The following is a 54,254-nucleotide window of genomic DNA, read 5'->3' as shown; positions in this document are numbered from 1 at the left end:
GCGCTCGGGATGGCCGAAGCGACGCCGGCGGTCGGGGTCCGTCTCGCTCTCGCCGCCGAGGTGGGCGCAAAGGCGGGCGTCGCCACCGTCGTCTGCCTCGGCGACGCGGCACACGAAGGGCTCGGCTCCGCCGTCGTCGACGAATCCGGACCGGCGTCGCTCCTGCCCGCCCTCCTCGTGGCGCTTCCGGCCGCGGCGTTCGCGCCGGCCGGCAGTACGCCGGCCCTGGTCGTGGCCGTCGCCGCCGGTCCCGTCGTCGCGCTGGCCGTCGCCCGGTGGAGTCGTCGGCGGCTCGGCGGCGTGAGCGGCGACGTCCTCGGCGCGACGAACGAACTCGGGCGGGTCGTCGCCGTCCACGCGGGGGTGATCGCGTGGACGCTCTCGTGATGTGCGGCGGCGAGGGGACGCGCCTCCGTCCCGAGTACGAGGCGGAGAAACCGCTCGTCGACGTCGGCGGGATACCCATGGTCGACCGGGTGATCGAAGCCCTCGCGGCGAGCCACGCCGACGACGTCTTCGCCGTCGTCTCGCCGCAGACGCCGGCGACGCGGAGCCACCTCGTCGACCGGGGCGTGGCCGTTATCGACGCCCCAGGCGAGGGCTACGTCGCCGATCTGCAGTACGCGCTCGACCGGGTCGAGCGCCCCGTCCTCACCGCCGTCGCGGACCTCCCACTGCTCGAACCGATCCTCGTCGACCGCACTCTGGCCGTCGCCGGTGGCGGGTCGCTCACCGTTGTCGTGCCGGCGGAACTGAAACGCCGACTCGGCGCGAGCGCGGATTCGGCGTTCGAACGCGACGGGAGGAGTTCGCGCCGACCGGGCTCAACGTGGTCGGCGAGGCCGACGACGCCACGTACGTGAGCTACGACGCCCGACTCGCCGTGAACGTGAACCGACCGTCCGACGTCGAACTCGCGGCGGCGTTGTGTGCGTAGGCCCCGATGCGGGACAGGGATCGTCGCGGACGACGACGGGGTCGGGGCCGCCGAGTCCGGACGCCGGCCGCGTGCACTGGCTCGCGGAGGGAGTGTGTGCGAATCGTTGTCGCGGACGGAACACTTGAGGCATTGCAGTACATCACCCGCACCCATGGATCCTGAAGCCGTCGCTGGGGTCGAGCGCGTGGCACACGGGGGCAGCCGATCTGCGCCTGCTCGATTTCAGCGCGAACACGAACCCCGAGCGACCGTCGGGTGTCGTCGGAATCTACGAGTCCGCGTTCGGGGCCGCGAGCGAGTACCCCGCCGACGACTACTGCGAGTTCCGGACGGCGGCCGGGGCCTACGTCGGCTGTGAACCCCGAGATGTCGTCCCGACCAGCGGCGGTCTGGCCGCCATCCGTCTCGCGCTGAACGTCGTCGTCGAAGCCGGCGAGTCGGTGCTGGTCCCGACGCCGAGTTTCGGCGAGTACGACCGGGAGATCAGGCTTCAGGGCGGACTCCCGGAGGCGGTCCCGTACGACGAACTCCTCGACGCCGATCCGTCTGACCACGCCGCCGCCATCGTCTGCAACCCGAACAACCCGACCGGCGACGCCTACCCGACGGACGAACTCGTCCGGTTCGCCGAGCGCTGCCGGCGGGCCGGGACGACCCTCGTCGCGGACGAGGCGTTCCTCGATTTCACCAACCGCCCCAGCCTCGCGGGCGAGCCGGGCGTGGTCGTCGCGCGGTCGCTCACCAAGATGTTCGGCCTCCCGGGGTTGCGGGCGGGGTTCGCCGTCGCCACGGGCGACCTGCGCGACCGCCTGGAGACGGCGCGGCTGACGTGGACGCTCTCGACGCCCTGTGCCGACGTCGGCGCATACTGCATGAAACAGACCGAGTTCGTCGAGCGGACGCGCCGCCGCGTCGAGTCGGAGCGCGAACGGATGCGAGCGGCGCTGTCGACGCGGTTCGACGTCCACCCCTCGGACGCCCCCTTCCTCCTCCTCGACGTCTCCCCGCACGACGCGTCGACGGTGATCGACGCCGCGCGGGAACGCGACATCGTCCTCCGCGACGCGACGACGTTTCCCGGCCTCGACTCGCACGTCCGCGTCGCCGTCAAACGCCCCTCACAGAACGACTGCCTGCTCGACGCGCTGTCGGATGTTTGAGGCGACGCGCGCCCGCGGCGTCTGTCGCCTCCGGCGCGAGGGAGCGCGGTGGCTCTCGACCGGCTTCGGCGGCGGCTTTACCGACGCACCGGCCGCCTACAACGTCACCGTCCCCGAGGGGTTCTCGCGCACCGACCTCGGGGCGTTCGTCGCCGAACGGTGCACCGACGCCGGCTTCGACGACGAGGGCCCCGCCCTGCTGACCGGCGTCGACCAGCGCCACGCCCGGTGTGCCCGCTTCGGCCCCGTCGAGGCCGTCGTCACGGCAGGGCTCTCGAACCCCGCGGCGCTCCCGGTCGACGCCGACTCGCGGGGCACGGCCGTCCCCCGCGCCGATGACGACACGCCGACGCCCGGGACGGTGAACGTCGTCCTCGGGACGACGCGCGCGCTCGACGCCGGCGCGCAGGCGAACCTGCTGGCCCTCGTCGCCGAGGCGCGGACGGCGACGTTGCTCGCCACCACCGGCTTCACGGGGACGACCAGCGACGCCGTCGTCGTCGCCTGCGACCCGTCGGGCGAGCCGACGTCGTTCTCCGGGAGTGCCACCGAGGTGGGCCACGCCGCGCGCGTCTGCGTCCGCGACGCCCTCCGCGCAAGCCTCGCCTCCCGGTATCCCGACGACGACTTCCCCGACGCCGTCGCCGACGCCGACCACGGCGTCGTCACCGAGGGCCGGGCGGACGTCTCGCCGGTGTGAACGGCGACGGATCGGCCACCACGACGTCCGCGGGTCGCACCGACGCGGCGTCTTCGTCGAGCGCTGCGGTGGCTCGACGCCGGAATCTGCCTCACGCGAGGGGTGAAATACAAGCGCGGGGCTCCCGTACGGGGAGGCATGGACAAGGCACTGGCGGACTACGAGTGCGAGGCCTGCACCTCGGAGGACGAACCGCTCACGGAGGCGGAGTACGCCGACTATCTCGCGGAACTCGACGGCGACGTCTGGGAGGTAGTCGACGACCACCATCTCGAAGGGACCTACGCGTTCGACGACTTCCGCGACGCGCTGGAGTTCACCTACGACGTCGGCGAGCTGGCCGAGGAGGAATGGCACCACCCGGACCTCCACCTGTCGTGGGGCGAGGTGCGAGTCGAGATGTGGACGCACAAAATCGACGGGCTACACGAGACCGACTTCGTGATGGCGGCGCGGATGGACCGGATCCACGAGGCGTACGCGCCGGAGTGAGCGCGCCGCTCGGGTTCGAGCCCCCGCCGGCCACTGACGTACCGGCACGCACTTGTCCGTGTCCCGACAATCGCCGACCATGGTCGGGTCGCGGACACTCACCGCACTCCTGGGATTCGCCGTCAGCCTCGCCGCGAGCGTCGCCGCGTGGTACTACTTCGACACCCTGCTGGTGTTTCTGTTCGTCCCGTTCGTGCCGCTGCTCTTCCGCCGAGGGAACGAGGCGGAGCCACCGCCCGTCAGGGAGTGTCCGACGTGTGGATTCACCACCCGGAACCCGTCGTACGACTACTGTCCGCGCGACGGAACCGACCTCGACGTGCGCGGCGACGGAACCGATCGCAGTGACCCGATTGCGTCGGGAAAGGGAGGATGCCAACAGTCGACACGGCACATTTATTAGTCCGTCCACAGGAATGTCTTCCCGACAGGACGTTCGATATGGTGGGCCCGAACGACGTCGACGACGAATCCACGGGGCAACGCGACGACTGGCAGGGCGACCCCGAGCCGGCGACGGCGCTCGTGCTCACGTCACGAAGCGAACTCGGGGCGGCGGACGCCTGCGCCCACCGACTGACGGCCGCCGACCCCGCCGAGGAGAACGTACTGGTGGTCACGTACACGCAGTTGGTCGACGACGTACTCGACCGCTGGCGTGACGTCTCCGGGGCGATGCCCGCTGCGTTCGGCCTCATCAGTTTCGCCGAGTCCACTCGTTCGGCCGCCCGGTCACCGTCGACGCCGACGTCTCTCCCCGGGAGCAACGTCACGCTCACGGCGATGAATGACCCGGGCGACCTGCAGGGCCTCGGGACGGCCATCACGCTGTATCTCGACGACTGGGCCGACGACGGCCGGCGAACGGTCGTCTGTGTCGACTCGCTGACCCCGATGCTCCGCGAACGCGGCACCGAGCAGGTGTTCCAGTTCCTCCACGTCCTCACGGGATACGTCAAGCGAGCGGACGCGTGTACACGTCCACCTCGACCCAACCCGACACGACGACCGGACGATAAAGACGCTCGAGCCGCTGTTCGACGACGTCTGTGGGTCCGAGACGGACGCCGGGGCCGAGCGGTCGTCGGCCGCGGACGTCGAACGCGACGTCGTTCGCAATCCGCGGCGGCGCTACATCCTCGCGTACCTCTACGATCACGAGAACCCGGTCGGACTGCGCGCGCTCGCCGCCGGCGTCGCCGCCACCGAGAACGACGCCGAGGTCGACGATCTCACGTCGTTAGAGTGCGACCGGGTGTACACGGCGCTGGCGGCCTCACACCTCCCGCAGTTACAGAACGCCGGCCTCGTGGAGTTCGACACCGACGGGAAAGAGGTGACCCTCTCGCCGGCGGCGAGGCGGAATCGACGGCTCAGGCAGTACGTCGAAGAGTTCTCCGAGTGACGGCGGCTACTCCTCGAACGACGGGTCGATCAGCAGTTCGCCGTCGTTGGTGATCTCGACTTTACACCCCGCGAGGACGAACGACAGGTCTCCGCCTCGGCGCGGCGTGCCGTCGTGTTTGTCCTCGAAGATGGCGTTGAGGGCGTCCGGCTGGACGACGTCGTTGAGATGTACCTGCGTCGGGTCGCGACCCGTGACGTCCATCACGGCGTGGACCACGGTCACGCTGAGTTCCGTGTCGCCCGTTTTCTCGTAATCGACCGCGTACACCCGTCGTTCGGAGTCGTATTCGGGAACTACCCGGCCCGGATCATCGCTTTCTTGGCGCATAGGGAGTCGTCTCGTCAGTCAGTGCAGTGGAAGGATACATAAGTATGTGGGTGGTCACGCCGTCGAGACGCTGATGTCGAGAGGCGTCTCGTATCTGAGGTTGTCCGTGACCGGACATCGCTCTTCGACCGTCGCGATCCAGCCGTCGAGCGTCTCCTCATCGGCGTCGGTGTCCACGTCGACGGTGACGCGAATCTCCTCGTAGCCCGCACGCGGTTCGTCCGACGTTCCCTGGAACTTCCGCGGGTCGACGTCGCCCTCGGCCGAAAACGACATCGAGCGGACGTCGATGTCCATCTCGTCGGCGACGAGATGTCCGACGACGTTGAGACACCCCGAGAGGGAGGCGAGGACGTACTCGAGCGGATTGGGGCCGTCGTCGGTGCCGCCGAGGGACTCGGGTTCGTCGATTACCAGTTCGAAATCGCGGACCTCGACCGTCGTCTTGGTCGCGTTGTCGCTCACTGCCTCGGTGCCGAACGAAACGAGATTCTGCTCCGACATACGTCCGGGGACGATTGCCACGAACTAAATGCTACCGCAGGCCCGTGTCGGCGGAGTGGTCCAATGCGGCCGAGAGTCCCCACTCACCCGTCGTCCAATGCGGCTGAGAGTCCCCACTCCTCGGCGCGGGTCCGGGCTTCCTCCCGGGCTTGTTCGCGGATGGCCTCGATTTTCTCCTCGTCTTCGAGAAACGCCTCCACGGGATCGGCCGGGTCGCCGGCGTCGAGTCGGTCGTCGGGGGCCGCCTCGCGAGTGCGTTCGGCGAGAGCCAGGTCGCCCGCGAGGCGGTCGGCGGGGACGTCGGGTGCGACCCGGAGCTCGGGGGTGTCGTGGGTGTCTTCGAGGGCCGCGGCGTCGACTTCGTAGAGTTCGACGCTGTACGGGCCGGGGACCGCGAGGTCGGCGAGGGCGTCCGCGCCGCCGCGGTCAGTCTCCGTGTTGTACGCGAGCACCGGCACCCCCGAGTCGAAGGTGACGATGCCGGCGGTCCCCTCGTCCAGGAGGAGCGCGTCCTGCGGTTCGAAGACGGCGTACCCCGTGAGTTCGCGGTCGAGCGCCGACGCGAGGGCGACGCCGGGGTCGCTGACGACCCGCGATCGGACGAGACGGCCACGTGGGATTCTCATACTTCGTCGGGAACGACGGCGCTCCGGAAGCGGTCGGCCACGTCCTCGCTGTCGCCGGCGCGGACGTCGATGCGGGCGGCGGCGTCGCGGAAGGCCTCGGCCGCCGTCGACTCCGGCGCGTACGAGAGCAGGGGTTCGCCGGCGCGCCGGGCGTCGCTGGCGACGTCGCTCTCGGGGACGACGCCGAGCGTCCGACCGCCGAAGTAGCGTTCCGCCCGGTCGACCACGCGGTCGACGTCCGCGTCGTCGCGGATGCGGTTGAACAGGATGCCCGCCGTCTCCGTCCCGTACGACCGGGCGTACTCCTGGACCTTCAGGCCGTCGCTGAGCGAGGGGATCGTCGGCTGGAGGACGACGACCGTGCGGTCGGCGAGCACGACGGGCAGGACGGCGCTCTTCGAGCCGAGGGCGGCCGGCGAGTCGAGCAGGAGGACGTCGGTGTCGGCGGCGAGGTCGGCGACGACGCCGCGGAGGCGTTCGGGGTCTGCCGCCCGAAACGCGGCGAGACTCGTCCCGCAGGGGACGACGTGCATCCCGAATCGCTCGTAGACGGCCGCCGAGACGTCGGTGGCGACGTCCTCGACGAGCAGGTCGTGCAGCGTCACGTCGACGTCGTCGAGACCCGTATGAAAGAGGAGGTTCGCCATGCCCGTGTCGGCGTCTACCACCGTCACGTCGTACTGCTCCGCGAGCGCCATCCCCAGCGCGAGCGTGCTGGTGGTCTTGCCGGTCCCACCTTTCCCGCTCGCCACCGCGAACGCCTCGACCATTGGCGTGGACTCCCGTCCGCCCGCGAATAAAGCTTCGCCTCCCGCGCCGGTCACTCCGTCCGGAACCGAAGCCGATAGTCGTAGTACGCGCCGTCGTAGCGGAGCATCCGGCGTCCCTCGTCGTCGACGCCAGCGTCCTTCCGGACGTCGCCGTCGAGGTAGGCCCGTTCGTGCATCGCTCGCAACACGTCCCGGTAGCCCGACGAGTAGGGGTGGGACTCGCTGTAACCCCCGGTTCGCGCCGACTCCATCACGTTCCGCGCCGCCGGCGAGAGAGCGTCTCGCGAGATACGGGCGTCGACGAACTTCGCCCGGAGAATCGCCTCCATGCGCTCGGGCGACTCCGCGACCGGTTCGACTGTCGCCCGGTAGACGGGTCCGTGAAACTGTTCGCGGTCGATTTCGACCGCGTAGACCGTCTCACGGTACGTGACGTGAGTCGGGCCGTCGTCGGCCAGCAGCCTGCTCGCGTCGACGGCCTCGCCGCTCCCGTAGACGTAGCCGCCGCGCCGGACCAATCCCCACGGCACGCCGCCTTCGTTGCCGCGCGCCCGGGCGGCGAAGTACGCGACTTCGACGGCTTTCCGGTCGACCGCGGGAAGGCGGGAGGCGGCCACGCCGTCGGGCGTCGCCGAGTCGTTCGGATCGCCGACGTCCGACAGTCGAAGGACCGGACGGGTCGCCGTCGCTTCGTCGACGACGACCGAGTCGAGGCGGTAGTAGGTGCCGTTCCGTTCGGTGTAGGTTGGGTCCTCCGGAGTCGAATCGAACGGCGTCCGGTACCGCGTCGTGTAGGGCCGGCCGTCGCGGGCCGCCTCGAACGCTCGTTCGTCGTGGGTGAGCCGAGTCTCCGAGAGGTCGTCGACGAACTGTTCGCGTAGCGATCGGCCGTCGCGGGAGAGCGTGAGCGCCAGCACCCGCGTCGAGTCGTCGGCGTCGCCCCCGTCGAACGCGCCGAGACATCCGGAGAGCGCCGTAGCCACGGTCGACGCGACGACCGCCGACAGAAATCGCCGTCGGGAGGGAGGGGAATCTGACATACGCCCTCTCGGCGAGGAACGCATAAATGCCTGCTCGTAGCTCAAACGCACGTCGTCGTCATCACTCGCGCGGGAGCGATACGTTCTGCATCCGCGACCCACACACCGGACAGACGCTGACGCGGTCGTCCGAGACGACGCGTTCCAGACAATCGATGCATTCGAACTGCTGTTCGTCCGTCGACGGGTGCGAATCCGATCGGACCATAACTCGTACCGAGCTTTTCGTTCTCGGATATAAACCTACTCTTAATATTCTTAAATGATTCAATATCAAATCCCGATATAGAGGTCGGTTCGTGAAATAATAGTAGCACGGCGGACCCGGGTTTTGTATCCGGTCGAGCGTCGCCTCCGCGGACGACCGGTCGCGTTTCGTCCCGAGTCAGTGGACATAAAGTCCGAGAACCGCTGGATTCGACCATGCGACATCTCGGGCTGAAGGTCCGAATGGTCGTCGTCGGCAGCATCCTGTTCGGCTTCTACGCGCTACTCGCCGCCGTGGCGTTCGCCATGGGCGTGGGGCTCCCCATCGTCCTCGCCGGATCGGTGCTGTTCGTCGGCGTCCAGCACGTCCTCGGGAAGAAAGTCGCGCTCTGGAGCGTCGGCGCTGAGGAGCTGTCCGAAGAGCGACACCGGACGGTTCACGACCGGGTCGACCGCCTGAGCGACGAGATGGGTATCGAGAAACCCCGGCTGATGGTGGCCGACATGGGCGTGCCGAACGCCTTCGCGGTCGGGCGCAAGGGCGCGGGCGTCGTCGTCGTCTCGTCGGAACTCCTCCGGCTGCTCGAACCGGACGAACTGGAGGGCGTCCTCGCACACGAACTCGCGCACATCCGCAACCGGGACGTGGTGATGATGGTCCTCGGACAGAGCATCGCGTCGCTCGTCGGCATCGCCGTCCAGTGGAGCATCTTGCTCACCGGCGACAACGACATCGCGGACTTCGCCCTGAGCATGGTCGCCGGAACGCTGAGCCAGTTGGTCGTGATGGTGTTCGTCCTCGCCATCTCGCGCTACCGCGAGTACGTCGCCGACAGCGACGCCGCGGACGCCATCGGCGGCGGCGACCCCTCGCTCGCGCCCTGGAGAAGATCCAGCGCGGCGCACGGGGCGGCGCGGACGTCGAATCGAACGTGAACGCCCTCTGTATTTTCGGTGGAGAGCGCGGTCTCCTGCGCTCCCTGTTTGCGACGCATCCGCCGGTCGAGAAGCGCATCGACCGCCTCCGGGAGTGAACGCGGCGACGATGGATCGACGCCGTCGGCTCTTCGCGGCCGCCCTCGGCGTCGGGGCGGGGGCGATCAGTCTCTCGCACAGTCGCGTCCCCGACGGCGTGCCGTTCTCGCCGGTGGTCGCCCGCGGTCGCGTCGGTGCGGACTTCGTCGACCGAACCGAGCTCGCCGCCGAGGGGACGGTTCGCGGCGAGATGGACGACCTGTCGGCCTACGCACGGCCGGGGTTCGACCCCGACGCCGTTGCCCCCGCAGTCCGCCGCTTCTACGAGGAGACGGCCGACTACCGGATGGCCTACCGCGTGCGGTGGCACCGCGGCTTCCGCCTCGGCGCGGCCGCTGCTACCCGGCTCACGAGTCGCCTCCGTCAGCTGAACCTCCCCGGCCCGGGCGACGCGGAGGTGCGTCACCTCGAGAGCCGTTTCGTCCCGCTCCGCACCGACTGTGACCCGCGCGACGGTGCGCGGGCGTGGATTCGAACCGATGCCGCGACGGGAAACGCCGTCTTCGTCGCCCTTTATGCGAGCCACGTCCACGACGGGATCCGCGACGTCAACATCGCCGTTCCGCTCCCGTACTGTAATCTGAGCACCGTGCTCCGTCCGGAACAGCTCGACGCGGGCGGCGTCGAACTCACCACGCGCCGTCCCGGCCACCCCGGCCTCTACCTCGTGACCCGCCGCGGAGCGGCCGCCGCGCCGATGGACCAGCGATTCCGAGTGTGGCCCTCGACGGCCGACGCACCCGCCCCCGACAGCGTACGGTCGCTCGCGCGTCGAGTCGACCGCGATACGTCGGACGACTGCGACGCGGTGCTCGCCCGCCACGCGATGTGGGTCCTCGGCCAGCGATTTCTCACCGTCGACTACGTCGCCGGGCGGTCGCCTTTAAGTCGTTCTCGTCACAACGGAGAGATATAGAGGGCGTTCGCGGGCGCTTCGTTTTCGACGACGCCGCTACAGTCAAGGTCACGACGCCGCTGTACGGAACCATGGGCGAATACTACGTCACCTGTGACGGACGGCGAGTCGACGGGCCGTTCGAGACGCGCGCCGAGGCCAAACGGGTCGCCGCCGACCGGAACGCACACGACGTCGGCACCCACTACGCGGTGACGAAAGTCGCGTGAGTCGGGGGACCCGCGTTCCTTTAAGTCGTTCTCGTCACAACGGGAAGATATAGAGGGAGTTTCTCGCGGGAACCGCACGCTTCGAGCGCTCGCGCCGCCGGGCGTGCCGGCCGCCGCGCCCGCGACCGAAGTTTGAACTACGGCGAGCGACGAGTCCGTACCGAATGACCGACCGCGGAATCCCGACTCGCTCGCGGCCGTCGGCAAACTCGGCGGAGCAGCACGCTCGTCTCGACGTTCGTCCGGGTTCGGGCGCGCTCGCGCGGTCCGCGGCCAACCGCGACGTCCACACGCGGCGCTGGGGCGTCGTCTCGCCCGCGGCGACGCTCATCGGTCGCGCGGAGTCGCCGTCCGCGGACGTCTCCGAGACGGTACGGCAGTTACACGACGAGCGCCACGCCGCGATGGCGGGTCACGGCGAACGGATGCACCGCCTCGACAAACTCCGCATCACCCACGCGCTGTGCAGTCACCTGTCGCTGACGCCGTGGCAGCGTGACCGCGCCCTCGGTATCGTCCGCGACCTGGACTTCTCGGCGTTCGGCAGCCAGCGCGCGATCGAGAAGGTGGCGCTGGTCGCCATCCGCTACGTCGTCGACGACGACCGGAAACGACGGCTCGGCCTGCACGACACCGAGTGGGTGAACGACCGCTCGCCCGAGGAGTTGCAGTCGCTGTACGACCGCTTCGACTCCGTCAAAGACGAGGCCGCCTTCGAGGACCTCCTGGACGCCCACGACCTGGACAAGACGAGTCTGAACCGCCTCCACCGGACGCTCCGCGAGGAGGTCGAGTCGCGGGGCGTCGGCGGGGTCGCTCTCGGGCGAAACCCGTATCGCGACCCGAACCTGCCGGACGTGCGGGACCGCGAACGGACGACCGAATCGGACGAGTAACGCCCCGCGCCGGGGCAACTGCGTACGCGACAACGGCCGCGTTCGGCGCGACGGGACCGCCGTCGGGGACGCGGGAATCCCCCGACGCGTCCGGCTTCGGCGTCGCGGGCGCGAACGACTCGGCGATCGTCGCCGAAAGTCCGTACGGCCGACGGACGCCGAACGCGGGGCGCAGGTCAGGCTTCGAGCGGCGCTTCGAGTTTGGCCACGTCGAGGCGGAGTTCGTTGGTGCCTTCGTCGAAGGACTCGACCTGGCCGGCGACGACGAGACGCGTCCGCGGCGTGGGGCCGACGACGACGGCGTCGCCGACTTCGAACTGCGTGACCGGCTGATCGAGCGTGAGCCGGGCACGACACTCCTCCGGATGATTGACGTCGACGAAGTCGATCTCGTCGACGACGACGTCCCGACGTTCGTATTCGCGCGCGAGGACGAGCGATTCGGCGTCGTCCAGCGACTGCTCGTCGAGCGCCTCGTAGGCGTTCACCGTGGGCTTGTATCCGCCACCGGGACCGGGGATGCCCTCGACCAGATTGAGCGCGGTGAGGCTCTGCATCTGTCCGCGAACTGATCCCGTCGTCCGCCCGACGGCCTCGGCGACGTCTTCACCCGTCATCGGTTCCTCCGTCGACCGGTATCCGTCGACGAGTTCGGCGAGGATCTCCTGTTGGCGATCGGTTAGCTCCATTCGAGTCACGCGGTACGGGTCAGGGGGAAATAGGTGTTCTGATTACTAACCAATCGTCGCCGATGTCACGATGTTCGTCGAATACTGATCCAATATTCAAAAATAACACCCTGATATAGTCCAAGAAGTAGACGGTCTTCGAATTACGCTACCTCGTCCCAGCGGCGTAGCACCTCGACGCACGTCTCGACGAACCACGCCATCCACGCGACGAACGCGAGGAGATAGATGCCGTATCTGAGGGCTGTGTTCGAGACGAACTGCACCGCGAGGCCGAACGCGACGAGCGCACAGAGGGCGGCGACGTTCCGTCGGTTGGGCCGGAGCGTCTCGCGGATTGCGTCGAGTAGCATGGTTTCGCGTCCGGTGAGTACGACCGCGTCGTACGCGGGCGTACGACCGGTTCCCCGAAAAACGCACCGACCGTCGCGCGGACGAACGTCGTCTACGGCGAGACCGGCAGTTCGGGGGCGTCGGCGATTTCCTCGACCGTCTGGGCGACGGTGAACAGCGTCCGTTCGTCGAAGTGACTCCCCACCAACTGCATCCCGACGGGGAACCCGTCGACGCTCCCACACGGCAGGGTCAACGCCGGGTGGTGCGTGTGATCGAAGGTGGCGGTGTTCCGGTGGTTCTCGACGATGCGTCCGACTCGCTCTACCCGACTCAACGACTCGTCTCGCTCGTAGGGCAACATCGGAATCGTCGGCATCACCAGCGCGTCACAGCGGTCGAGGTGCTCGTTCAACTGGCGCTCGAGTTCGAGGATGACGTTCTTGGCTTTGGCGTAGAACTCGATGCCGAACTCGTCGGCGAGATACGTCCCCACGATGAGCGAGTTTTTCGCCGTCGGCGGGAGTTCGTCCGCGCGGGACTCCTTGCGCGGTTCGAACGCGTCGATCAGATCCGACCAGTACCACCCGGTGTGGTGCGTTCCGACTCCCGCCTCCTCGACGAGTCGCGTTCCGCCCTGAATCTCCATCGGCGTGATGAGCGAGAGGATGTCCCGGTGGTAGTCGACGCTCACCGACTCGACGTTCGCGCCCCGGGATTCGAGCTCGTCGACGACGCCGCGAACCGTCCGGTCGACCGCCGGATTCGACTCGTCCCAGTCGAACCCTTCCTCGAGGACGCCGAGGGTCATCCCGTCGACGGCCTCGTCGAGAGCGGCGGTGTAGTCGTCAGCCGAGACGCCGCGGGGCTGTCTGGCGTCCATCTTGACGCCGTTCTGGCGGTCTTCGCCGGCGAGGACCTCCGTGGCGACCGCCGCGTCTTCGACGCTTTGTGTCATCGGTCCGACGTGGTCGATCGTCGGGTCGAGCGGGAAAATTCCCGTGTACGGGACGAGCCCGGTCGTCGGTTTGAGGCCGACGATGCCACACCACGACGCCGGAATGCGAATCGATCCGCCCTGATCGCCGCCGAGGGCGATGTCGCACTCGCCGAGTGCGACGGCCGCCCCGCTCCCGCTCGACGATCCGCCAGCCAGTCGCGACGGGTCGTGCGGGTTGGGGACGGTGCCGTAGTCCGAGATGTCGCTGGAACCCGACCAGGCGAACGCCTCCATGTTCAGCTTCCCGGAGATGGTCGCCCCGGCGTCGAGCAGCCGAGTGACTACCGTCGCGTCGATCTGCGGGGCGTATCCCCGCAGCAGACGCGATCCACAGGTCATCTCGTAGCCCGCGAGCGCGATGTTGTCTTTCAGTCCGACCGTCCGCCCCGCGAGCGGTCCGCGTTCGTCCCCTTCGACGGTGCATTTCGTAATCCAGACGTTACACGGGTTGTCGTCGTCCGTCGGCCGGTGTCCCGCCGGGCGGTCCGTGTACGTGCGGCGGTGGAGTTCGAACTCGGGGGACGGAAGCTCCACGATGCGTTCGACGTCGGCTAACGCGCCGTCGAGGAGTTCGGCGTAATCCGCCAGTTCCTCGTCGGTCAACTCCAGCCCCAACTGTTCGGCGATGGCCGCCACCCGTTCCGGCGGCGGGCGATGGATCGTGGGATACGTTTCGGACGGCATCGTTACACCGTGATGTGTTGCTGGACGACCTCCGAATCCCGGAGCTCGTCCGGCGGGAGTTCGTTGACGATTTCGCCGGTCTCGATCACGTAACACCGTTCCGTGGTGTTGATGGTGAACTCGAGGTGCTGTTCGACGAAGAAGATCGTCGTCCCGATGTCGTCGTTGATCTCTTTGACGGCGTCGCTGATCTCTTCGACGATGGTCGGCTGGACGCCCTCCGAGGGTTCGTCCAGCAGGAGGAGGTCCGGCGCTCCGACCAGCGCGCGAGCGATGGCCAGCATCTGCTGTTCCCCACCGCTCATCGTACCCGCTCGCTGCTGGCGGCGCTCGTCCAGGATCGGGAAGTAGTCGTACATCTCTTCGAACAGTTCTTCGTCGCTGCGTTCGTTGACCAAGCGGCCGACCTTGAGGTTCTCGTGGACGGTGAGGCGGGGGAATATTTCCTTGTCCTGCGGGACGTAGCCGATGCCGCGTCGGGCGCGGCGCTCCGCCGGATCGTCGGTGACGGCCTCACCGCGGAAGCTGATCTCGCCGCTCGTGGGCGAGAGCAACCCGATGATCGTCTTCATCAGCGTCGACTTCCCGGCCCCGTTACGGCCGATGAGGGAGACGATTTCCCCTCCTGAATGTCCATGGAGATGTCGTGGAGGACGGGCGTTCGCCCGTAGCCCGCGTTGACGTCTTCCAGAGCGAGCAGGCTCATGCCGAACCCTCCGCGGCTTTCCCGAGGTAGATCCGTTTGACGTCCTCGTCGGCGGTGATCTCCTCGACGGTTCCCTCGGTGAAGATCCGACCCTGGTGTAACACCGTCACGCGGTCCGCGATCTGTCTGACGAGGTTGATGTCGTGTTCGACGACCAGAATCGTGACCCCCTCGTCGACGAGGTCCTGAATCAGTTCGCCGGTCTCCTGGGTCTCCTCGACGGTCATTCCGGCCGTCGGCTCGTCCAGCAACAGTAGCTTCGGATCGGTCGCCATCGCCATGGCGATTTCGAGCCACTGCTGGTCCCCGTGGGCCAGACTCCCCGCGCGCTCCGTGCGGCGGTCCGACAACCCGATGATGTCGAGTAGTTCCTCGACTCGGTCGGTCGCCTCCTGACCGCTGCGTATCCGCTGGGTGGGAACCCGGAGGTTCTGTTCGACCGTGAGCGCCTGATACGTGCTGATCTGCTGGAACTTCAGACTCATCCCCCGGCGAACCCGGTCGTGGGGTTCGAGGCCGGTGATGTCCTCCCCGTCGAATCGAACCGTTCCGCTCGTCGGGGAGTGTGCGCCCGTCACCAGTTTGAGGAACGTGCTCTTGCCCGCCCCGTTCGGCCCGATGAGGCAGCGGAGTTCGCCTTCGGGTAACTCGAAGTCGACGTCGTCGACGGCGGTCAGTCCGCCGAATCGTTTCGTCAGCCCGTCCGTCTCGAGGATGAGTCGCTCGTCCGTCTCGGATGTCGGTTGCTCTCGTGATGTCATGCGTCGACCTCCGCGGATCGCCTGCTGTCGGATTCGGCCGCGCCCTGTTTGCGGTCCTCCCACCAGTTCACGATGGCCGGAATCAGCCCGTCCGGGAAGAAGAGGACGACGAGCACGAACACGGCTCCGAGGAAGATGTTCGTGTAGCCGCTGCCGACCGTCGACAACTTCGTCGACATCGACTGCAGGGCGTAGGCCGCAACTATCGGTCCGATGAGCGTATCGCGACCGCCCACCGTGACCCAGATGATCGGCAGCGACGCGAGCGTCAGTCCCATGATGCTCGGGTCGATGAAGTTCCCCACGCGGCGTAGAGCGCGCCGGCGAACCCGGCGAGGCTGGCGGTGAGCGAGAACGATATCAGTTTCAGATTCCGGACGTCGTAGCCGAACATTCGAGTCCTGTCTTCGTCCTCCCGAATCGCGAGGAGCACGTAGCCGTAGTAGGAGTTCAGGAGGATCCTGAGCCCGAGATACGTCGCGACGAGGAGGGCCGCGACGAGGTAGTACTGGACGGTGATCCCCAGCTTGAACGACATCGGTCCGGCACCCAACGTCAGCGACGGGATGCCGGTAATGCCGTTGTTCCCCCGAGTTCCGCCGCGCCGATGGTCGTGTTCGTCGTCCGGGTGAGGATGAGATTCCCGGTCAGCGCGACGGCGAGAGTGAGGATAGCGACGTAGAGGCCGCTGATCTCGCCGTAGAACATGAAATAGCCGAGCAACGCGCTGGCGATCGCGGCGACGACGACGGCGGCGACGATCGCGACGTTCGTCCCGCCGGTGACGTCGATGAGGGTGATCCCGACGATGCCGAAGGTGTAGCCACCGACGCCGAAGAAGGCCGTCTGTCCGAAGTTGAAGATCCCGGTGTAGCCCCAGACGACCGCGAGGCTGAGCGCGAGGAGAATCCAGATGAAGTAGTTGGTGTTGACCTTGAGGATATACGGGTTCGTAAAGAGCGGGTAGACGAAGACGACGCCGACGACGACGAGAAACCCGTACCAGAACTTCGTCGAGTTCCCGAGGGTGTTTTGCCCTTCGAGCAGATCGCGGACGCGAGCGATGCGGCCCGTCGACTCGTCGGTGACGTCCTCAGTCACGGCGCTCCACCTCGGTTCGGACGGCGAGCGCGTTCTCAGTCACGCGTAACCACCCCTGAGATGCCTTCCGGCAGGATGCGAATGATGAGAATCGTCGTGACGAGGAGCGCGACGCGGCCGCCGAGCGTTCCGAAGATCTGGGACGCTGGCGTCTGAATGAACCCCAGCGACAGCGCGGCCCCCGAGGTGCCGACGATGACGTTCGCGCCGCCGACGATGACGGTGACGAACGCCTTGACGATGTAGTCGCTCCCCATCGACGGTGTCAACACCGTCAGCGGGGCGAACAGGCCGCCCGCGACGCCGGAGAGCACCGATCCGAAGAAGAACGTCAGCATGTAGACGCGGTCGGTCTGGACGCCCAAACTCCGCGCCATGTCCTTGTTCTGCATCGCGGCACGCGCCTGCAGTCCGTAGTCGGTGTACATGAGGATGACGTAGGCGAGAGCGAACAGTGCGATGGCCGCAAACCCGAGCACGATTTTGTACATCGAGGCGCTGAATCCCCCGTACTGGAAGGTTCCGAACGGAACCGGAACGCCGGCGAACGAGCCGCCGAACTGGATCCGGACCACCTGCGTCAGTATGAGGCTCAATCCCCAGGTGGCGACCAGCGTGTCGATCAGCCGGTCGTACATGTGGCGGATGAGCAGGCGCTCGACGACGAGTCCGAAGACGCCCGTCGCGAGTCCGCCGACGCCGATCGCCGCGATCAGCGGGAGTCCGAACTGGTAGGCCATCGAGGTCGAGTACGCGCCGATCATGATGAACTCCCCGTGGGCGAAGTTGATGATGCCCATGATGCCGAAGATGATGGCGAGGCCGATGCCCGCCAGTGCGAGCGTCCCGAAGAAACTCAGCATCAACACGAGGAATCGGAAAAGTTCCTCGACGACTGCCATTAAGCGAGATCACCCTCGTCAGGAGTCAGATACTCCGTCTTCGGGTCGTCCCACGTGCTGTCTTCGACCAGGTTACACTGGTTGCGGAACCACTCGCTCGTCTGGACGTTCTCGGCGATCGGCTGATCCGTCTCGTTGCCGCCCTGGTCGAGGAAGGTGATGCTGTGGTCGTCGTTGACCTTCGCGAGCCACATGTTCTGCGTGGCGTGGTGCGTCTCGCCGTTGAACGTGATCGTCCCTTTCGGCGATTCGAGTTCGAGACCGTCCTCGTAGGCCGCGAGAACCTCCTGCTGATCGACGGTGCCCGCTTTCTCGACTGCCTTCCAGTAGAACCTGATCGCGTTCCACGCGTCCGCGATCGAGAGGAAGACGTACCCGCCGTTCTCCTTCGTGTAATCCGGGTTGTTCTCCTGGAACTTCTGGACGAACTGCCGGTTTCGCTCGGTGGGAATCTCCTGGAAGTAGCTGAAACAGGAGTACGTGTCGGACATCACCGGCGGCTCGAATTTGACGTGTTCGTACGTCCCCGCGATGTTCGCGAGCGACCCGTACGGGAGGTCTACTCCGGCGGATTCGGCCTGCTTGAAAAAGGACAGCTGCGACGAGCCGACGAGCAGGCTGAGGATCCAGTCGGGGTCCTCCTCTTTGATGCGGTTTATCGTCGAGCCGAACTCGGAGACTTCGAGCGGGATGAACTCCTCGCCGACCGGCTCGGCCCCGTTCTCTTGGGCGTAATGTCGCGCGTAGCGGTTGCTGACGCGCCCGTAGTTGTAGTCCGCGACGAGCGCGTAGTAGTCGGAGCCGAAGTTCTCGACCATGAAGTCGATCAGGGGGCGCTGCTGGGAGGTGAGGGTCGTGTTGAGGACCATGAACTCGTCGCAGACGCCGCCCTCGTACCAGTCGTTGTAGCTGAACAGCTGTTTGTTCTCGTCGACGATCGGACGGAGCGCCTCCCGGTTCGAGCTCAGCAGCGCTCCGAAGATCATGTCGACGTCGTCCTGCTGGATGAGCTTCCGGGTCAGGTTCTTGTACTTCGTGTTGTCGCCCGCGGGGTTGTAGTCGATCCACTCGACTTCCCGGTCGAGGAGCGTGTGATTCTGCTCTTCGAGCCACATCTTCGTGGCCGCGTCCTTCCCCTTGCCGACGAATCCCATGGGGCCGCTGTTGTCGTAGAGCGTCCCGATCTTGATCGGCTCTGCGCCGCCTCCACCGCCGAACTGTCCCGTACAGCCGGCGATCGAGACCGCGCCCGTACTCACCGCGACGGATTTCAGGAACCGACGTCGGGTGTTCCCGCTCTGACCGGTCGGGTCGCCTTTCTCGGTGCTATCGCTTGCGGTTGTCTCTCGTGACATCGGTTCGCCTATCTACCATAGCGCCATTTAAATTTGCTGATCCACCATCTCGATTATCAGAGTAATTTAGCGACAGGAGCCGACATTAGCAAAATTGTGTCACTATATCGCCAAACCTAGAACAAAGATCAATATTTCCGGTCGACGGCCGACGGCTCCTCACCCGTCGGCGTCGAGGACGGCGTCCCGCGCTTCCGGAGTGAGGTTCGCCACCACCGCGGCGTCGCTGTCGAACTCCTGCATCACGAACTTCGACGACGTCTCGTTGACGCCCTCGAGCGCGACGACGCGGTCGACGAGGTCGTTCAACTGATCGCGCGTCTGGACGCGGCTCAGAACGACGAAATCGACGTCGCCCATCGTGTAGTAGACCCGTTCGACCCCGCGGATATCGACCAGTTTCTCGCCGATGTTCTGTGAGTAGCCCGTCTCGTGAGTGACCGAAACGTCGGTGATCGCGACCATCTCCAGGCCGAACGCGAGCGGGTCGACGTCGGCAGTGACGCCCTCGATGACGCCTTTCTCCTTGAGTTTGTTCAGTCGGTAGTGGATCGCGGACTGGGAGATGTCGAGTTCGTCCGAGAGCGTCTTCAGGCTGACGTCGAAATCGTCCTCGATTCGTTCGAGGATGGCGAGGTCGGTCTCGTCGAGGTCGGGTATCGACCGTAATGTGTCGTTCATAGGAGAGAGAACTTCGGACGAAGCGCCTACGTCGTAGAGACCGAATCCATGGCGGCGTCGGAGACTTCGAGCGCGGCGTCGATCGCGTCGATCGCCTCGTCGATTTCGTCTTCGGTGATCGTCAACGGCGGCGCGATGATCAGGGTGTTGATCATGTTCGCGACGTACGTGCCGTGTTCTTTGGCCCGCGCGGACACCTCGTCGACGACCGTGCTACCGGGGCTGATCTTGTCCTCTCGCGTACCGAACGGGACGCGTTTCTCCGGGTGTTTCGTGAGTTCGATGCCGCGGAACAGACCGACGCCTCGCGTGTCGCCGACGCTCGGATGTTTCTCCGCGAGGTCCTCGATCCGCTCGCCGAGGTACTCGCCCACCTCGCTCGCGCGTTCGATGAGGTTCTCCTCGCGGTAGGTGTCGATCGCCGCGTTCCCCGCCGCGACGGCCGCGGGATGGCCGGCGTACGTGTGGCCGTGACAGAACATGTTCTCCTCGAAATGCTCGGCGATCTCGGAGGTGACGATCGTCGCGCCGAGCGGCTGGTAAGCGCCGGTCAGCCCTTTCGCCATCGTCATGATGTCGGGTTCGACGTCGAAGACGTCGCAGCCGAACCACTCGCCGGTCCGGCCGAATCCGGCCATCACCTCGTCGCAGATGAGCAGAGCCCCGTGATCGTGGGCGATCTCTTTGAGTCGCGGGAGATACTCGTCCGGCGGCACGAGGATGCCGTTCGAACCCACGATCGGTTCGACGAGCACCGCGGCGACCGTATCGCCCTCGAGTTCGAGCATCTCGTCGATGTATTCGACGCTCTGGCCTTGTTGAAACCCTTGCTGGCAAACATGATGGACGAGTAGTCTGAGACAGGATGGTTTCCCTTCCGAAGTCACGTCTCCTCCGTTTCGTTGAACGAGCTATAGTGCTGGCTCGCCGTACCGTTTCTCGGTTTTCGACTCGATATTCACGGAAGCGATTCACGCTCCGCCAGCACGTCGTTCTGCTCTGTCTCAAGGTGAAGAAGACGACCACCTACCGCGACCTCGTTGATGAGCTCATCGAGATGCCTCGCATTCGTGACGCCCTTGATCTCGATTCGATCCCCGCGCCCTCGACACTTTGCAAGGCTTTCGACCGCTTAGAGATGGCCGTCTGGCGGGTTCTGCTGAACGGTTCACTTGCGGACGTGCCGCTGAACGGTGTCATCGGCATTGATGCGTCCGGATTCGAGCGGGCGCATGCATCAACTCACTACACGAAGCGAACCAACCTCACCATACAGCAATTGAAGACGACGCTGTTGGTCGATACAGCGACCAACGCCATTCTCGATGTTCACGTGACGACAACGCGAAAGCACGATACGCAGATTGCACCACAGGTAGTGAAACGGAACGCACAGTACATCTCGATCTTGACCGGTGACAGGGGCTACGACGACCAGAAGCTCCGGCAACTCGCCCGGGAGCTCGATATTCGCCCGGTCATCAAGCACCGCGAGTTCACACCCCTCCACAAGGCGTGGAATGCCCGACTGGACAGCGATCTCTACAATCGACGAAACATGAACGAGACAGTCAACGCGGCGATTAAGCAGAAATTCGGCGCGTTCGTGCGGTCGCGCCGCTGGTGGAAGCAATTCCGCGAACTCGTCATCAAGTGCGTCGTGTATAACATCGAGCGGGCGTTCGCAGTCGCCGAGAACAACTGTGGATCGGCGTAGTGCCGATACCGACGGATGGTGAAGAGACGTGGTAGCTTTGCTGAAACCACGTCGCAGTAATTCGACAATCATGCTACAACACCCACAACCATTTCCCTCTCGGGAACCAAGACACCGTACGGAGCCCAGCACACACTGTGCGTTTAGCCCCAACGGTGGGCGCTGCTTGAAACGGGAGTACCCGTTCGCAGTCATCCATTTCTCTTCGCGCATCGGTTGCGCGGAACGCATCACCAGGTGACGCGTTTCGCAACAAGAGCGATCAGCAAATGTCAGCAAAAAAATCGAGGGGAATGGCGGATCACTGAGTGAACTGTTCGAGATTCTCAGCCACGAGTACCGCCGCCGCATTCTCATGGCTGTTGCAGAGCAAAACCCGCAGGATGAGGACGACATCGCATCGGAGTTGAGCGCGGATGGGCACGAGGAAGATGGTGACGCGCTGACACACTACACCTGCAACTCTATCACGCCCATCTCCCAAAACTGGCCGATGCAGGATTCGTCGATTGGGATCGGGATACCGGGACTATCACACGCGGCCCACAGTTCGAGGAGATCGAGCCCCTTCTCAGATTGATGCACGACCATCAGGACGAGTTGCCAACCGGCTGGCCGTAACCTTCTACAGTTGGTTTAGTGAGCGTCGTCTTCAATAAGAAGGGAATAGATCTCGGCAGAATGGGCTGAGTTGTCATCACCAGAGGGTTTCAACAAGGCCGACGCTCTCCATCGGATCGAGCGTCGACCCGTAGGCGTACGGGTCGGGGGCCTTGATCGTCCCCGGAATCCCCGGCTCCGCTTTCAGTCGGCGGGGGTCGCCAGTGACGCTGATCGAACCGTAGGTCGCGCCGTGATACGAGCGGTAGCGCGAGACGATTTTCTGCTTGCCGGTGTAGGCGCGCGCGATCTTTATCGCCGCTTCGGTCGCTTCCGTTCCGCTCGTCGAGAAGAACGTCTTCGAGAGGTCACCCGGCGTCACCTCCGCGAGCTTCCGGCCGAGTTCCGAACGGGCCTCGGTCGTGTAGTTCGGCGCGATGTACGCCGTCTCGCGTACCTGCTCGTCGATCGCGTCCGCGACGGCGTCGGCCGAGTGGCCGAGGTTCGAACACATCAACTGACCCGAAAAGTCGATATACTCGTCGCCGGCCGCCGTCGTGAAGCGAACGCCGTCCGAGTCGACGACCTGGGTCGGACTCACCTCCTTCTGGAACGACCACGTCCCAAAGACGTGCTCTTTGTCCGTCTGCTCGACTTCGTTCAGTTCTGAACCGCTCGTAGGCTCTTGTTCCGACATGCTATATGCCAATCACTGATCCACCCCTGATTAATCTTTGGCTAAACCATGAAACAATGAAATTTGATTCAATTAATCCGCTCTGAATAGTGCGTTCAGCCCCATTTTCTCGTTTCTTCGGAAATATAATCCATCTCGTGGCGAGCGGAGCGACGGCGACGGGACGGACCGCTCCGCTGGAACGCCGTCCGCTCGGCGGGTCCGGGAGCGACGGTGGATCGGGGGTCGACGCCCGCGTTCACGACGCGTCCGTGCACCCCAGGAACGTGAGTCGAGGCGACGCTCCCGTTGACGCCCCAGTAGACGTACGTCGCCGACGCGTGGCCGCGGGCGCTCCGGGCGGTGACGTCGAACGCCGCAGCGACGACGACGGTCTGGTTCGCCCGCGACTGCGCGACGACGCCGCCGGTGGCCGCGCACGGTTCGAACTCGCGCAGTTCCCCGCCGGGACAGTGCGTCTCGGCGAACCGATCGGCCGCCGTGTCGTTGAACGCGACGGCGTAGTCGACCCCGTCGAGCGCCGGCGTCGTCCAGTCGGCGCAGGTCGGCGGCGAGTCGGTCACGGACCCGCGTCGCGACGACGTCTTCGCTGCCGTTCGCGTACTGGCCCGCCGTGGCAGCCGTGGCCGCCCGGACCGACCGCTGGAGATAGCCGTCGGCGTCCGCGAGGGCGTCGGCGTCGTCGACGCTCGACCGGACGTCGGGATGGTGTCCCAACTGGACGTAGGCGACGAGCATCGGAACGAAGGCGACGGCCACGGCGACGGCGGCCACGAGGACGAGCTGTCCCCGCGGAGCGTCCGTCATCCGTACCACGCCTCCAAGGTGACGGGTCCGTGCCGCGTCGACGCCGTCGTCCGGCCGACGGCCACCGTCGACGGCGGCGCGGGGCCGAACGTCCCGACCGGCGTCCGGACGTGGATCCGAACCGTCGCCGGGACGAGTTTCGTGAGATGCGACCGAGCCGCGGGCCGTTCGCGCTCGAACGACGCCGGCGTGTGCGCGAGCGCTTCGAGGAGCGTCCGGTTTCCGGCCGTCGCCGGCGTCGCTCCGAGCGTCGTCGCCGCGTCGTCCGCGTACCGATCGAGTTGTGCCGAGTCGGTGGGCGGGCCGGCGAGGCCGAGGCCGAACCCCGCGGCGACGCCGAGAATCAGGAGGACGCCGACGCCCGCCTCGAACACCGACAGCGAGAGCTGTCCCCAGCCATCGACGGTCACCGTGAGCGTCCGTGCCGTGGTCTCCCGGCGACGATACGCGAGCGCGACCGTCCCGGAACTGTTCTGCGTCGCCGTCACCAGCCGGAGCGTCGTCGGCCCGGTCGCGGAGAGCGAAACCGTCGTCGTCCCCACCACGCCTCGCTGTGCGTGGAGAACGACGCGGTCGTTCGCTCGGACCGACTTCACCGTCGCATCCGCGCCCGCATCGATCCGCAGGCGGACGCGTTCGACGCCGCGCGGCAGGCGAACGGTTCGACTACGCGAGACGTTCACCGTCCGATTGACGGGCGTCCACGTCGCGACGAGGACGCCCCGACGAACGGTGACGCCGGAGACGGGCGTTCGTCGCTGCACCACCGTCTCGTCGTCGAGGGCGATCCGGAGCGGACGCCCCTCCGCGGCCGGTGCGAGACGGTCGACGTCCGCGGCCGTCAGCCGTTCGACGCTGCTCCCGTTCACGACGTTCGCCTCGGCGGTCCACGGCGCGTCGGCCACGACGAGGCGGTCTGCGACGGCGGCCGCTGCGTGGCGCTCCGCGGGGCTGCGGTCCGCACCCGCCAGCGCGCCGTCGGCGACGGCGACGCCCAGCGTCGTCACCGTCGTGAGCAACACGAGGGCGACGACCAGCGCGAAGAGGTTCGCCTGAGCCCTGCGGGACGGCGCGTTCATCGTAACGTCACCCGAAGCCCGTCCCCGCTTCCCCGAACGGCGACGGTGGCCGGCCGAGCGCTCTCCCACTCGCCCTCGACGCGGACGACCCTCGACGGAAGGCCGAGGGCCGTCTCGCCGCCGATTCGCGGATGCGGGTGGTCGAGCACGAGCGCCCGCCCGCGGGCGCGGATCGAATAGCCCGCGCCGCGGAGCGTCTCGGGGAGGTCGACGCGGAGTTCGACCGACACGGCGTCGCCCGTCTCCGGGACGGCCGATTCGACGCGGTCCGCCGCCGAGACGAGCGTCCGATCGCCGAGTTCGGCACCGACGGCCGCCCGGTAGGACGGCACGACGCCGCCGTAGAGCACCGTCGTCAACAGGACGATAAAGAGGACGACGATGCCGGCTTCGAGCAGTTTGCCGACGACGGGCGCGACGGCGCGGTCAGGCACGCCGAATCACCAGCCCCAGGTCGTGAACGGTGACGGACGCCTCGTCGACGGCGGGGAACCGAGCGACGACGCTGACGACGCCGTCGTCGTCGAACTCCCGGCGAGAGGTGCTCGCGCCGCGATCCTCGAAGAACCGCTCCCAGACGCCGGGCGTCGCCGTCTCCACGGCGAGACCGTACCCCACCTGCTTCGTGAACGTCCGACGGTCGTGGGTGGCGTTCGTGCGGAGGATCGCGCCGTCCGCCCCGGGGGCGAATCCGGTTACGCCGTCGGTCCCGAGCGTCGGGACACCGACGAACAGGCCCCCTCGCCCGTCGAGATGGGTGGCTCGACGCGGAGGTTCGCGCTCCCGGGACGCCCCGTGACGACGGCACCGCCGAGGTAAGCGACGCGAGCGGAGTGCTCGCCGTAGACGAGGGCGTCCGCCCGCCAGACAGCGAGCGTTCGTGGGCCGTCGACGAGACGGACCGTTCGGGCGGCGGTTCGGAACTGGCCGCAGAGACGGCGATCCGTCGTTCGTGGGGCGTCCCGGCGTGAGGGTCGAGGGCGGCGTCGAAGCCGCGGACGACCCGTCCCGTCTCCGCCGCCCGCGAGCTATCCTCGACGACGGTGCCGATCGTCGCCGTGAGCGCGGCGAGACTCAACACGGTCATCGCGAGGAGCAACGCGACGCCGACGACGGCCGTCTGCCCCCGGCGAGCGGTCATATCATACCCACCCCGGCAAAGACGGCGTAACAGACCGCGACGAGCGAGCCCGAGTGCAACAGCGCCTCGTACCGACCGCGGCTCGCCGTCCCCGCGAACCACCCCGAGGCGAGCATCGTCGCCTGCGTGACGACGTAGATGCGAAAGCGCTCCCGTGGCAGGTCGATGGCCGTCGCGTTGAGGACGTACCCGCCCGGTCCCTCGACGGAGGAGAGCTGTGCGAACCCGTCGAACACCTGCATCCCGACGGCGACGGCGATGCCGATGACGAGCAACGCCGTCGTCCATCCGACGGCGACGTAGACGAGGAGATTGGACCGGAGTTCGCGCTTCTCGTGGTAGAGGCGGCCGATTTCGGTCTGGAGCGTGTCGAACACCGCGCCGGCGTCGCTCCCGGCGTCGAGCGCGCCAGTCACCAGCCCGACCGACTGTTCGGCCAGCGGCGTTCCGACCCGGGAGACGAACCGATCGAGCGCCGCGGCCCGCACGTCCACGTCGGTGGGTTCGCGGGTCGCGAAGCTCAGATTCAGCGCCAAATCGGCCACGTCGGGGTTCAGCGCGCCGAAGTCGACGTCGCGCGCGACGATCTCGACGGCCTCCTGAAACGGCCGCCCGAGGTTGACGTGCCCCGAGACGGCGTGGGCGAAATCCTTTATCTGCCGGTCTTTCGCGTCGTCGAGTCGCGCCCGGCGGACGGAGACGAGGCCGACCGGCACCGCGTAGGCGACGTAGCCGAGCAAGACCACGTTCGTCGGCCGGTAGCCCTCGTACCAGAGCGCGCCGGCCGCGGCGACGGCGACGAAGACGCCGACGGCGGCCGCGCTCGCCGGGTTGATAGCGGCCGTCAGCACGACGTCGGACGCCGACGCCGGTCGTTCGTACGCGACGGTCTGTCCCGGCGGCCGGAGTTCGCCGACGACGGCGCTCGCGCCGACGCCGAGGACGAACACGAACGCGGCGCTCGTGTAGACGACGACGGCGCGCGCGGAAATCGTGCCCAGCGGCGTCGCGACCGGTTCGGAGAGTCCGGGAGCGATGACCGCGAGGACGGTCAACACGATGACCAGCAGCGTCGGCAACACGAGCAGGACCATGAACATCTCGGAGAGCAGTTCGAGAAAGCCCTGTGCGCGCTGCCTGGCCCGGTCCTGCCGGTGGCCGAGCATCCGGCTCTCCATCTGGAGATACGTCGCCAGTTCCTCCTCGCCCTGTTCGGCGTGCTCGCGGAACTTCAACAGGAACGGCGAGAGCAGTTCGCGGGACGGCGTATCGCGGGCGACCCGTCGCAGTCCCTCGTTCAGGCTCCCGGTGAGCGCCGTCGTGTTCAACACCTTCCGGGTCGCCACCGCGGTCTCGCCGTAGGCGTCCGTACTCGCCACCTTTCGGAGCATCTCGCGGTGGCCGTCGCTCCCCGACGAGAGGACGTACAGATACCGCACCGCACCGGGCATCGTGCGTTCGACGTCGCTTCGGCGGGCCGACGCACGCCACGCGAGATAGCGCCCGCCGAGGCGAACGGTCGCCGCCTTGGCAGCGCCAGCGACGACGAGGGCGGCGGCGACAGCGACGGCGATCCGCGGGACGTACGGGAGGCCGTCCCGTCGAACGACCGGGAGACTGGCTTCGAGAACCGCGGCGATCGCGTCCGGCAGGTCGGGCGACGCCGTGACGACGACGAGTCCCGTCACCAGGGCCACGACGACGGCGACGACCCACGACGCGCCGTAGACGCGGGCGAGGAAGACGTCGAAACTGATCCGGAGGTCGGTGCCGCGGTAGTGGCGTCGGTCGCGGGCGTGGCGTCCGCTGTCGGCGTTACGGGCGAACAGGGCGTACAGCACCCGATCGAGCGCCGACAGCGAGGCCGCGGCGGGCGCGGGCTCGGCGGCGGCGACGGTCCCCTCCGTCACGCCGATCCGCCCCGTTCGCCGTCGGCGCGTTGCCGCCGGATGCGTTCGACCGTCGCCGCCTCGTCGGTCCGCAGATCCGAGATGAATCCGAACAGCCGGTCGAAGTCGGTGACGTCCTCGCGGACGAGATACTTGACGTAGCGGTGCTTGCGGTGGAACTCGGCTTCGACGGCCTTGACGTCCCGGTCGGTCCGGTCGGCGATGCGGTGAAAGAGGCGGAAGCCGAGCGCCCGCCGATCGTCGTCGAGTTGCGGGTGGTCGTAATCGAGGCGGAAGGTGCCGTCGGTGTCGCGTTCGGCGACGCTGTTCCAGTAGAGCGTCCGCCCGCCCTTCTCGACGACGCCGGAGCGGAGGTGGCCGGTCCCGTCACGGTCGTCCAGCGTCTCGTACTCCGACTCCGAGAGGAGTTCGACGGCCTCGCTGACGTACCGGTCGCCGTCGACGTGGTGCGGGAAGACCACCAGGTCGATCTCGCGCAGCAGATACGGCGGGAGTCCCTGCTCGATGACGCGGTTGATGAGCGTGTCGACGTTCTCGGCGTGGGTCGTGCCGATGACGCCGTGGCCTGTGTTGAGCGTCTCGCCGAACGTCTCGAAACTCGCGGGAGTGTTGATTTCGGCGATGACCTCGACGTCCGGATTGAGGTAGTTGGTTTCGGTCATCAGTTTCGCCATCGAGACGCGCTTGTACTCGTTCTCGTGGTCGCGCGTCGTGAGCGAGATGCCCGTCTCGTGGGGGAGTCGGACTTCCCGGGACCCCTCGTCGATGCTGACCGGTCGGTCGTCGTAGGGGACGAACGGCATGTGGGCGTTCATGAGCGTCGTCTTGCCGACGCCGGTCGGTCCCGAAAAGAGGACGACGCCGTGGTGTTCGTAGAGCAGCCACAGGAGCGTCACGAGCTCGGTCGAGATGGCCCCGTGACCCACGAGGTCGACCGGCGTCATGGCGTCGCTGGCCTGTTTGCGGACGGAGACGTGCGGGCCGTCCTCGGAGATGACCGGGAGGGCGACGGCACAGCGGATGGTCTCCTCGACGCCCGGCGGGTCGAGATTCACCTTCGCGCTCGGGCGACTCGCGTTCAGTTCGGTGCCGTCGTGGGCGGCGAGTTGCGTGACGATGTTGACGAACTCCGTCTCGTCGTCGAACGAGAGATTCGTCGGCACGCGACCGACCGGGAGTTCGTCCGCGCGCGGGATGACCTTCACGCGTTCCCCGACGCGGTTGGCCTCGACGTCTTCGAGATGCGAGTCCCGAATCGGGATCGTCAGCGCACCGTAGCCGACGTAGTCGCGGAGGACGTAGTAGACCAGGTCGTCGAGGCGGTCGGTGGCGTACCGACTGTCGACCGGCGGGAGCGCGAGGCCGTACTCGGCGAGAGCGGCCCGTATCCGGTAGCGGGTCGCCTCGAGCCACGCCCGCGTGTTCCGGGCGGTGAGCCGACGGGAGAGGAACTGTCGCGCACGCTCGCGGACGAAAGCGTGTCGGTTCTCGACTACGTCGTCGACGTTCGCCTCCCAGATGCGCTCCTTGCATTCGTCGATGAGGTTCTCGTCGCCCGGCAGCAGGTCGGGTTCGAGGACGGCGTACTTGGTCGAGAAGTGGTCGTTGCCGAGGAGGTTCTCGCGGTAGATGACCACCTCGACGTCGAAGCCCGCGAAGTCGACGGTGTACTTCCGGAGGCGCTCGCCGGCCACCCGGTCGACGAACGGCGCGTCGGCGTCGTATCGCGTCGTCGCCGGCGCGTAGTTTTCGGTGTGGACGACCACCCGACCGTCGTCCTCGACGACGTCCACGACGTCGATGCGGTCGTCGAGCGCCAGCGGCGTCAGTTCGTCGAGCAACCGGAGTTCACAGAGCGCGTGGTAGGTGACGCGCCGCCACGCCGAGGGCGACACGTCGAGCAGGCGGTCGAGGACGCGCCGGTATTTCGGCTCGAATCCGCGCGCCGCACGCTCGACAGCACCCTCCCGGGTCAGCGGCCGGCGGCGGTTGACGACGGTGAAGTGGTCGCGAACCCGCGAGAGCGCTCGGTCGACGCGCGGACCGAGACTCGGTTCTCGGATTCGATACTCGAAGCCTCGTTCGGTTTCGAGGATCGTGGCGACGACGCCCGGGTGGATCTCGTACTGCGAGCGGACGTCGGTCGCGTACCACGCGTCCGGATCGCCCGGGGGCAGCGGCGGAGGGACGGCTTCCTCCCCGTCTTCCTCGGGGACGCGACCGATCTCTAGCGACGGTCCGTCGGACATGGCACGCGATCCCGCGCGCTCGTATTTAAAATTCGTCCGTGATTATCTAGATGGATAATCGGGCGATGACGGCTCGGTCCGACGCGCCACCTCGCCACCGATGCGACCACCCGCTCACTCGGAGTTTTATAACGAGTCGGCTGGAAACTGGACGCGTGCCCGCAGACCCTGAACGGTTCCCTTCCCTCGTGATCCTCGGCGTCGCAGTCACGCTCGTCCTCGTCTCGGGAGCCCCCGTCTCCGCATCCGGTCAGCCGTCGGCGACGACGGTACAGCCGGTGGAGAACGGAACGACACAGCCGTCGGCGAACGGAACGACACAGCCGTCGGCGAACGGAACGACGGACGCGCCGATCGTCGTCAGCGACGTCACCGCACCCGAGCGGGTGCGGCGCGGCGAGAACGTCAGCGTCACGGCGACGGTGACGAACCGGGGCAACGTCACGGGAACGGAGTCGATCGAGTACGTGTTCGACGGAACGGCGGTCGCCGTTCGGAACGTCACCGTCGACGCCGGCGAGACGCGGACCACGGCGTTCGACGTCCGATTCGCGTCGCTGCGGTCGACGAACGAGTCGGTGGCCGTCGGCACGTACGTCCACGGCGTTCGCAACGAGAGCGGGACGGGCGTCGCCCGCTATCTGCGCGTGACGCCCGACGTCGATCTCGCGGTGAGCGGGTTCGGCGCACCCGCCGAGATCACGCGCAACCGGTCGTTCGTCGTGCTCGCGACGCTGTCGAACCCCGCGAACACGACGATCACGCGCCGCGTCACGTACCGCTTCGACGGGGCGAACGTGACCACCAAGACGGTGACCGTCGCGGACGACGAGGAAGAGCGGGTCGCGTTCGCGGTTACGGTTTCCGCCCTCGAAGCCGCCGGCGCGACCCTCCGGGAGGGGACGACGTACGACCACGCCGTCGTCGCCGACGGCGGCCGCCGCGACGGCGACGCCGTCCGTTTCGTCGGGGAGCCGACCGGGGACGCCTCGGCGCTGGTCACGGAAGCGTTCAACGGCCCCGACGACGTGCGCCGCGGGGAGACGTACGTCGCCAACGTCACCGTCCGGAACGTCGACACGGTCGCGTTCGACGGCCGACTGACGTACCGGCTCGACGGGGCCGTCGTCGCCACGGAGCGCGCGTCGGTCCCTCCCGGCGAGCGCGAGACGGTCGTCTTCCGGATCAGTTACGAACAGGTCGAGCGCGCGGCCTTCCCGCTGTCGGCGCACCGAACCGACCAGAGCGTCTGGGTCGCCAACGAATCGATCGTCAGCCGGCCCGTGACCGTCGAGGACGGGGTCGAGACGCCGACCGCGACGCCGACGCCCACGCCGGCGTTCACGCCGACCGCGACGCCCACGCCGACACTCACGCCGACCGCGACGCCCGCGCCGACCTGTCAGCGCGGGTTCTTCACCCGGTGTGGGGACACGCCGCTGGATCAGACGACGCTGACGATCATCGGAACGATCACCTCGATTCTGGCCATCCTCGTCGAACTCTTCAGGGGTGAGTGACAGTGGCGCGAGGACTCCCGGCCGTCTGGAGCACGCTCTTTGCGCTGCCGCTGGTGGTCGTCGGCGCGTATCTGGCCGGGGGTATCCGGTGGTCGGACCGCGACCGGAGACGCCGCCGATCGTCGGAATGCTGCTGATCGTCTTCGGCCTCTTCGTCTTCGGGGTCGGGCTGTACGTCCACTTCGTCGCGGCCCCCGAGGCCCCGCGGATGCGGGAAAACGAGGCCGTCGTCGACGAGCGCGACCCCGCCCAGCGGAACGCCCTCGCGGAGGCGTTCGTCTCCGTGCCGTTTCTCGGGGTCGGCGGCTACCTGCTGTATTTCACGCAGACGCCGCTGGTCTACCCGACGGCGGTGCTCGCGCTGGGGCTGTACCTGTTCTCGCGCGGCGTCCATCGCTACTGGCGAAACACCCTGACGACGTACTTCGTGACCAATCAGCGCGTCATCGAGGAGTACCGCTTCATCTCGCTGATCCGCAACGAGGTGCCCCACGAGAAGGTACGAGCCGTCGAGGAACGGCGGAGCGCGTGGGACTCCTGTTTGGCCTCGGCAACGTCGCGGTTCGCTCCGGAGCCAGCGGCGACCTGACCGTCTCCGTCGACGAGGTGTACGACCCCGCCGAGTTCGCCGACGTGGTGCGCGACGAGATTCGGGCCCACGACGGCACGGGAGGCGGCGCGTCTACCGACTCGGCCGGAGAGACGTCCGGCGATTCGGACGAATCGACTGGTGATTCAAACGAGGCATCCGGCGAATCCGAGGGCGACGCGTCCGGCGATTCGGACGAAACGTCCGGCGAACCCGGAAGCGACGGCCCCGAAAGTCGACGGACGGAGTGACGCGAGGCCGGACGGCCGCGGGGCGCGACGGCCCTCACAGCAACCCCAAATCTTCGGCGACCATGTCGGCCAACTGGTCGGCGAGTTCGGGGTCGACCTGCGCGACGTCCGCGCCGTCGTGTCGCTGTTCGTTGTGTCGGTCGAGCATCTCGGCCACGTCGGCGAGGGGAATTCTCGTCGTCGTCCCACAGGCTTCGCAAACGATGGGCACCTCGGGGTCGTCGTCGGTCATCGTCCGTACCTCGGACGGCGAGGAGAAAGAACGTTCGGACATGGCGAGGCGGCCCGTCGAGTCCGCCGCCCCGTGAGCGGCCCGTCTCAGTCGCCCGCCGACTCCGCCCGCAGGAAGATCAACTCGAACGTCGTCCCCGCGCCCTCGTTGTCCCGAACGTCGACCGTCCCCCCGTACATCTGCAGCATCTCCTTCACGAGGTAGAGCCCGAATCCGTTTCCGGGACGGGACAGTTCGGCGACGCCTTTCTGGAGGACCGCTTCCTTCTCGTCGTCGGGGATACCGGGCCCGTTGTCGGCGACGTGAACGGCGACGGCGGGTCGCTCTTCGACGTCGGTCTCGGTCTCTCGAACGTTCGGCGGGCGAACGGGCTCTCCCGTCTCGTCGTCGACGCGGACGGTCCGGGTCGTCTCGGTCGCCCACACCTCGACGCGGGGCACCTCCTCGTCGTTGTGGACGACGGCGTTCGAGAGGACGTTCTCCAGCACCTCGACGAGGAGTTCGTCGGCGTAGACGCACTCCTCGTCGGGCAGGTCGTGCGAGTCGAAGACGGCGTCCGGGTGCGACTCCCGAACGCGCGAGACGGCCTCGTCGAGCGCGTCCCGGAGGTCGACCGGCTGAAGTTCGTGCGTCGCCTCGCCGACGGCGGCGTCCATGAACGTCCGGATCGTGTCGATGAACGACGACATGTCCGCGACGCGGTCCCGGATCGTCTCGATGTGGCGTCGGGCGTCCGGAGACGCCACGAACTGGGCGTCGAGTATGTCCGTCCGGGCGTCGACGAGGTTCAGGCCGTTGAGGATGTTGTGGCGGACGATGCGGTTCACGAACTCCAGGCGCTCGCGTTCGTGTTCGATGGCGCGTTCGTACTCCCGCTGGTCGGTCAGATCCCGGACGATCTTCGTGTAGCCGAGGTGGTCGCCCGACTCGTCGTAGCGGGCGGCGATCGTGACGTCGGCCCAGAAGCGCGTGCCGTCCTCGCGGATCCGCCAGCCTTCGTCGCGCGCCTCGCCGGTCTCTGCGGCTTCGTCCAACAGCGCCGCCGGCTTGCCGTCGGCGACCGCCTCGTCCGGATAGAACACCGAGACGTGTTCGCCGACGATCTCGCTGGCGGTGTACTGGATGATCCGTTTCGCCCCCGATTCCACGACGTGACCAGCCCCTCCGTGTCGAGGCTGAAGATCGCGTAGTTGTCGACGGCGGCGACGAACTCCTCGAATTTGGACTCCTGTTCGCGAATCCGCTGCTGGCTCTCCTCGAGCAGGTGTTTCCGGTTGAGTTCGTACCCCATCCAGTTCCCCATCAGCTCGACCATCGTGAGCTGCCAGTCGTCGAATGGGTCGGCCTCCTCGCGGTCGAGAAAGCAGAGCGCCCCGTAGAGCGCGTCGTTCTCGTAGACGGGCGTCCCGACGTACATCTCGAAGCCGGCGTCCGTGCCGTACGCCTTGGCATCGACGTCGAAGGGGCGCGTCTCGAACTGGAGCGTTCGGTCCTCGCGTACCATCCGCTCGCAGTGGGTCTGAGTGAACGGGACGACGTCGCCCGCTTCGATGTCGCCCCGCTCGCTCTCGACGACTTCGAGGCGATACTCGTCGGACTCCCGGTCGATGTGCGCGAACGAGCCGTACTCGGCGTCGAACAGGTCGCGGCCGATGTCGACGAGACAGCCGACCTGGTCTCGGAACGTGAGCGCCGTGTCCGAGACGACGTCGTACAGTTCCCGGAGTTTGCGCTCCCGCATGTCGAGTTCCTGCTCGCGGCGCTTCAGCGAGGTGACGTCCGCGTACTGTTCGACGCGGCCGCCCTCGTAGAGCCCCGACCCGACGGGTTGGCTCCGGTGTTCGAGCCAGCGCTCCTCGCCGTCGGTCCCCACGACGCGGCACTCGAACCGCTCGGTGTCGCTGTTGTCGTCGTAGGTGGCGAGGATTCGCTCGCGGAACTGCGCCGGCTCCGCGACGCGGTCGGCGATGTGGTCCTCGACGAGTTCGCGCTGGTCGCTCCCCACGGCCGCCTCGCGATCCAGATCGAAGTAGTCGGCGGCCGCCTCGTTGAGCCAGACGACCTGGAACCGGTCGTCGAAGATGAACGTCGCCACCTCCGTCTCGTCGAGGACGTCGTCGGTGATGGTCCGGTAGCGTTCCCGACTCCGTTCGAGGTCGTCGCGGGCGCGTTGCTGGAGCGCGCTGTTGAGGCCGACCCCGAACGTGGCGACGGCACCGAACAACACGCCGTCGAGGACGAGTACCCACGGCTTGAGCGCGTGCATCGACCAGAGCTGGAGCGAGATGACGAGACCGTACAGGAGGACGACAGCGGCGAAGCCGCCGACGTTCCACTTCGCGACGGTCCAGGCGTATTTGGGGTCCCAGTCCCGCCGCGAGAGCCAGACGCCGCCGCCGACGAGGCCGAACGCGAGAAAGAAAAGCGGGGCGTTCTCGAGCAACGTCGTGACGAGCGCCCACGAGAGGTTCGAGACGTCGTCCCAGGTGTCGTACAGCGGAATCAGGGACACGAGCACACCGAGCGCTACGACGGCCGCCCCCGGCAAGTCGTCGACGCGTGGCTGTCGAGCGGTTCGAAGTAGTGCCATGCATCTACTCCCGGTCCTCAGGCAAGTAAAAGTCAGGTCCGCTGTGTGCGGTGTCGTAGAGTGCGCGGTTTCGCGCTACCGCTGTGAGCTACGCCGCTCGCTTCCGTCACGCCGCGAGGACGCCGTCCCCGAAGCGCGTGGGTCCGCGCCCCGAGTCGGAGCGCGCCTCACTCGCTGTCACCGACGACGACCCGGGGGTCGACCCACGTGTAGAGGAAGTCGACCACGATGTTCGCGAGGATGAAGACGACGGCGGTGACGATCGTGCCGACGAGGACGATGGGGTAGTCCCGCTGCTGAACGGCGTTGATGATGAGTCGTCCGAATCCCGACATCCCGAAGATGTACTCGACGACCATCCCGTAGATGATGAGAAATCCGATCCACAGCGCCGAAACGGTGAGGACGGGGGCCAGCGCGTTCTTGGCGGCGTGTTTGACGACCGTCTTCCGGGTCGAGATTCCCATCGCTCTGGACGTCTCGATGTAATCTTTCTCGAGGACGTCGCGCATCCCCGCCCGCATCATCCGGAACATCAGGGCTCCGATCGTCCCACCCAACAGCAGACACGGGAGCACGAGTCGCTGTAACCGATCGACGACGCCCACGCCGGCACCGGACGGCGGGACGAGTCGGAGGTGATACGAGAACACCAGAAGCGCCAGCACGCCGCTGACGAACACCGGGACGCTCACGCCGAGGATCGCGATGACGGTGAGGACGCGGTCCAACAGGGTGCCGTGTTTGTAGCCGGCGAGGATACCGGTCGGTATCGACAGCAGCGTCGCGAACACCAGACTCACCGACGTGATCTGTGCCGTGATCACCCATCGGTCCGCGAGCAACTTCGCGATTGGCTGTCCGGTCGCGTACGACTGGCCGAGGTTCCCCGGAGAAGGTCGCCGGCCCAGAGAAGATACTGGACGTAAACCGGCTCGTCGAGGTGGTACTGCTCGATGATGCGCTGGCGCATCTCGTCGGTGATGACGCCGCCGCCGAGAACCGTATCGACGATCGATCCCGGAGCGAGATGCATGAGGAGAAACACCAGGGCGGTGACGGCCCAGACGGTGAACACGCCGAATATCAGGCGTTTGCCCAGATAGCGAAGCGATTGGATCGAGACCATTGCGCTACTGTTCGAGTGCGACGTCGCGGAGGAACGTGTTGAAGTGGGTGACGAACGAGGGCATCGCGCCTTCGAAGTTCTGGACGTTCTGGTTCAGGGCGCGGGTCGTGTCGGGGTGCACCATGAACACGGCGGGCGCGTCGTCCACGATGAGCTTGTTCGCCTCCTTGGCAGCCTGTTCCCGTTCCGCCTGGTCGACGCTCGTCCGCAACGTGTTCAGCAGTTCGTCGACGTCGGGGTTGCTGTAGCCGAACCAGTTGTTCCCGTCGGGGACGATGAAGTCCGAGTGGAACACGGGGTTCAGGATGCCGCCCGGGTCCGGGAAGTCGGACGCCCACCACGACGTGATCATACCCGGATGCTCGTCGAGGGGGCCCGGGAGACGCTCAGCATCTTCGACTGCTCGACCTGATTGATGTTCACCTTGATGCCGACTTCGCCGAGTTGCTCTTGCATGATGATCGACGGTTTCCGAAGGAACGTCGCGTTCGTCGTCATCAGCGTGAACTCGAAGCGAGGGTCGCCCGTCAGGCCGGCCTCGTCGAGCATCGAGCGCGCCCTGTCCGGATCGTATTGGTAGCCGCCGTACTCGAGGTCGTCCGGGGTCACGTGGCCGAACATGTTCTCGGGGAGCATGCTGATGGCCGGCGTCCCGTACTTCCCGACGACGCTCTCGGTGATCGCCTTGGTGTCGGTCGCGAAGTTGATGGCCCGGCGGACCGTGGGGTTGTCGAACGGCTCCATCTCCAGATTCATGACCTGAAACGTCGTCTGGAACGACGTCGTCCGGTGGAGGTCGACGTTCTGCATCTGCTCGACGACCGAATACTGGTCCGTCGAGAGCGAGTGGGAGCCGTGGAAATCGCCCTGTCGCAGCCCCGTCAGGCGACCGGTCCCGCCCGGGACGATCTGGAACGTCACCTCGTCGAGGTTCGGCAGGTCGTCGTCCCAGTACTCCTCGAAGCGACTCAGCGTCACCTGGCTTCCGCTCTGCCAGTTCTCGAATTTGAACGGCCCCGAGCCGACGGGTTCCTGACCGAGGTCCGTCCCCTTCTCGTCGATCGCTGCTTTCGGCGCGATGCCCATCGCCTGCGTCGCCGGCACGTACTGGAACGTGGCGTCGGGTTCGCTCAGCACGATTTCGAGCGTGTAGTCGTCGACTTTGTTGTAGCTGTCGACGCTGCTGAGCATCCACGCGAGCGGCGAGGAGGCTTCCGACGACGTCGTCAGGTTCGCGCTCGCGACGACGTCGTCGACGGTCATCTCGTCGCCGTTGTGGAGGGTCACGCCTTCCCGCAGATTGTACACGTAATGTGTCGGGTCGTCGATGGTCCAGTCTTTCGCCAGCGCCGGAGTCAGTTCCATATCCGGCCGGTTGAGCTCGAGGAGGGTGTCGTACAGGTGAACGGTGATGGGGTTCGTGATGTCGTCGTACGCCTTCCACCACGAGAGGTTCACCGGTTGCGAACCGAGCGCGTACGTGAAACTCGCCCCACCGCTCTCAGAGGATCCGTCCTGGCCGCTGTCGGTCTGGCCACCCTGGTCAGTCGCCCCGCCGCTCGTCGGCGTCCCGGCTTCCTCGCCCCCGAAACAGCCCGCCAGCGAACCCGCGCCGGCCGTAGCCGTCAAATATTTGAGAAACCTTCGGCGGCGTTCACTGCCTACCTCGGTGTCGTCAGGCATAGCTAAATCAGGACGAGGGGACGTCTTAATAGTATCGCGAGCGTCCCGATACTGCAGGGTATGTAACTAATCACAGGTGAAATGATCGGGCGGCCAACGCCCTCCGGAGATGGGAGACGGACGACCGCGAGAACCGTCACCGCGGGCGGGTCAGCGGCGGATTCGGCCACGCGCCGACGCGGCGCGGAGAGCGACCGACACGGCGGCACTCATCCGACCGCAGGCGGTCGATCCGCGGGTCGGCAGGAGCCCCACCGCATCGTTATAACCGTGGTGTCCGACTCGGGCCGTATGGCAGTGATCTCTGACGTCACGGTCCGGCCGCTGGAGTTGGCGATGCGCGAATCGTTCACGATCTCGCTCGAAGCGCAGTCGAGCGCGGACAATTTCGCGGTCGTCGTCCACACGGACACCGGAACGACGGGGCTCGGAGAGGAGCGCCGATCCCCCGATCACCGGCGACAGTCGGAACGCGTCGATGGAAGTCGTCCGTGAGGCGGCGGACCTGCTGAGAGGCGAACCGCTCGGGGAGTATCGACGGCTCGTGGAGGCGGTGCGGGACCGATACCGCGGGGCGGTGTCGGCGACGACCGCCATCGAAACGGCGCTGCTCGACGCCGTCGGGCGGGAACACGACGTTCCCCTCTCGATGCTGTTCGGCGGCGACCCGTCGACGGTCACCACCGACGTGACCATCGACATGGCGGGACCGGAGACGGCGGCGGAGCGAGCGGAAACGTTCGTCGACGCGGGGTTCACCGAACTGAAGATCAAAACCGGCGGAACGGTCGCGGACGACGTCGACCGCGTAGTCGCCGTCCGGGACGCCGCGCCCGACGCCGAACTCAAAGTCGACGCGAATCAGGGCTGGCGGCCGAAAGAAGCCGTGCGGTTCGCCGACGCGATGCGTGAACGGGGCGTCGATCTCGCGCTGCTCGAACAGCCCGTCCACCGAACCGACGTCGACGGCATGGCGCAGGTCCGACGGCAGATTCGAATCCCCGTCGCCGCCGACGAGAGCGTGTTCACGCCGACCGACGCGATGCGGATCGTCCGGAACGAAGCCGCGGACGTCCTCAACGTCAAACTCGGGAAATCGGGCGTTCTCGGGGCGCAATCTATCGCGTCGATCGCGCTGGCGGCGAATCTCGACCTCATGGTCGGCTGTATGCTGGAGAGTTCGATCGGCCTCCACACGGCCGCCCATCTGGTCTCGGGCATCGGGGCGTTCTCGTATGTCGACCTCGACGGGAACCTGTTGCTCGGTGACGACGTCGTCGACCTGCAACTGACCCCGGACATCGAACCCGAGGGCCCGGGACACGGAATCGACGCGCCCCATCTACGCACGGAGCTGTAACCCGGTCGGACGAAGGAGTCCGGCGATAGGTCTAAGGTCCGAAATCGTAAATCCGAGCCCATGCCCGAACGGGGAGACGTAGACGCGGAGACGACGGACGCGATCGACGCGTTCGTCTGCGACTGGCTGTCGGAGAACGGCGTCCCGGGGGCGAGCATCGCGCTCGTCACGGCCGAGGAGTCGCTGTACACGCGAGGGTACGGCGCGCGGGACCTCCGCGCGAACGACCCGTCGACGCCGCGGACGCTGTACGGGATCGGCTCCATCACGAAGTCGATGACCGCCCTCTCGATACTGCAGCTCGCCGAGCGCGGGGAGCTGTCGGTTTCGGATTCGATCGCCGATCATCTCCCGGAACTCCGCGCCCTCGAAGCGGACGGGGAGATAACGATCGCCGACCTCCTGACCCACTCGTCGGGACTGCCGAGCGACGGGAGCGCGCACGTCCTCCTCAGCCGGGGGATCGGGGCCGATCCGTTCCCGATCCCGCTGAGTAGCCGGGACGACTACTACCGGTATCTTCGCGCCACGGCCGGCGACCGCGTCAGCGACGACGACGCGTTCTTCTACTACAACTCCGGCTACTTCGTGCTCGGATGCGTCGTCGAGGAGATCACCGGCCAGGAATACGACGACTACGTCCGCCAGAACGTCCTCGAACCGCTCGGCATGGAACGCGCGACGTTCACACGCGACGAGTTCGAATCGGACCCCGATCGCATGACGCCCTACCTGCTGGACGAGGGGACGCCGACGCCGGCGACGTTCCCGTTTTACGACGTCGTGCAGGCGGCCGGCGGTCTGCTCGCGTCGGTCGAAGAGCTCGGGGCGTATCTCCAGTGTTTCCTCGGGGACGACTGTGCCCTCGTCTCCGACGAGGCCGTCGCGGAGATGCACGAGCACCACGCGACGTGGAACCGGGCCATCGACGGGACGGAACAGGGGTACGGATACGGATGGATGGTCGGGCCGTTCGACGGCGACCGACTCGTCGGCCATCTGGGAGACGTGACCGTCTCGACGTCGTACGTCGGCTTCCTCGAACAACAGCAGGTCGGCATCGCCGTCTCCTGTAACACGGCCCCGCCGTGTCACCCGATCAACGTCGGGAAGGGCGTCCTCGCGCTGCTGAACGGCGAGACGCCCGAGCGAGCGGTCTCGTACTTCGGATTACGGGAGAAACGCCGGCCGCTTCCGGGGAGTACGAATCCCGACGGGGCGTCGCGCGAGCGACGGTAACGGCCGACGGGGCCGCCCTCTCGCTCGAACTCGACGACCTCCTCGAAACGGCCACGTACCGTCTCCTCCCCGAGACGGACGACCCCACCGACCGGTCGTTCTATACGATCGCACCGGACGGGACCCGACTCCCCGCGAAATTCGAGGTCGACGACGGCGACGTCGACCTGCGCTTCCAGCGGTGGCGACTGCGGAAAGTAGACTCGAATTGAGAGGGTTCGGGATCGCGTCGAAAGCGGGAAGCGATCCGACAGCTAACTCCCCGAGGACCGCACAGCGGCCGCCTCTTCGGGAGAATGTGTCGACGGCGTGGAGACCGTATCCACAAATTTAAATACCGGACCGCAAACGGATACGATATGTCCGGGTCCGCTGCTCGCCAGCCCGAATCATCGACGCTGGGGAGGATCCTCCAGACGCCCAGGCGGCTGTATCGTCTCGTCCGGCTGGACCCGCTGGCGACGGTCGGCGCGGCTATCGTCCTCGGACTCGTGTTCTGTGCGATTTTCGCCCCCGTTCTCACCCCGTACACCCCGACCGAACAGGACCTCGGAAACGAACTCGACGGGCCGAGTGCGACCCACCTGCTGGGGACGGACCACCTCGGCCGCGACGTGTTCACGCGCATCCTCTACGGGACGCGATACGCCCTCGCCATCGCCGTGTTCGTCGTCTCGTTGGAGACGCTCATCGGCGTCTCGCTGGGGCTAGCCTCGGGCTACTACAGGGGGAAGGTAGACGAGACCATCATGCGGGCGCTCGACGTCCTGGTCTCGATCCCGTCGCTGTTGCTGCGATGGTCATCGTCTCGTCGTTCGGGGTGAACATCTGGAACGCCATGCTCGCGATATCCATCGTGTACATCCCGATGATGTCACGGACCGTCCGGTCTTCGACGCTGTCGTTGCGCGAGGAGACGTACGTCAAGGCCGCCCAGAATCTGGGGTACAGCGACCAGCGAGTGATGGTGAAACACATCCTTCCGAACGCGGTTCCGCCCATCGTCGTCCTCGGAACGACCGACGTCGCGTACGCGTTGATCGACGTCGCGACGCTCAGTTTCCTCGGTCTGGGCATCCAGCCACCGCATCCGTCCTGGGGCGCGATGGCGCACACGGCACAGGAGTATCTGCTGGTCAGCCCGCACTTCATCGTCTTCCCGACCATCGCCATCGCCATCACGGTCGTCGGGTTCAATCTCCTCGGGATGGGGCTGCGGGAGATCTTCCTCTACAAACGAGACGCCGTCGAGACAGAAGATATCATGGGGTAACTGCTGCGAGATGACCGAAAACACCAACACGCTCCTCGCGGTCGAAGGACTGAGCACACAGTATCGAACGGACAGCGGCCCGATCAGAGCCGTCGACGACAACTCGATCACCGTCGACGAGGGCGAAGTGCTGGGCGTCGTCGGCGAGTCCGGATCGGGTAAGTCGTCGCTCATTCGGTCGATTATGCGACTCCTCCCGGACAACGGTGACATCGTCGACGGGGCGGCCCGATTCAAGGGGAGAGACCTCTCGGAGATGAGCGAATCCGACCTCCGGGAGATCAGGGGCAACGAGATCAGTATGATCTTCCAGCACCCCATCTCCCACCTGAACCCCGCGTACACCATCGGCGACCAGATCGAAGACGTCCTGCAGGCCCACACCGACCTCGACGAAGCCGAGCGGTGGGATCGAATCCACACGACGCTCGAACAGCTCGGCATCCCCGCCCCGGAGGAACGGGCGAAAAATTACCCCCACGAGTTCAGCGGCGGCATGGCCCAGCGGGTGGCGATCGCGATGGCGCTGATCTGCCAACCCGACCTCGTGCTCGCCGACGAGCCGACCTCCGCCCTCGACGTGACGATCCAGGCCCAGATCATCGACCTGCTGAGTGACCTACAAGACGAGTTAGACATGTCCATCATCTGGGTCACTCACGACATGGGCGTCGTCGCCGAGGTGAGCGACACGGTCGCGGTCATGTACGCGGGGAACGTCGTCGAGTACGGGCCGGTGCGAGAGATCTTCGAGGCTCCGAAACATCCGTACACGCGGGCGCTCCTCGAAACGGTTCCGCGACACGACAGAGACAGGAGCGAGCGGTTCAACACCATCAGCGGGTCGCCGCCGGATCTGAGCGACCTGCCGACCGGCTGCGTGTTTCAGGACCGCTGTCCGGACGAGATGGACATCTGCGGGGAACACCGACCGCAGTACTACCGGTTCGACACCGAACGAGAGGACGAACATCTCGCGAAATGCTTCCTCCACGCTGACCAGCCGCGCGTCCCGCCCTCGCCGAGCGCACCGACGGATATCCGGATGGAGAACGGCGAGTTCGTCGTGGGCGGCGACTCGGACGTCGAAGACGGGGGACCAACACACCGCTCCGCGCAGACGGACGGTGACAGCCGATGACGCTGCTCGAAGTCGAGAATCTGAAAAAGCACTTCGCGCAGAACACCGGACTGCTGGGCGAACTCCTCGGCCGGACGAAGACGGTGCAGGCGGTCGACGGCATCGACTTCTCCGTGGACGAAGGCGAGGCGCTGACGCTCGTCGGGGAGTCCGGCTGTGGCAAATCGACCGCCGCGCTCGCCGCGCTCGACCACATCCCCCGGACGGCCGGAACGGTCAGGTTCGACGGCCGGGACATCGAATCGTATTCGCGGAAGCGACTCCGTAGCGAGGCCCAGATGATGTATCAGGACCAGCAGCGGACGCTCAATCCGCGAATCCGCATCGGCGACGCCATCGCGGAGGCGATTCGACACCACGGGACGGCGGGCGACCGGACCGTCGACGAACGCGTCAGCGAACTCCTCTCCGAAGTGGGCATCTCACCCGGGGACGCGAACAAATATCCGTCGGATTTCAGCGGGGGCAGAAACAGCGGATTTCGCTGGCGCGAAGCCTCGCCGTCGACCCGCGACTCCTGGTCGCCGACGAACCCGTCTCGGGGCTGGACGTCTCCGTGCAGGCGCAGATACTGAACCTCCTCATGGACCTCCAGGCGGAGTACAACCTCGGGCTGGTCTACATCACGCACAACCTCAGCGTCGCCCGGAAGATAAGCGACAAGGTCGGGGTCATGTATCTCGGGACCATCGTCGAGTACGGCGACGCGGAGACGATCTTCGAGGATCCGCAGCATCCGTACACGCAGGCGCTGCTGTCGGCCAATCCGATCCCCGATCCGACGGTCGACCGGGAGCGCATCCCGCTCGAAGGGACGATCCCCGACCCGATAGACATCGGAGACGGCTGTCGGTTCGCGCCCCGGTGTCCGGAAGCCGAAGCGCGCTGCGAGACGGCCGAGATGGGGCTGGAACCCTTCGAGGGCGACCCCGACCATCAGGTCGACTGCATCAAACGGTAGCTCACGCCAGTCGCTCGACGGCGTATCCGGCGTTCAGGACGGTCGCGTCGTCGAACTGCGATCCGACGAACTGGACGCCGACCGGCAGACCGTCGACCGGATCGACCGGGACGCTCACGGCGGGATGGCCGGTCGCGTTGAACTGACAGGTGTTGCCGAGACTCCCCAGGCGTCGTCGAGAAACGCAAAGCGGTCCTGGTCGGGCGTGTACTCGTGCGGGAGTTGGGGCGTCGTCGGCGTCGCGATGACGTCGTACTCCGAGAGGACGTCGTCGTACGCGTCGGTGACGTCCCGGCGGAGGTTCATCGCCTCCGCGTAGTATTTCGAGTGGTACGCCTCGGACGTGTAGGCACCGATCAGGAGCGTGTACTTGACCGACGGCGGCAGGTCTCCGCCCTGTGCGCGCCGGTATTTGCCGAACGCCTGGACCCAGGACGTGTTGTACCACCCCCCAGTTGTGGCCGACGCCTTCGCCGCGGAACGCCGCGACCGTCCCTTCGTTCAGCGCGACGGTGTAGATGTCGACGGCGTCGTGGTGCATCGGTATCGAGACGTAGTCGACGGTCGCACCGGCCGCCGCGAGGGCGTCGAGCGCCTCCCGGATTCGTTCGTTGACCGCCTCGTCGCTTTCGGGGCGTTCGAAACCCTCCTCGACGACGGCGACGGAGAGGTCGGAGACGTCGCCGCCGAGCGCGGCCGCGTAGTCATCGACGGGGACGGAGTCGGGCTGTCTGGGGTCGGCCGGGTCTTTGCCGGCCACGACGTCGAGCATCCGGGCGGCGGATTCGACGTCCGGCGCGATGGGGCCGACGTGGTCGATGGTGTTCTCGATGCCGACGATACCGGTGTACGGAACGAGCCCGTGGGTCGGCTTGTGACCGACGACGCCACACCAGGCGGCGGGGACGCGGACGCTGCCGCCCTGGTCGCAGCCGACGGCGAGGTCGACGTCGCCCGTCGCGACGGCGATGGCGCTCCCGCCCGACGACCCGCCCGCGAGTCGCTCGGGGTCGTGTGGATTCAGCGTCGGCCCGAACGCGCTCGAATGCCCGTTGCCGGTGAACGCGAAGTCGTCCATGTTGGTCTTCCCGACGATTCGCCCGCCCGCGCCGAGCAGTCGGTCGACGACCGTCGCGTCGCGGTCGGGGACGTACCCCTCCATCACCGTCGACCCGCAGGTCATCTCGACGCCCGCGACGGCGACGTTGTCTTTGACGCCGATGCGGGTGTCGTCCAAGGGACCGTCAGCGTCGCCCGACACCTCACAGCGGGTGATCCACGCGTTGAGCGGGTCCGAGTCCGGCGACGGACGACCGCTGACCGACCTGTCGGAGATCGTCGCCGACGTCGATCCGGCGCGTTTTCGGACCGTCTCGTACGACGCGAGCCCCTCGGTCACGAGCCGTCTGAAGTCTTCCACTTCCGATTCGTCGAGGTCCAGATGGAGTTGCTCCCCGAGTTCCCGAACGTCGTCCGCCGTCGGCGGTCGAAGCGTCATCGTCGTGGGACATTACGCACCGCGATATAAATTTTCGGAGCCGTGAGCGATCCGTCGAGGACGGTGCGTGGCGACGGTCGAGACGCGACGCCGTCGGTCCACACGACGACCGGACATCGATGGGGTCAACCCGTTCGAGCGAAAGTACCGGTATGGTCATCGTCTTCTCCTGTCCCGACTGCGGCCGCGGGTACAGTCGGAGCCGGTTTCTCGGCGACCGAGACGCCAACGGGGCGCGGCCGGTGCAGTGTCCGAACTGTTACGCGCTGCTCGGACACGGGCCAGGACGAGACGCGCGCGGGACCGTGACCGACTACTCGGCGTCGACCAGCGACCCGAACAGTTCGGTCGCGTCGGCGGGCACGTCGAAGTCGTGGTAATGTTCGCCTTTCTCCTTCGAGAGGACGTTGAGAGCGGCGGCGGCACCGTCGCCGGCCGAGATGACGGCCTGCCACTCCTCGGCTCTGACCATCGCGCCCGTCGCGTAGGCGTCCTCGACGGACGTCTCCATGGTCACGTCGACGTCGACGATGCCCTCGTCGGTGAGTTCACAGCCGAGGCCCTCGGCGAGGTCGCGGTTCGCCCCCGTCGCGAGGACGAGATAGTCGCCGTCGAACTCCCCTCCTCGGTCGCGACGGTGAAGCCGTCGCCGGTCGACTCGACGCCGTCGACGGCGACGCCTTGCTGCCGGTCGACGCCGAAGTCGTCGACCTGTTCGCGGAGGACGCTCAGGTAGTTCGACCCGTCGATCGAGCCGATACCGGGGTAGTTGAACAGGTGCGCCTTGTGCATCCACGTCTTGTCGGTGTCGAAGACAGTGACGTCGAGGCCGTTCTTCCCGGCGAACAGTGCCGCGCTGAGGCCGGCGGGGCCACCGCCGACGACGAGGACATCAGCCATAGTGGACGGTCGGCGGCCATCGTGTTAAATTGTCGCCACCGAGCAGAACCTTCCGTCACCGGGACGGTAAGGCGGGGAGACCGGCCTGGATCTCGTCGCGCCGGTCCTCCAGCCACTCGGGGAGGACGAGTCGGTCGCCAAGGGAGTCGAGGTCCTCGTCGACCGTGTAGCCCGGCGACTTGGTCGCGAACTCGAAGAGGACGCCGCCGGGCGTACGGGCGTAGACCGACTTGAACCACTTGCGGTCGATGATTTCGGTCGGCCGGAGGCCGTGGTCCGTGAGGACCTGTCGCCAGGCCTCCTGTTCTTCCTCGGTCACCTGAAAGGCGACGTGGTGGACGGTGCCGGCACCGGGGGCGCCCCGTTGGGCCTGCGGGTCTTCGAGGAGGTCGACGGCGTAGCCCAGATCGCCGTCGGCCTCGAACCGCTGTCGGTCGCCCGCCTGCGCCGTCGCCTCGTACCCCATGTCGGCCAGCATCGACTCGTACCACTCCGTGCTGGCGAGGGCGAGATCGACGCCGAAAAAGCCCCGGATCGCGTGGTCCGCAGGGACGGGGCCGGCTGGCGGGTCGCCGGCGGGCGCGTCAGCGCGCGCGACGAGTTCCAGCGGGAGGCCGTCCGGGTCGCGAAACGGGACGACGGTGTCGCCGAATCGCTCGTGGGGGTCGTCGGCGTCGACGCCCTCGGCCGCCAAGCGGTCGACCCAGTAGTCGACCGCCGAGTCGGGATCAGAAACTGCGTCGTGCTGACCTGCCCCTGGCCGACCTGTCCGGGCCGGGCGTTCTGGTACGGGAAGAAGGTCATGCTCGTCCCCGGCGAACCGCCGTGGTCGCCGTAGAACAGGTGGTAGACGGAGACGTCGTCCTGGTTCACGCTCCGCTTGACGAGACGGAGGCCGAGCGTCTCGGTGTAGAACGCGAGATTCCGGGCGGGGTCGCTGCCGATCGCAGTGACGTGGTGGATACCGGGGATGTCGGAAGGCATGGGCGTCGGTACGCGGGCGAGGCGGATAAACAGACGGGGACCTCCCGCGCCGCCGCGACGGGCGGGCGTCGGCGGTGGGCGGTCCCGTAGACGGTGCGCGGTTCGCGCCGGTCGTGTGTCGTCGCGGGAGAACGCTCCTTCTCCGAACACCTTTCTCCCTCCCCGTCGACGGCCCGTTCATGGACTTCGAGTTGACCGACGACCGGGCGGCGCTCCGGGACGAGGCCCGCGAGTTCGCCCGGACGGAGATCGCCCCGCGAGCGAGCGAACTCGACCGGAATCGGGAGTACCCCGCCGAGATCCTGGGCGAACTCGGCGAGCGACGGCTGACGGGGCTGACGATTCCGGAGGCGTACGGCGGCCGCGGCGAGGGGACGGTCGAACTCGCGCTGGTGACCGAGGAGCTGTCGGCGGCGATGATGCCCGTCGCGAGCGCGATGGGCCTCCACCTCGGCGTCGCGGAAGCGATCGAGCGGTTCGGCACCGAGGCCCAGCGCGAGGCGTACCTCCCGGAGATGGCGCGCTTCGAGACGGTCGGCGCGCTGGGGTTGAGCGAGACGAACGCCGGGAGCGACAAGCGCTCGATGGAGACCGAAGCGAGAAAAGCGGGCGACGAGTGGGTCCTCGACGGCCACAAGCGCTGGGTGACGAACTACTTCGACGCCGACGTGGTGTTGACCTACGCCAAGACGGGCGGCGACCCCCACGACGTCACCGCCTTCCTCGTCCCGACCGACGCCTTCGAGGTCGAACACATCTGGGACACCCTCGGTGCCCACGGCGTCGAGTCGCCGAAAGTGTCGCTCTCGGGCGTCCGCGTGTCCGACGAGGCGCGCGTCGGCGACGTCGGCGAAGGCTACGTCGACCGCGGCGACCTCGACGGGCGTGAACGTCCCCGCGCGAGCGGTGGGCATCGCCCGCGCCACCCTCGAAGACACCGTCGCCTACACGACCGAGCGCGAGCAGTTCGGCCACCCGGTGGCAGATTTCCAGGGCCTCCGCTGGCGACTCGGCGAGATGGCCGAACGCGTCGAGACGGCCCGGTTGCTCACGCTCCGTGCGGCCGACCGGGCCGACCGGGGCCGCGACGCCACGCGCGAGTTCAGCATGGCCAAAATCCACGCCACTGAGGCCGCCGTCGAAAACGCCAACGAGGCGATGCAACTCCACGGCGGCGTCGGCTACACGACCGAACGCGACGCGGAGCGATATCTCCGCGACGCCCGCCTGCTCACCATCGCGGGCGGCCCGAACGAGGGCCATCGGGACACCCTCGCCGACGCCGTGGTCGAGCGGTACGGCTAGATCCCGCGGAGAGACGTCCGGCGCGACGTAGAGACCACCGCCCCGTCGCCGTCGAGGACGCAGGTCAGGTCGCTCCCGTCGACGGAGACGGCGACGGCGACGCGCCACGGATCGCGGGAGCGGACGGACGCCGCCTCGCTCGCCACGAACGGGAGCGTCCACACCCGTCGCTCGCCGACGTCGACGCCGTGTCGCCGGTGGAAGGCGACGACTTCGGGGTGGTCGACGAGCAGTTCGCCGGGCGTGGTGCGGTGGACGCCGGAACAGGACGCACACCGGTGACAGAATCGACCGTCGGCGTCCGCCGAGAGCGCCGTCGGCGACCGACACCACGGACAGAGGCCGCGCGACAGGAACCCCGCGCGTTCCCGGATCGTCCGGTCGAGGGCGTCGAGAAACGCCGCGCGGCCGACTTCCGACGGGGTGACGAACGGCGTGGCGGCGCGCGCGGCCGTCCGCTCGCACTCCGAACAGGCGACGACGAACGCCCCGTCGTCCCGTCGGGCGACGAGGCGGCCGCCACAGGCGTGACAGTCGGCGTCGGTCTCGACCGGCGAGCGATCCGCGTCGCGGCAACACCGGACGGCGACGAGGTGGGCGAATCGCCCGGACGGGCGGAGCGCGTACTCGCCGTCGTCGCGGGCGAGAAAGCGCCCGTCGAGACGGGAGAGGTGGTAGTTCAGGCGGCCGTTGTCGCGGACGCCGACGCGCGGCTGGAGATCGGAGTACGGAAGCGGCGTCTCGCCCGCCGCATCCGCCCGGGCGAGGACGGCGAGGATGCGTATCCGCGTCGGGTCGGCGAGCGACTCGAAGTACGCTTCGGCGGCCGCGGCGTCGTCGGTCATAGCGCGAGGTGACTCGACTCGGTCACTATCGCGGCCGGCGTGAAAAGCGTTCACTCCCCGAGTCGGGGCGGGACGGTCGGCGTCTCGATGCCGCGCTCGGCGAAGGCGGCCAGCGTCCGCCGGGTCACGTCCGACTCGAAGGCGAACTCGTCGCGCAGGTCGGCGACGTAGGCCTTCCCGCGAATCGTCCGGTAGTACGCCTCGTCGTCGACGAGGACGGCGACCAGGTGGTCGTCGTCGACGTAGACGTACTGCGAGGTGACGATGGCGTCTTCCATCACCTCCGTCGCCCGCGCGACGTCGGCGTCCGGGCGACGGCCACCTCGACGACGACCATCATCTCCGGACGGCCGTCGTTGGCGTTGGCGACGTTCGACGTGAACATCGCGTCGTTGGGGACGACGACGGCCGTGTCGTCGGGCGTCACGAGCGTCGTCGACCGGAGGCCGATGCCCGTCACCTCGCCGTAATGCTCGCCGACGGTGACCTTGTCGCCGATCTGGTACGGCTTCTCGACGACGAGCACCAGACCGCCGACGACGCCGCCGAAGAGGTCTCTGAGCCCGAAGCCGAGCGCCGCGCCGACGAGACCGGAGACGGCGAGCAGTTGGGCCGCCGAGAGCCGAAACAGCGGACCGAGGACGAGATACACCGCCGTCCCGTAGATGAGGACCTTCGTGAGCGGGATGAACATCTTGATGGTGATGCGTCGACGGGCGCTCCGCTCGGCGGCCGTCGAGAGCACGTACGAGACGACGCGGGCCAACACGTAGGCGGCGACCAGCACCCCGGCCGCACTGACGAGCATCGCGGGGTCGACACCGAGCGATTCGGAGCCGGTCTGCAGGGCGATCGCGGGCGGGGCGCTCCCGGAACCGCCTCCGTTCGGTCGCCGTGGCGGCGGTCGGCACGGCAGCCGGGTCGAGCGCGACGACGCCGTCGGAGACGGTGACGACGCCCTCGCGGACGAATCGGGGCAGCACCCGATCGAGATCGGCGTCGACGACGGCGGCCAGTTCCGCGCGCTCGACGCGCTCTTTCGAGAGGACGATGCGCAGACAGAACGCCTCCTCGCGGTCGAACGACAGGTCGGTCCCGGTCGCGCCGACGTCGCTCGGGCGGACCACGTCGTCGAGGCCCCGTTCCCAGAGGGCGGTGGCGACGCCGACGTTTCCCCGAGACGGCCGCGAGCCGCTCGAAAACGACGTCTTTCGGATCGGGACGAGCCCCCGTACGCGACGCCGCGAGAAACGTCGGCACGGGGATCGGCACCGAGAACGACCGGTCGCCCCATCCGAACTCGAATCGGCGGACGGCGACCGCCCCCGACTGCTCGGCTTTTTCGTCGACGAACGACGGCAGTTCGTCGTAGCGCGAGAGCAGGAGTTCGGCCAGCCGCTCGGCCGTCTCCGGGCCGACGTCGACGCGCGCGGGGAACGCCCGGTCGAGCGCCTTCACCGCCGAGAGATACGCCCACGCGTAGCGGTTCCATCCCGTCACGACAGGCGCGTCGGCACCGACGACGCGGCCGAGAAACGCCTCCAGCGAGTCGAATCCGCCGATAGCCCGTCTGTAGAGGTGGTGGCAGTCGTCGACGACGACCGGCGTCTCCCCGATCGCGTCGTCGATCGAGCCGGCGTCGTCGCCGGGAGCGAGTCGGATCCGGGTCGCGTCGAGGCGCTCTTCCGCGTGGTCGAGGAGTCGCTCCCGGCCCGCGAAGGGCGCGCCGACGACGGCGAGCGGGCCGGGTGCCCGCCCGGTCAGCACGGCCTCGAACGCCTCGCGGTCGTCGTCGGAGAGCGGAAGTTCGTCGGGAGACGCCGCGACGTCGGTCGACGTGGAGTCGGTCACCGTCCCAGGCTCCGGTTCATGTGGGCTGGATTCGGCGGCGGGGTCAATATAGCCCGGGGCAAGGACCTCCTGCAGTCGGTCGACGGCACGGTCGCGAGGCGAACGTCCACGGCCGGGAGCGAACGCGGAGGGAGACCGGGCGATTCGATGTAGCGACATGCGATACATCACCCGACGCGGTTTCCTTTTAGGGCTCGCCCACCCACGCTCAGTATGGTCCAGAACGTCGCGGGCGTGATGCGCGAGCTCGAGTCCGAGGACTTCTATCTCCTCTCGGGCGTCGAGCAGGGGATGCGCTTCAGCGAGTGGGTGAATCGGGGGGAACTCCCGGAGTACGCGGGGCTGACCGGCGAGGAGGTCGGCTACCGGCTGGATCGGTGTATGGAACGCGACCTGATTCGCCGCAAGACGATGCAGTACGAGGGCTACCAGCTCACCTTCGAGGGGTACGACGCGCTCGCGCTGCGGGCGTTCGCCGAACGCGAGACCGTCCAGGGCGTCGGCGCGCCGCTCGGCGTCGGCAAGGAGAGCGACGTCTTCGAGGTGCAGTCCTACCAGCCGTTCGCGCTGAAGTTCCACCGCGAGGGGTACACCAACTTCCGCGAGGTGAACCGCGAACGCGAGTACACCGCCGATCATCACCACGTCTCGTGGTTCTACACGGCGCGCAAGGCCGCCGAACGCGAACACGAGGTGCTGGAGGCGCTCTACCCCAACGTCTCCGTTCCCCGGCCCGTCGACCAGAACCGCCACGCCATCGTGATGGAGAAACTCGCCGGCGTCGAACTCTCGCGGGCGAAACTCACCGCCGAACAGGTCGTCCCGATACTCGACTTGGTGTTGCGCGAACTCGAACGCGCCTACGACGCGGGCTACGTCCACGTCGACATGAGCGAGTACAACGTCGCCGTCCACGAGGACGGCATCACCATCTTCGGCTGGCCACAGGCGGTCGCGACCGACCACGAGAACGCGCGCGAACTCCTCGAACGCGACGTGTCGAACGTCGTCCGGTATTTCCAGCGGAAATACCCGGGCGAAGCGCCCGATTCGGTCGACGACGCCGCCGTCGCCGCTGCCATCGCGACCGGGGAGTTCGACTCGGTTCGGGACCACTGATACACCGTATGTCGCGATAGCAAACCGGGAGAGCCGGTCCGTGCTCAGTTGAAGCGCCACACCGTCGCGACGACGCCGGCGGCGAACGCGACGAACGGCGCGACTCCCGGGGCGTGATTCGGTATCGGCGGCGACTGCGCTGCGGGAGCGCCCACTCGCGTCCGCCGGGTCGGACCAGCGGGCATCGCCGCCGGCGTCGGTTCGGCCGTCGCCGTCGCGCGCTGTCGGTCGGATCGTCCGCTCACGTCGAGCTGCAGCTCGGCGTCCGTCCGTCCGCTCGCGCTGTCGACGAACCGGAGTTCGACGGGGTACGTCCCCCGTTCGTCGGCGTTCCGGATCGAACGGATCGTGACCGTGACCCGATCGCCGGCGTGGAGCGTCGGGCGCACCGACCGATCGACCCCGGAGAGGAGACGGTGAGGACGCCGTCGTCGAGAGTGGTCGCGAGGCCGTTCGCCCCGTCGAGGGTGGTGGTGCCGTTCACGGAGACGACCTGTAGCGTGACGTCCGAGCGGTTCACCGGCGAGATCCGGCCGTCGGCGGCGCGGAACGAGTCGGAGTAGGACACGGCGAGCGACGTCAGCGGGTTTCTCGTCACGTTCGCACCGGGCGGCACTTTGACGGTGTATCGGTGGCTGGCAGTCGCGTTCGGCGCGCTCGGGGTCGCGTTCGCCGACGCCGAAACGACGTCGACGGTGAGGGCGTCCGACGCGACCGCGCCGTCGCCCGTCGACAGTCCGTTCAGCGACGTCAGCGACGCCTCGAACCGGCCGTTGTAGCCGGTGACGACGTCCGCGCGGTAGACGTACTGCGATCCGTTCCGCCGGCGGGTGAACTCCGACAGATCGAGCGTCCCCACCGCGCCGCCGCCCATCCGTACCGTCGCGGACTCCACCGGAGAGCCGAGGCGCACGACCAGGTCGACGTCCCGGCCGGAAGCGACGAGTTCGAACCGGCCGACGTCCGGCGGTGTGACCGTGATTTTGGCCCGCTGTCCGCCCCCGAGCTCGTCGCCGTCGATCGAACGCCCCTCCGTAACTCGGCGACGTACGTTCCCCACGTCCCCGTGTCGACGGCGGCGGTGTAGCGAAAGACGCCGCCGCGCTGTTCCAACTTGAAGTTGCTCCGGACGAGCGTCGTGTCGTGCTCCCCGGAGACGTCGACGGAGACGTTCTCGAGTGGTTCGGTCGTCGCGAGGACGAGCGTGACGTCGCCGTCGCTCGAACGGAGGCCGAACTCCTCGACGCTGGCGACGCCGTCCGTCGACGCGTCGGCCGACGATTCGTCCGTGGTGTTCCAGACGGGCGGCCCGTCGGGATCGTCCGACGGCTCCCGGATCACCATGGCGTCGCTCCCGGTGAACGCGTGCGGCCCGTCGCCGACCGAGACGCGCGATTTGATCGACCTCGTCGGGTTTCGCGCGTCGTCTACGTCGAGCGTCACCGCCTCGCCGTCGTCGAGCGACGCCCCGTCGAGGGCGACGGTCAGTGAGCCGTCGGCACCGCTGACCGAGTCGACCGCGACCTCCTCGCCCCCGACGGTCAGATTGACGTCGCGTCCCTCGACGTTGCTGTAGTCGGCCCCGGGCGTGTCGACGGCGATCCGCTCGGCGGTCGTCGCGCCGGTCATCTCGAACGAGAACGTGTGCGTCACGACGCCGGCGTCCGCGCTGGCGTTCGTGCTGGCCACGTCGAGCGCGGTGGTCCCGAGGAGGTCGAACCGGGCGTTCCACGACCCCCGTTCGTTCTCTTCTCTCGCCGTGTCGTACTGCCGGACGGCGTACTCGAGTCCGCCGGCGGGCGTCGCGCGGTCCGTGTCGAGGGTGAGCGTCACGTCGAACGTGACCCGGTCGTCGCCCCCGTCGCCCTCGCCGACCGAGAGCGTTACCGTCCCGTCGTCGGCGTGGTATTCGGGGCCGCGTTCGAGGACGTCGTCGCCCGCGTTCTCGAAGGCGACGTCCCGCACCGCGGCCCTGATCGACGGCGGCGGCGACGTCGACGACGTAGCGATTCGGCGTCTCCCCGTCCGTCGACCGCCCGACGACGGAGACCGTCTGTGTGACCGATCCTGCCCGGTCCCGACGTCCGCGACCGTAACACTGCCGGCTGTCGCCGTCGCGGGAGCCGCGAACGTCCCCACGAG

At 67.2% G+C, this 54,254-nt stretch carries 59 protein-coding genes and 12 pseudogenes (1 of these 71 running past the window's edge); 30 read left to right on the top strand and 41 right to left on the bottom strand.

What is annotated here, in order from left to right:
- The 7 genes and pseudogenes from cobS to ACFQJD_RS03130 all read left to right on the top strand — a co-directional run.
- Positions 1–387, top strand: the 3' end of a protein-coding gene (gene cobS, locus ACFQJD_RS03160) for an adenosylcobinamide-GDP ribazoletransferase (RefSeq protein WP_379796093.1). It extends 390 nt beyond the left edge of the window; 387 of the gene's 777 nt are visible here — the last part of the coding sequence; its start codon lies beyond the left edge, outside the window; it ends in the stop codon at positions 385–387.
- A pseudogene (locus ACFQJD_RS03155) lies at positions 387–937 on the top strand (NTP transferase domain-containing protein). Before cobS ends, ACFQJD_RS03155 begins: the two are co-directional and overlap by 1 nt.
- Before the next feature lie 154 nt (positions 938–1,091).
- A pseudogene (locus ACFQJD_RS03150) lies at positions 1,092–2,100 on the top strand (aminotransferase class I/II-fold pyridoxal phosphate-dependent enzyme).
- Positions 2,093–2,800: an adenosylcobinamide amidohydrolase gene (locus tag ACFQJD_RS03145; protein WP_379796091.1), complete on the top strand. Its 708-nt coding sequence runs from the start codon at positions 2,093–2,095 to the stop codon at positions 2,798–2,800. The pseudogene ACFQJD_RS03150 and the gene ACFQJD_RS03145 overlap by 8 nt, the downstream one beginning before the upstream one ends.
- Before the next feature lie 138 nt (positions 2,801–2,938).
- The gene (locus ACFQJD_RS03140; RefSeq protein WP_379796089.1) at positions 2,939–3,292 is read left to right on the top strand and encodes a 4a-hydroxytetrahydrobiopterin dehydratase; all 354 of its coding nucleotides are present in this window, start codon (positions 2,939–2,941) and stop codon (positions 3,290–3,292) included.
- Positions 3,293–3,371: 79 nt separating this feature from the next.
- Positions 3,372–3,695 carry a hypothetical protein gene (locus ACFQJD_RS03135; protein ID WP_379796088.1) on the top strand — a complete coding sequence of 108 codons (324 nt, stop codon included), beginning with the start codon at positions 3,372–3,374 and terminating at the stop codon, positions 3,693–3,695.
- 38 nt (positions 3,696–3,733) lie between these two features.
- Positions 3,734–4,750 carry a DUF7504 family protein gene (locus ACFQJD_RS03130; protein ID WP_379796086.1) on the top strand — a complete coding sequence of 339 codons (1,017 nt, stop codon included), beginning with the start codon at positions 3,734–3,736 and terminating at the stop codon, positions 4,748–4,750.
- Here ACFQJD_RS03130 and ACFQJD_RS03125 read toward each other — a convergent pair.
- The 6 genes from ACFQJD_RS03125 to ACFQJD_RS03100 all read right to left on the bottom strand — a co-directional run bounded on the left by ACFQJD_RS03125 (position 4,704) and on the right by ACFQJD_RS03100 (position 8,175).
- Complete coding sequence (locus tag ACFQJD_RS03125; RefSeq protein WP_379796084.1) at positions 4,704–5,027, bottom strand: HalOD1 output domain-containing protein; 324 nt, start codon at positions 5,025–5,027, stop codon at positions 4,704–4,706. The genes ACFQJD_RS03130 and ACFQJD_RS03125 overlap by 47 nt on opposite strands.
- Before the next feature lie 54 nt (positions 5,028–5,081).
- Positions 5,082–5,531, bottom strand: coding sequence for an OsmC family protein (locus ACFQJD_RS03120; protein WP_379796082.1), 450 nt, complete (start codon positions 5,529–5,531; stop codon positions 5,082–5,084).
- 83 nt (positions 5,532–5,614) lie between these two features.
- Complete coding sequence (locus tag ACFQJD_RS03115) at positions 5,615–6,157, bottom strand: hypothetical protein (RefSeq protein ID WP_379796081.1); 543 nt, start codon at positions 6,155–6,157, stop codon at positions 5,615–5,617.
- Complete coding sequence (locus ACFQJD_RS03110) at positions 6,154–6,927, bottom strand: AAA family ATPase (RefSeq protein WP_379796079.1); 774 nt, start codon at positions 6,925–6,927, stop codon at positions 6,154–6,156. Before ACFQJD_RS03110 ends, ACFQJD_RS03115 begins: the two co-directional genes overlap by 4 nt.
- 50 nt (positions 6,928–6,977) lie before the next feature.
- A complete protein-coding gene (locus tag ACFQJD_RS03105; RefSeq protein ID WP_379796078.1) occupies positions 6,978–7,967 on the bottom strand; it encodes a hypothetical protein in 990 nt (329 codons plus the stop codon).
- A gap of 61 nt (positions 7,968–8,028) precedes the next feature.
- Positions 8,029–8,175 (bottom strand): rubrerythrin-like domain-containing protein, encoded by a 147-nt coding sequence (locus ACFQJD_RS03100; protein ID WP_379796076.1) that lies wholly within the window; start codon positions 8,173–8,175, stop codon positions 8,029–8,031.
- A 215-nt stretch (positions 8,176–8,390) separates the two neighbouring features.
- Here ACFQJD_RS03100 and ACFQJD_RS03095 point away from each other — a divergent pair.
- The 4 genes and pseudogenes from ACFQJD_RS03095 (at position 8,391) to ACFQJD_RS03080 (ending at position 11,230) form a co-directional block, all read left to right on the top strand.
- A pseudogene (locus ACFQJD_RS03095) lies at positions 8,391–9,208 on the top strand (M48 family metalloprotease).
- Positions 9,205–10,125 (top strand): hypothetical protein, encoded by a 921-nt coding sequence (locus tag ACFQJD_RS03090; protein ID WP_379796075.1) that lies wholly within the window; start codon positions 9,205–9,207, stop codon positions 10,123–10,125. Before ACFQJD_RS03095 ends, ACFQJD_RS03090 begins: the two are co-directional and overlap by 4 nt.
- A 71-nt stretch (positions 10,126–10,196) precedes the next feature.
- Positions 10,197–10,334 carry a hypothetical protein gene (locus tag ACFQJD_RS03085; RefSeq protein WP_379796073.1) on the top strand — a complete coding sequence of 46 codons (138 nt, stop codon included), beginning with the start codon at positions 10,197–10,199 and terminating at the stop codon, positions 10,332–10,334.
- Positions 10,335–10,498: 164 nt separating this feature from the next.
- Positions 10,499–11,230 (top strand): DNA-directed RNA polymerase subunit epsilon, encoded by a 732-nt coding sequence (locus ACFQJD_RS03080; RefSeq protein ID WP_379796071.1) that lies wholly within the window; start codon positions 10,499–10,501, stop codon positions 11,228–11,230.
- A gap of 176 nt (positions 11,231–11,406) precedes the next feature.
- Here ACFQJD_RS03080 and ACFQJD_RS03075 read toward each other — a convergent pair whose 3' ends face one another.
- The 12 genes and pseudogenes from ACFQJD_RS03075 to ACFQJD_RS03020 form a co-directional block, all read right to left on the bottom strand.
- Entirely contained in the window at positions 11,407–11,919 is a 513-nt protein-coding gene (locus ACFQJD_RS03075) for a TrmB family transcriptional regulator (protein WP_379796069.1), read from the bottom strand.
- Between the two features lie 143 nt (positions 11,920–12,062).
- A complete protein-coding gene (locus ACFQJD_RS03070) occupies positions 12,063–12,272 on the bottom strand; it encodes a hypothetical protein (protein WP_379796067.1) in 210 nt (69 codons plus the stop codon).
- A gap of 92 nt (positions 12,273–12,364) precedes the next feature.
- Entirely contained in the window at positions 12,365–13,936 is a 1,572-nt protein-coding gene (locus ACFQJD_RS03065) for an amidase (RefSeq protein WP_379796065.1), read from the bottom strand.
- Between the two features lie 2 nt (positions 13,937–13,938).
- Positions 13,939–14,636, bottom strand: a pseudogene (locus ACFQJD_RS03060) (ABC transporter ATP-binding protein).
- A gap of 2 nt (positions 14,637–14,638) precedes the next feature.
- Positions 14,639–15,403: an ABC transporter ATP-binding protein gene (locus tag ACFQJD_RS03055; RefSeq protein WP_379796063.1), complete on the bottom strand. Its 765-nt coding sequence runs from the start codon at positions 15,401–15,403 to the stop codon at positions 14,639–14,641.
- A complete protein-coding gene (locus ACFQJD_RS03050) occupies positions 15,400–15,681 on the bottom strand; it encodes a hypothetical protein (protein WP_379796061.1) in 282 nt (93 codons plus the stop codon). The genes ACFQJD_RS03055 and ACFQJD_RS03050 overlap by 4 nt, the downstream gene beginning before the upstream one ends.
- Positions 15,672–15,941, bottom strand: a complete 270-nt coding sequence (locus tag ACFQJD_RS03045) for an ABC transporter permease subunit (protein ID WP_379796059.1) — start codon at positions 15,939–15,941, stop codon at positions 15,672–15,674. The genes ACFQJD_RS03050 and ACFQJD_RS03045 overlap by 10 nt, the downstream gene beginning before the upstream one ends.
- Positions 15,942–15,958: 17 nt before the next feature.
- Positions 15,959–16,504, bottom strand: a complete 546-nt coding sequence (locus ACFQJD_RS03040) for an ABC transporter permease subunit (RefSeq protein WP_379796057.1) — start codon at positions 16,502–16,504, stop codon at positions 15,959–15,961.
- A gap of 35 nt (positions 16,505–16,539) precedes the next feature.
- Positions 16,540–17,406 carry an ABC transporter permease subunit gene (locus ACFQJD_RS03035; protein ID WP_379796055.1) on the bottom strand — a complete coding sequence of 289 codons (867 nt, stop codon included), beginning with the start codon at positions 17,404–17,406 and terminating at the stop codon, positions 16,540–16,542.
- Positions 17,406–18,761: an ABC transporter substrate-binding protein gene (locus ACFQJD_RS03030; RefSeq protein WP_379796053.1), complete on the bottom strand. Its 1,356-nt coding sequence runs from the start codon at positions 18,759–18,761 to the stop codon at positions 17,406–17,408. Before ACFQJD_RS03030 ends, ACFQJD_RS03035 begins: the two co-directional genes overlap by 1 nt.
- Before the next feature lie 159 nt (positions 18,762–18,920).
- Positions 18,921–19,442, bottom strand: coding sequence for an Lrp/AsnC family transcriptional regulator (locus tag ACFQJD_RS03025; protein WP_379796051.1), 522 nt, complete (start codon positions 19,440–19,442; stop codon positions 18,921–18,923).
- Positions 19,443–19,468: 26 nt separating this feature from the next.
- Positions 19,469–20,254: pseudogene (locus tag ACFQJD_RS03020) on the bottom strand (aminotransferase class III-fold pyridoxal phosphate-dependent enzyme); the annotation flags it as partial.
- Positions 20,255–20,307: 53 nt separating this feature from the next.
- Between ACFQJD_RS03020 and ACFQJD_RS03015 the strand changes: the two are divergent.
- Positions 20,308–21,159 carry an IS5 family transposase gene (locus ACFQJD_RS03015; protein ID WP_379795445.1) on the top strand — a complete coding sequence of 284 codons (852 nt, stop codon included), beginning with the start codon at positions 20,308–20,310 and terminating at the stop codon, positions 21,157–21,159.
- A 703-nt stretch (positions 21,160–21,862) separates the two neighbouring features.
- On the opposite strand, the pseudogene ACFQJD_RS03010 reads toward ACFQJD_RS03015, so the two are convergent.
- The 5 genes and pseudogenes from ACFQJD_RS03010 to ACFQJD_RS02990 form a co-directional block, all read right to left on the bottom strand.
- Positions 21,863–22,456 (bottom strand): annotated as a pseudogene (locus tag ACFQJD_RS03010) (aminotransferase class III-fold pyridoxal phosphate-dependent enzyme); the annotation flags it as partial.
- Between the two features lie 95 nt (positions 22,457–22,551).
- The gene (locus ACFQJD_RS03005) at positions 22,552–23,019 is read right to left on the bottom strand and encodes a DUF7261 family protein (protein WP_379796049.1); all 468 of its coding nucleotides are present in this window, start codon (positions 23,017–23,019) and stop codon (positions 22,552–22,554) included.
- Positions 23,020–23,259: 240 nt separating this feature from the next.
- A complete protein-coding gene (locus tag ACFQJD_RS03000) occupies positions 23,260–24,342 on the bottom strand; it encodes a DUF7263 family protein (RefSeq protein WP_379796047.1) in 1,083 nt (360 codons plus the stop codon).
- Complete coding sequence (locus ACFQJD_RS02995; RefSeq protein ID WP_379796045.1) at positions 24,339–24,776, bottom strand: DUF7266 family protein; 438 nt, start codon at positions 24,774–24,776, stop codon at positions 24,339–24,341. The genes ACFQJD_RS03000 and ACFQJD_RS02995 overlap by 4 nt, the downstream gene beginning before the upstream one ends.
- Positions 24,769–24,960, bottom strand: coding sequence for a DUF7289 family protein (locus ACFQJD_RS02990; RefSeq protein ID WP_379795988.1), 192 nt, complete (start codon positions 24,958–24,960; stop codon positions 24,769–24,771). The genes ACFQJD_RS02995 and ACFQJD_RS02990 overlap by 8 nt, the downstream gene beginning before the upstream one ends.
- 24 nt (positions 24,961–24,984) lie before the next feature.
- Here ACFQJD_RS02990 and ACFQJD_RS02985 point away from each other — a divergent pair, with 24 nt between their 5' ends.
- A complete protein-coding gene (locus ACFQJD_RS02985) occupies positions 24,985–25,161 on the top strand; it encodes a hypothetical protein (protein ID WP_379796043.1) in 177 nt (58 codons plus the stop codon).
- A gap of 14 nt (positions 25,162–25,175) precedes the next feature.
- The gene (locus tag ACFQJD_RS02980; RefSeq protein WP_379796040.1) at positions 25,176–25,313 is read left to right on the top strand and encodes a hypothetical protein; all 138 of its coding nucleotides are present in this window, start codon (positions 25,176–25,178) and stop codon (positions 25,311–25,313) included.
- Between the two features lie 166 nt (positions 25,314–25,479).
- Here ACFQJD_RS02980 and ACFQJD_RS02975 read toward each other — a convergent pair whose 3' ends face one another.
- On the bottom strand, positions 25,480–27,393 hold the full coding sequence (locus ACFQJD_RS02975) for a type II secretion system F family protein (RefSeq protein ID WP_379796038.1): 1,914 nt from the start codon (positions 27,391–27,393) through the stop codon (positions 25,480–25,482).
- Positions 27,390–29,642: a type II/IV secretion system ATPase subunit gene (locus tag ACFQJD_RS02970; protein ID WP_379796036.1), complete on the bottom strand. Its 2,253-nt coding sequence runs from the start codon at positions 29,640–29,642 to the stop codon at positions 27,390–27,392. The genes ACFQJD_RS02975 and ACFQJD_RS02970 overlap by 4 nt, the downstream gene beginning before the upstream one ends.
- 155 nt (positions 29,643–29,797) lie before the next feature.
- On the opposite strand from ACFQJD_RS02970, the gene ACFQJD_RS02965 reads away from it, so the two are divergent.
- The 3 genes from ACFQJD_RS02965 (at position 29,798) to ACFQJD_RS02955 (ending at position 32,002) form a co-directional block, all read left to right on the top strand.
- Entirely contained in the window at positions 29,798–31,162 is a 1,365-nt protein-coding gene (locus tag ACFQJD_RS02965) for a PH domain-containing protein (RefSeq protein WP_379796034.1), read from the top strand.
- Between the two features lie 127 nt (positions 31,163–31,289).
- Positions 31,290–31,751, top strand: a complete 462-nt coding sequence (locus tag ACFQJD_RS02960; RefSeq protein WP_379795980.1) for a hypothetical protein — start codon at positions 31,290–31,292, stop codon at positions 31,749–31,751.
- Positions 31,691–32,002, top strand: coding sequence for a hypothetical protein (locus ACFQJD_RS02955; RefSeq protein ID WP_379796032.1), 312 nt, complete (start codon positions 31,691–31,693; stop codon positions 32,000–32,002). Before ACFQJD_RS02960 ends, ACFQJD_RS02955 begins: the two co-directional genes overlap by 61 nt.
- Positions 32,003–32,036: 34 nt before the next feature.
- Here ACFQJD_RS02955 and ACFQJD_RS02950 read toward each other — a convergent pair whose 3' ends face one another.
- From ACFQJD_RS02950 to ACFQJD_RS02920, 7 genes and pseudogenes are all read right to left on the bottom strand, one after another.
- Positions 32,037–32,276, bottom strand: coding sequence for a hypothetical protein (locus ACFQJD_RS02950; protein WP_379795976.1), 240 nt, complete (start codon positions 32,274–32,276; stop codon positions 32,037–32,039).
- 44 nt (positions 32,277–32,320) lie between these two features.
- Complete coding sequence (locus ACFQJD_RS02945; RefSeq protein ID WP_379796030.1) at positions 32,321–33,316, bottom strand: PAS domain-containing sensor histidine kinase; 996 nt, start codon at positions 33,314–33,316, stop codon at positions 32,321–32,323.
- A 212-nt stretch (positions 33,317–33,528) separates the two neighbouring features.
- Positions 33,529–34,824: pseudogene (locus ACFQJD_RS02940) on the bottom strand (PAS domain S-box protein); the annotation flags it as partial.
- 167 nt (positions 34,825–34,991) lie between these two features.
- Positions 34,992–35,651 carry an ABC transporter permease gene (locus ACFQJD_RS02935; RefSeq protein ID WP_379795970.1) on the bottom strand — a complete coding sequence of 220 codons (660 nt, stop codon included), beginning with the start codon at positions 35,649–35,651 and terminating at the stop codon, positions 34,992–34,994.
- The gene (locus ACFQJD_RS02930; RefSeq protein ID WP_379795968.1) at positions 35,648–35,953 is read right to left on the bottom strand and encodes a hypothetical protein; all 306 of its coding nucleotides are present in this window, start codon (positions 35,951–35,953) and stop codon (positions 35,648–35,650) included. The genes ACFQJD_RS02935 and ACFQJD_RS02930 overlap by 4 nt, the downstream gene beginning before the upstream one ends.
- 4 nt (positions 35,954–35,957) lie before the next feature.
- Positions 35,958–36,305, bottom strand: a complete 348-nt coding sequence (locus tag ACFQJD_RS02925) for a hypothetical protein (RefSeq protein WP_379796028.1) — start codon at positions 36,303–36,305, stop codon at positions 35,958–35,960.
- Positions 36,302–37,636 carry an ABC transporter substrate-binding protein gene (locus ACFQJD_RS02920; protein ID WP_379796026.1) on the bottom strand — a complete coding sequence of 445 codons (1,335 nt, stop codon included), beginning with the start codon at positions 37,634–37,636 and terminating at the stop codon, positions 36,302–36,304. The genes ACFQJD_RS02925 and ACFQJD_RS02920 overlap by 4 nt, the downstream gene beginning before the upstream one ends.
- 291 nt (positions 37,637–37,927) lie before the next feature.
- Here ACFQJD_RS02920 and ACFQJD_RS02915 point away from each other — a divergent pair.
- The 8 genes and pseudogenes from ACFQJD_RS02915 to ACFQJD_RS02880 all read left to right on the top strand — a co-directional run bounded on the left by ACFQJD_RS02915 (position 37,928) and on the right by ACFQJD_RS02880 (position 43,610).
- Positions 37,928–38,996 (top strand): annotated as a pseudogene (locus ACFQJD_RS02915) (dipeptide epimerase).
- Between the two features lie 60 nt (positions 38,997–39,056).
- Positions 39,057–40,235 (top strand): serine hydrolase domain-containing protein, encoded by a 1,179-nt coding sequence (locus tag ACFQJD_RS02910; protein WP_379796024.1) that lies wholly within the window; start codon positions 39,057–39,059, stop codon positions 40,233–40,235.
- On the top strand, positions 40,166–40,447 hold the full coding sequence (locus ACFQJD_RS02905) for a hypothetical protein (protein WP_379795998.1): 282 nt from the start codon (positions 40,166–40,168) through the stop codon (positions 40,445–40,447). Before ACFQJD_RS02910 ends, ACFQJD_RS02905 begins: the two co-directional genes overlap by 70 nt.
- Positions 40,448–40,594: 147 nt before the next feature.
- Positions 40,595–41,059 (top strand): ABC transporter permease, encoded by a 465-nt coding sequence (locus ACFQJD_RS02900; protein ID WP_379796022.1) that lies wholly within the window; start codon positions 40,595–40,597, stop codon positions 41,057–41,059.
- Positions 41,032–41,508: an ABC transporter permease gene (locus ACFQJD_RS02895; protein WP_379796020.1), complete on the top strand. Its 477-nt coding sequence runs from the start codon at positions 41,032–41,034 to the stop codon at positions 41,506–41,508. Before ACFQJD_RS02900 ends, ACFQJD_RS02895 begins: the two co-directional genes overlap by 28 nt.
- A 10-nt stretch (positions 41,509–41,518) precedes the next feature.
- Complete coding sequence (locus tag ACFQJD_RS02890; RefSeq protein ID WP_379795962.1) at positions 41,519–42,649, top strand: ABC transporter ATP-binding protein; 1,131 nt, start codon at positions 41,519–41,521, stop codon at positions 42,647–42,649.
- Positions 42,646–43,224, top strand: a complete 579-nt coding sequence (locus ACFQJD_RS02885) for an ATP-binding cassette domain-containing protein (protein WP_379795960.1) — start codon at positions 42,646–42,648, stop codon at positions 43,222–43,224. The genes ACFQJD_RS02890 and ACFQJD_RS02885 overlap by 4 nt, the downstream gene beginning before the upstream one ends.
- A complete protein-coding gene (locus ACFQJD_RS02880) occupies positions 43,206–43,610 on the top strand; it encodes an oligopeptide/dipeptide ABC transporter ATP-binding protein (RefSeq protein WP_379795958.1) in 405 nt (134 codons plus the stop codon). Before ACFQJD_RS02885 ends, ACFQJD_RS02880 begins: the two co-directional genes overlap by 19 nt.
- 1 nt (position 43,611) lies before the next feature.
- Here ACFQJD_RS02880 and ACFQJD_RS02875 read toward each other — a convergent pair.
- The 3 pseudogenes from ACFQJD_RS02875 to ACFQJD_RS02865 all read right to left on the bottom strand — a co-directional run bounded on the left by ACFQJD_RS02875 (position 43,612) and on the right by ACFQJD_RS02865 (position 46,953).
- Positions 43,612–45,108 (bottom strand): annotated as a pseudogene (locus tag ACFQJD_RS02875) (amidase).
- Positions 45,109–45,421: 313 nt separating this feature from the next.
- Positions 45,422–46,008, bottom strand: a pseudogene (locus ACFQJD_RS02870) (FAD-dependent oxidoreductase).
- A gap of 55 nt (positions 46,009–46,063) precedes the next feature.
- Positions 46,064–46,953 (bottom strand): annotated as a pseudogene (locus ACFQJD_RS02865) (VOC family protein).
- Between ACFQJD_RS02865 and ACFQJD_RS02860 the strand changes: the two are divergent.
- From ACFQJD_RS02860 to ACFQJD_RS02850, 3 genes and pseudogenes are all read left to right on the top strand, one after another.
- Positions 46,852–47,082, top strand: a complete 231-nt coding sequence (locus tag ACFQJD_RS02860; protein ID WP_379800590.1) for a hypothetical protein — start codon at positions 46,852–46,854, stop codon at positions 47,080–47,082. The pseudogene ACFQJD_RS02865 and the gene ACFQJD_RS02860 overlap by 102 nt on opposite strands.
- Before the next feature lie 89 nt (positions 47,083–47,171).
- Positions 47,172–47,741, top strand: a pseudogene (locus ACFQJD_RS02855) (acyl-CoA dehydrogenase family protein); the annotation flags it as partial.
- A gap of 22 nt (positions 47,742–47,763) precedes the next feature.
- A complete protein-coding gene (locus ACFQJD_RS02850; RefSeq protein WP_379796017.1) occupies positions 47,764–48,297 on the top strand; it encodes an acyl-CoA dehydrogenase family protein in 534 nt (177 codons plus the stop codon).
- On the opposite strand, the gene ACFQJD_RS02845 is transcribed toward ACFQJD_RS02850, so the two are convergent.
- The 3 genes from ACFQJD_RS02845 to ACFQJD_RS02835 are packed head-to-tail and all read right to left on the bottom strand — an operon-like array spanning position 48,294 to position 49,950.
- Positions 48,294–49,142, bottom strand: coding sequence for a DUF7351 domain-containing protein (locus ACFQJD_RS02845; protein ID WP_379796015.1), 849 nt, complete (start codon positions 49,140–49,142; stop codon positions 48,294–48,296). The two genes, ACFQJD_RS02850 and ACFQJD_RS02845, sit on opposite strands and share 4 nt — an antisense overlap.
- A gap of 50 nt (positions 49,143–49,192) precedes the next feature.
- Positions 49,193–49,420 carry a hypothetical protein gene (locus ACFQJD_RS02840; protein ID WP_379796013.1) on the bottom strand — a complete coding sequence of 76 codons (228 nt, stop codon included), beginning with the start codon at positions 49,418–49,420 and terminating at the stop codon, positions 49,193–49,195.
- The gene (locus ACFQJD_RS02835) at positions 49,420–49,950 is read right to left on the bottom strand and encodes a mechanosensitive ion channel family protein (protein WP_379796011.1); all 531 of its coding nucleotides are present in this window, start codon (positions 49,948–49,950) and stop codon (positions 49,420–49,422) included. Before ACFQJD_RS02835 ends, ACFQJD_RS02840 begins: the two co-directional genes overlap by 1 nt.
- An 86-nt stretch (positions 49,951–50,036) precedes the next feature.
- Between ACFQJD_RS02835 and ACFQJD_RS02830 the strand changes: the two genes are divergently transcribed.
- Positions 50,037–51,146 (top strand): hypothetical protein, encoded by a 1,110-nt coding sequence (locus ACFQJD_RS02830; protein WP_379796009.1) that lies wholly within the window; start codon positions 50,037–50,039, stop codon positions 51,144–51,146.
- Positions 51,147–51,206: 60 nt separating this feature from the next.
- Complete coding sequence (locus tag ACFQJD_RS02825; RefSeq protein ID WP_379796007.1) at positions 51,207–52,112, top strand: serine/threonine-protein kinase RIO2; 906 nt, start codon at positions 51,207–51,209, stop codon at positions 52,110–52,112.
- Positions 52,113–52,156: 44 nt separating this feature from the next.
- Here ACFQJD_RS02825 and ACFQJD_RS02820 read toward each other — a convergent pair whose 3' ends face one another.
- The 3 genes from ACFQJD_RS02820 to ACFQJD_RS02810 form a co-directional block, all read right to left on the bottom strand.
- The gene (locus ACFQJD_RS02820) at positions 52,157–52,357 is read right to left on the bottom strand and encodes a hypothetical protein (RefSeq protein WP_379796005.1); all 201 of its coding nucleotides are present in this window, start codon (positions 52,355–52,357) and stop codon (positions 52,157–52,159) included.
- Positions 52,354–52,971 (bottom strand): hypothetical protein, encoded by a 618-nt coding sequence (locus ACFQJD_RS02815; protein WP_379796003.1) that lies wholly within the window; start codon positions 52,969–52,971, stop codon positions 52,354–52,356. The genes ACFQJD_RS02820 and ACFQJD_RS02815 overlap by 4 nt, the downstream gene beginning before the upstream one ends.
- Positions 52,863–54,254, bottom strand: a 1,392-nt coding sequence (locus tag ACFQJD_RS02810; protein WP_379796001.1) for a hypothetical protein, incomplete at its 5' end; no start/stop codon positions are given. The genes ACFQJD_RS02815 and ACFQJD_RS02810, both read right to left, overlap by 109 nt.

Origin of the sequence: Haloplanus sp. GCM10025708 (genome assembly GCF_042663985.1) — an archaeon.
In the GTDB taxonomy this organism is placed as follows: Archaea; Halobacteriota; Halobacteria; order Halobacteriales; family Haloferacaceae; genus Salinirarus; species Salinirarus marinus.
This window is presented reverse-complemented; position numbering and strand designations above follow the sequence as displayed.

Coding starts and splice junctions, on each gene's coding strand:
- ACFQJD_RS03085 (WP_379796073.1), top strand. CDS start 10,197: ATGGGCGAATACTACGTCACCTGTGACGGACGGCGAGTCGACGGGCCG.
- ACFQJD_RS03130 (WP_379796086.1), top strand. CDS start 3,734: ATGGTGGGCCCGAACGACGTCGACGACGAATCCACGGGGCAACGCGAC.
- ACFQJD_RS02895 (WP_379796020.1), top strand. CDS start 41,032: ATGGTCATCGTCTCGTCGTTCGGGGTGAACATCTGGAACGCCATGCTC.
- ACFQJD_RS03120 (WP_379796082.1), bottom strand. CDS start 5,531: ATGTCGGAGCAGAATCTCGTTTCGTTCGGCACCGAGGCAGTGAGCGAC.
- ACFQJD_RS02840 (WP_379796013.1), bottom strand. CDS start 49,420: ATGGAAGACGCCATCGTCACCTCGCAGTACGTCTACGTCGACGACGAC.
- ACFQJD_RS03105 (WP_379796078.1), bottom strand. CDS start 7,967: ATGTCAGATTCCCCTCCCTCCCGACGGCGATTTCTGTCGGCGGTCGTC.
- ACFQJD_RS03125 (WP_379796084.1), bottom strand. CDS start 5,027: ATGCGCCAAGAAAGCGATGATCCGGGCCGGGTAGTTCCCGAATACGAC.
- ACFQJD_RS02960 (WP_379795980.1), top strand. CDS start 31,290: ATGCTGCTGATCGTCTTCGGCCTCTTCGTCTTCGGGGTCGGGCTGTAC.
- ACFQJD_RS03015 (WP_379795445.1), top strand. CDS start 20,308: ATGGTTTCCCTTCCGAAGTCACGTCTCCTCCGTTTCGTTGAACGAGCT.
- ACFQJD_RS02825 (WP_379796007.1), top strand. CDS start 51,207: ATGGTCCAGAACGTCGCGGGCGTGATGCGCGAGCTCGAGTCCGAGGAC.
- ACFQJD_RS03055 (WP_379796063.1), bottom strand. CDS start 15,403: ATGACATCACGAGAGCAACCGACATCCGAGACGGACGAGCGACTCATC.
- ACFQJD_RS03135 (WP_379796088.1), top strand. CDS start 3,372: ATGGTCGGGTCGCGGACACTCACCGCACTCCTGGGATTCGCCGTCAGC.
- ACFQJD_RS02845 (WP_379796015.1), bottom strand. CDS start 49,142: ATGACCGACGACGCCGCGGCCGCCGAAGCGTACTTCGAGTCGCTCGCC.
- ACFQJD_RS02930 (WP_379795968.1), bottom strand. CDS start 35,953: ATGGTCTCGATCCAATCGCTTCGCTATCTGGGCAAACGCCTGATATTC.
- ACFQJD_RS03000 (WP_379796047.1), bottom strand. CDS start 24,342: ATGAACGCGCCGTCCCGCAGGGCTCAGGCGAACCTCTTCGCGCTGGTC.
- ACFQJD_RS02970 (WP_379796036.1), bottom strand. CDS start 29,642: ATGTCCGACGGACCGTCGCTAGAGATCGGTCGCGTCCCCGAGGAAGAC.
- ACFQJD_RS02910 (WP_379796024.1), top strand. CDS start 39,057: ATGCCCGAACGGGGAGACGTAGACGCGGAGACGACGGACGCGATCGAC.
- ACFQJD_RS03035 (WP_379796055.1), bottom strand. CDS start 17,406: ATGGCAGTCGTCGAGGAACTTTTCCGATTCCTCGTGTTGATGCTGAGT.
- ACFQJD_RS02925 (WP_379796028.1), bottom strand. CDS start 36,305: ATGATCACGTCGTGGTGGGCGTCCGACTTCCCGGACCCGGGCGGCATC.
- ACFQJD_RS03070 (WP_379796067.1), bottom strand. CDS start 12,272: ATGCTACTCGACGCAATCCGCGAGACGCTCCGGCCCAACCGACGGAAC.
- ACFQJD_RS03145 (WP_379796091.1), top strand. CDS start 2,093: ATGTTTGAGGCGACGCGCGCCCGCGGCGTCTGTCGCCTCCGGCGCGAG.
- ACFQJD_RS02885 (WP_379795960.1), top strand. CDS start 42,646: ATGACGCTGCTCGAAGTCGAGAATCTGAAAAAGCACTTCGCGCAGAAC.
- ACFQJD_RS03100 (WP_379796076.1), bottom strand. CDS start 8,175: ATGGTCCGATCGGATTCGCACCCGTCGACGGACGAACAGCAGTTCGAA.
- ACFQJD_RS02835 (WP_379796011.1), bottom strand. CDS start 49,950: ATGCTCGTCAGTGCGGCCGGGGTGCTGGTCGCCGCCTACGTGTTGGCC.
- ACFQJD_RS02920 (WP_379796026.1), bottom strand. CDS start 37,636: ATGCCTGACGACACCGAGGTAGGCAGTGAACGCCGCCGAAGGTTTCTC.
- ACFQJD_RS03050 (WP_379796061.1), bottom strand. CDS start 15,681: ATGGGACTGACGCTCGCGTCGCTGCCGATCATCTGGGTCACGGTGGGC.
- ACFQJD_RS02900 (WP_379796022.1), top strand. CDS start 40,595: ATGTCCGGGTCCGCTGCTCGCCAGCCCGAATCATCGACGCTGGGGAGG.
- ACFQJD_RS03140 (WP_379796089.1), top strand. CDS start 2,939: ATGGACAAGGCACTGGCGGACTACGAGTGCGAGGCCTGCACCTCGGAG.
- ACFQJD_RS03080 (WP_379796071.1), top strand. CDS start 10,499: ATGACCGACCGCGGAATCCCGACTCGCTCGCGGCCGTCGGCAAACTCG.
- ACFQJD_RS03025 (WP_379796051.1), bottom strand. CDS start 19,442: ATGAACGACACATTACGGTCGATACCCGACCTCGACGAGACCGACCTC.
- ACFQJD_RS02890 (WP_379795962.1), top strand. CDS start 41,519: ATGACCGAAAACACCAACACGCTCCTCGCGGTCGAAGGACTGAGCACA.
- ACFQJD_RS02950 (WP_379795976.1), bottom strand. CDS start 32,276: ATGTCCGAACGTTCTTTCTCCTCGCCGTCCGAGGTACGGACGATGACC.
- ACFQJD_RS03075 (WP_379796069.1), bottom strand. CDS start 11,919: ATGGAGCTAACCGATCGCCAACAGGAGATCCTCGCCGAACTCGTCGAC.
- ACFQJD_RS03045 (WP_379796059.1), bottom strand. CDS start 15,941: ATGTCGTTCAAGCTGGGGATCACCGTCCAGTACTACCTCGTCGCGGCC.
- ACFQJD_RS03115 (WP_379796081.1), bottom strand. CDS start 6,157: ATGAGAATCCCACGTGGCCGTCTCGTCCGATCGCGGGTCGTCAGCGAC.
- ACFQJD_RS03065 (WP_379796065.1), bottom strand. CDS start 13,936: ATGCCGTCCGAAACGTATCCCACGATCCATCGCCCGCCGCCGGAACGG.
- ACFQJD_RS03110 (WP_379796079.1), bottom strand. CDS start 6,927: ATGGTCGAGGCGTTCGCGGTGGCGAGCGGGAAAGGTGGGACCGGCAAG.
- ACFQJD_RS03030 (WP_379796053.1), bottom strand. CDS start 18,761: ATGTCACGAGAGACAACCGCAAGCGATAGCACCGAGAAAGGCGACCCG.